General features: G+C 65.7%; 46 protein-coding genes, 6 tRNA genes and 1 pseudogene (1 of these 53 only partly in view). 35 read left to right on the top strand and 18 right to left on the bottom strand.

What is annotated here, in order from left to right; genetic code table 11:
- From VNM24_11000 to VNM24_10930, 15 genes are all read left to right on the top strand, one after another.
- Positions 1-893 carry the 3' portion of an FAD-binding protein gene (locus VNM24_11000; protein HWQ39112.1) on the top strand. Its footprint begins 34 nt before the window's first position, so only the last 893 of its 927 coding nucleotides appear in the window; its start codon lies beyond the left edge, outside the window; its stop codon occupies positions 891-893.
- A 71-nt stretch (positions 894-964) separates the two neighbouring features.
- Positions 965-2,761 carry an acyl-CoA dehydrogenase gene (locus tag VNM24_10995; protein ID HWQ39111.1) on the top strand — a complete coding sequence of 599 codons (1,797 nt, stop codon included), beginning with the start codon at positions 965-967 and terminating at the stop codon, positions 2,759-2,761.
- Positions 2,762-2,938: 177 nt separating this feature from the next.
- Complete coding sequence (locus tag VNM24_10990; protein HWQ39110.1) at positions 2,939-3,652, top strand: TetR/AcrR family transcriptional regulator; 714 nt, start codon at positions 2,939-2,941, stop codon at positions 3,650-3,652.
- 187 nt (positions 3,653-3,839) lie between these two features.
- Entirely contained in the window at positions 3,840-6,158 is a 2,319-nt protein-coding gene (locus tag VNM24_10985; protein HWQ39109.1) for an acyl-CoA dehydrogenase, read from the top strand.
- Entirely contained in the window at positions 6,155-6,940 is a 786-nt protein-coding gene (locus tag VNM24_10980; GenBank protein ID HWQ39108.1) for an enoyl-CoA hydratase-related protein, read from the top strand. Before VNM24_10985 ends, VNM24_10980 begins: the two co-directional genes overlap by 4 nt.
- Before the next feature lie 306 nt (positions 6,941-7,246).
- Positions 7,247-8,065 (top strand): NAD(P)-dependent oxidoreductase, encoded by an 819-nt coding sequence (locus VNM24_10975; GenBank protein HWQ39107.1) that lies wholly within the window; start codon positions 7,247-7,249, stop codon positions 8,063-8,065.
- Between the two features lie 33 nt (positions 8,066-8,098).
- Positions 8,099-9,904 carry a long-chain fatty acid--CoA ligase gene (locus VNM24_10970; GenBank protein ID HWQ39106.1) on the top strand — a complete coding sequence of 602 codons (1,806 nt, stop codon included), beginning with the start codon at positions 8,099-8,101 and terminating at the stop codon, positions 9,902-9,904.
- Entirely contained in the window at positions 9,905-10,315 is a 411-nt protein-coding gene (locus VNM24_10965; GenBank protein HWQ39105.1) for an acyl-CoA thioesterase, read from the top strand.
- 53 nt (positions 10,316-10,368) lie between these two features.
- On the top strand, positions 10,369-11,682 hold the full coding sequence (locus VNM24_10960; protein ID HWQ39104.1) for an outer membrane protein transport protein: 1,314 nt from the start codon (positions 10,369-10,371) through the stop codon (positions 11,680-11,682).
- Positions 11,683-11,754: 72 nt separating this feature from the next.
- On the top strand, positions 11,755-14,235 hold the full coding sequence (locus tag VNM24_10955) for a 3-hydroxyacyl-CoA dehydrogenase NAD-binding domain-containing protein (protein HWQ39103.1): 2,481 nt from the start codon (positions 11,755-11,757) through the stop codon (positions 14,233-14,235).
- A gap of 188 nt (positions 14,236-14,423) precedes the next feature.
- On the top strand, positions 14,424-15,626 hold the full coding sequence (locus tag VNM24_10950) for an acetyl-CoA C-acyltransferase (protein ID HWQ39102.1): 1,203 nt from the start codon (positions 14,424-14,426) through the stop codon (positions 15,624-15,626).
- A 2-nt stretch (positions 15,627-15,628) separates the two neighbouring features.
- Complete coding sequence (locus VNM24_10945; GenBank protein HWQ39101.1) at positions 15,629-16,213, top strand: DUF4442 domain-containing protein; 585 nt, start codon at positions 15,629-15,631, stop codon at positions 16,211-16,213.
- Entirely contained in the window at positions 16,210-17,364 is a 1,155-nt protein-coding gene (locus VNM24_10940) for a mandelate racemase/muconate lactonizing enzyme family protein (GenBank protein HWQ39100.1), read from the top strand. The genes VNM24_10945 and VNM24_10940 overlap by 4 nt, the downstream gene beginning before the upstream one ends.
- 212 nt (positions 17,365-17,576) lie before the next feature.
- The gene (locus VNM24_10935) at positions 17,577-18,950 is read left to right on the top strand and encodes a nodulation protein NfeD (GenBank protein HWQ39099.1); all 1,374 of its coding nucleotides are present in this window, start codon (positions 17,577-17,579) and stop codon (positions 18,948-18,950) included.
- Positions 18,947-19,708: a slipin family protein gene (locus tag VNM24_10930; protein HWQ39098.1), complete on the top strand. Its 762-nt coding sequence runs from the start codon at positions 18,947-18,949 to the stop codon at positions 19,706-19,708. Before VNM24_10935 ends, VNM24_10930 begins: the two co-directional genes overlap by 4 nt.
- A 78-nt stretch (positions 19,709-19,786) precedes the next feature.
- Here VNM24_10930 and VNM24_10925 read toward each other — a convergent pair whose 3' ends face one another.
- Complete coding sequence (locus VNM24_10925) at positions 19,787-21,442, bottom strand: electron transfer flavoprotein-ubiquinone oxidoreductase (GenBank protein HWQ39097.1); 1,656 nt, start codon at positions 21,440-21,442, stop codon at positions 19,787-19,789.
- A gap of 91 nt (positions 21,443-21,533) precedes the next feature.
- On the opposite strand from VNM24_10925, the gene VNM24_10920 reads away from it, so the two are divergent.
- Positions 21,534-21,944 carry a thioesterase family protein gene (locus VNM24_10920; GenBank protein HWQ39096.1) on the top strand — a complete coding sequence of 137 codons (411 nt, stop codon included), beginning with the start codon at positions 21,534-21,536 and terminating at the stop codon, positions 21,942-21,944.
- On the opposite strand, the gene VNM24_10915 is transcribed toward VNM24_10920, so the two are convergent.
- The 4 genes from VNM24_10915 to hpnC are packed head-to-tail and all read right to left on the bottom strand — an operon-like array spanning position 21,935 to position 25,664.
- Positions 21,935-22,687 (bottom strand): SDR family NAD(P)-dependent oxidoreductase, encoded by a 753-nt coding sequence (locus VNM24_10915; GenBank protein ID HWQ39095.1) that lies wholly within the window; start codon positions 22,685-22,687, stop codon positions 21,935-21,937. The two genes, VNM24_10920 and VNM24_10915, sit on opposite strands and share 10 nt — an antisense overlap.
- A 16-nt stretch (positions 22,688-22,703) precedes the next feature.
- Positions 22,704-24,008 (bottom strand): hydroxysqualene dehydroxylase HpnE, encoded by a 1,305-nt coding sequence (hpnE, locus tag VNM24_10910; protein HWQ39094.1) that lies wholly within the window; start codon positions 24,006-24,008, stop codon positions 22,704-22,706.
- 19 nt (positions 24,009-24,027) lie between these two features.
- Positions 24,028-24,861, bottom strand: coding sequence for a presqualene diphosphate synthase HpnD (hpnD, locus tag VNM24_10905; protein HWQ39093.1), 834 nt, complete (start codon positions 24,859-24,861; stop codon positions 24,028-24,030).
- Positions 24,858-25,664: a squalene synthase HpnC gene (gene hpnC, locus VNM24_10900; GenBank protein ID HWQ39092.1), complete on the bottom strand. Its 807-nt coding sequence runs from the start codon at positions 25,662-25,664 to the stop codon at positions 24,858-24,860. Before hpnC ends, hpnD begins: the two co-directional genes overlap by 4 nt.
- Before the next feature lie 106 nt (positions 25,665-25,770).
- Here hpnC and VNM24_10895 point away from each other — a divergent pair.
- From VNM24_10895 to VNM24_10855, 9 genes and pseudogenes are all read left to right on the top strand, one after another.
- Positions 25,771-25,855 (top strand) — tRNA-Leu (locus VNM24_10895).
- Positions 25,856-25,917: 62 nt separating this feature from the next.
- On the top strand, positions 25,918-27,225 hold the full coding sequence (gene tig, locus VNM24_10890) for a trigger factor (GenBank protein HWQ39091.1): 1,308 nt from the start codon (positions 25,918-25,920) through the stop codon (positions 27,223-27,225).
- Complete coding sequence (gene clpP, locus VNM24_10885) at positions 27,222-27,863, top strand: ATP-dependent Clp endopeptidase proteolytic subunit ClpP (protein HWQ39090.1); 642 nt, start codon at positions 27,222-27,224, stop codon at positions 27,861-27,863. The genes tig and clpP overlap by 4 nt, the downstream gene beginning before the upstream one ends.
- A 119-nt stretch (positions 27,864-27,982) precedes the next feature.
- Positions 27,983-29,248, top strand: coding sequence for an ATP-dependent Clp protease ATP-binding subunit ClpX (clpX, locus tag VNM24_10880; protein ID HWQ39089.1), 1,266 nt, complete (start codon positions 27,983-27,985; stop codon positions 29,246-29,248).
- Positions 29,249-29,328: 80 nt separating this feature from the next.
- A pseudogene (lon, locus tag VNM24_10875) lies at positions 29,329-31,671 on the top strand (endopeptidase La).
- A 263-nt stretch (positions 31,672-31,934) separates the two neighbouring features.
- Positions 31,935-32,207 (top strand): HU family DNA-binding protein, encoded by a 273-nt coding sequence (locus VNM24_10870; GenBank protein ID HWQ39088.1) that lies wholly within the window; start codon positions 31,935-31,937, stop codon positions 32,205-32,207.
- Between the two features lie 88 nt (positions 32,208-32,295).
- Positions 32,296-32,371, top strand: a tRNA-Val gene (locus VNM24_10865).
- A 14-nt stretch (positions 32,372-32,385) separates the two neighbouring features.
- Positions 32,386-32,462: transfer RNA gene (locus tag VNM24_10860), tRNA-Asp, on the top strand.
- A 100-nt stretch (positions 32,463-32,562) separates the two neighbouring features.
- Complete coding sequence (locus VNM24_10855) at positions 32,563-34,473, top strand: SurA N-terminal domain-containing protein (protein HWQ39087.1); 1,911 nt, start codon at positions 32,563-32,565, stop codon at positions 34,471-34,473.
- Positions 34,474-34,523: 50 nt separating this feature from the next.
- Here VNM24_10855 and fabI read toward each other — a convergent pair whose 3' ends face one another.
- The gene (gene fabI, locus VNM24_10850) at positions 34,524-35,309 is read right to left on the bottom strand and encodes an enoyl-ACP reductase FabI (protein HWQ39086.1); all 786 of its coding nucleotides are present in this window, start codon (positions 35,307-35,309) and stop codon (positions 34,524-34,526) included.
- A gap of 103 nt (positions 35,310-35,412) precedes the next feature.
- On the opposite strand from fabI, the gene VNM24_10845 reads away from it, so the two are divergent.
- The 4 genes from VNM24_10845 to VNM24_10830 are packed head-to-tail and all read left to right on the top strand — an operon-like array spanning position 35,413 to position 42,030.
- A complete protein-coding gene (locus tag VNM24_10845; protein ID HWQ39085.1) occupies positions 35,413-37,578 on the top strand; it encodes an ABC transporter substrate-binding protein in 2,166 nt (721 codons plus the stop codon).
- Positions 37,578-38,555 (top strand): ABC transporter permease, encoded by a 978-nt coding sequence (locus VNM24_10840; protein ID HWQ39084.1) that lies wholly within the window; start codon positions 37,578-37,580, stop codon positions 38,553-38,555. Before VNM24_10845 ends, VNM24_10840 begins: the two co-directional genes overlap by 1 nt.
- A gap of 2 nt (positions 38,556-38,557) precedes the next feature.
- Positions 38,558-40,009 carry an ABC transporter permease gene (locus VNM24_10835; protein ID HWQ39083.1) on the top strand — a complete coding sequence of 484 codons (1,452 nt, stop codon included), beginning with the start codon at positions 38,558-38,560 and terminating at the stop codon, positions 40,007-40,009.
- Entirely contained in the window at positions 40,006-42,030 is a 2,025-nt protein-coding gene (locus tag VNM24_10830; GenBank protein HWQ39082.1) for an ABC transporter ATP-binding protein, read from the top strand. The genes VNM24_10835 and VNM24_10830 overlap by 4 nt, the downstream gene beginning before the upstream one ends.
- Positions 42,031-42,144: 114 nt before the next feature.
- On the opposite strand, the gene VNM24_10825 is transcribed toward VNM24_10830, so the two are convergent.
- Complete coding sequence (locus tag VNM24_10825; GenBank protein HWQ39081.1) at positions 42,145-43,605, bottom strand: LysM peptidoglycan-binding domain-containing protein; 1,461 nt, start codon at positions 43,603-43,605, stop codon at positions 42,145-42,147.
- A 132-nt stretch (positions 43,606-43,737) separates the two neighbouring features.
- Entirely contained in the window at positions 43,738-44,508 is a 771-nt protein-coding gene (gene gloB / locus VNM24_10820) for a hydroxyacylglutathione hydrolase (GenBank protein HWQ39080.1), read from the bottom strand.
- A gap of 28 nt (positions 44,509-44,536) precedes the next feature.
- Here gloB and VNM24_10815 point away from each other — a divergent pair, with 28 nt between their 5' ends.
- The 3 genes from VNM24_10815 to dnaQ are packed head-to-tail and all read left to right on the top strand — an operon-like array spanning position 44,537 to position 46,516.
- Positions 44,537-45,310: a methyltransferase domain-containing protein gene (locus VNM24_10815; GenBank protein ID HWQ39079.1), complete on the top strand. Its 774-nt coding sequence runs from the start codon at positions 44,537-44,539 to the stop codon at positions 45,308-45,310.
- Entirely contained in the window at positions 45,307-45,756 is a 450-nt protein-coding gene (gene rnhA, locus VNM24_10810) for a ribonuclease HI (protein HWQ39078.1), read from the top strand. The genes VNM24_10815 and rnhA overlap by 4 nt, the downstream gene beginning before the upstream one ends.
- Position 45,757: 1 nt before the next feature.
- Positions 45,758-46,516, top strand: a complete 759-nt coding sequence (gene dnaQ, locus VNM24_10805) for a DNA polymerase III subunit epsilon (GenBank protein ID HWQ39077.1) — start codon at positions 45,758-45,760, stop codon at positions 46,514-46,516.
- Positions 46,517-46,556: 40 nt separating this feature from the next.
- Here dnaQ and VNM24_10800 read toward each other — a convergent pair whose 3' ends face one another.
- The 8 genes from VNM24_10800 to VNM24_10765 all read right to left on the bottom strand — a co-directional run bounded on the left by VNM24_10800 (position 46,557) and on the right by VNM24_10765 (position 53,660).
- The gene (locus VNM24_10800; protein ID HWQ39076.1) at positions 46,557-47,756 is read right to left on the bottom strand and encodes an ABC transporter permease; all 1,200 of its coding nucleotides are present in this window, start codon (positions 47,754-47,756) and stop codon (positions 46,557-46,559) included.
- A gap of 2 nt (positions 47,757-47,758) precedes the next feature.
- Entirely contained in the window at positions 47,759-48,967 is a 1,209-nt protein-coding gene (locus VNM24_10795) for an ABC transporter permease (protein ID HWQ39075.1), read from the bottom strand.
- A complete protein-coding gene (locus VNM24_10790) occupies positions 48,964-49,662 on the bottom strand; it encodes an ABC transporter ATP-binding protein (protein ID HWQ39074.1) in 699 nt (232 codons plus the stop codon). Before VNM24_10790 ends, VNM24_10795 begins: the two co-directional genes overlap by 4 nt.
- Before the next feature lie 121 nt (positions 49,663-49,783).
- Positions 49,784-50,935, bottom strand: a complete 1,152-nt coding sequence (locus tag VNM24_10785; protein HWQ39073.1) for an efflux RND transporter periplasmic adaptor subunit — start codon at positions 50,933-50,935, stop codon at positions 49,784-49,786.
- A gap of 130 nt (positions 50,936-51,065) precedes the next feature.
- The gene (locus VNM24_10780; protein HWQ39072.1) at positions 51,066-52,013 is read right to left on the bottom strand and encodes an FHA domain-containing protein; all 948 of its coding nucleotides are present in this window, start codon (positions 52,011-52,013) and stop codon (positions 51,066-51,068) included.
- Entirely contained in the window at positions 52,010-53,338 is a 1,329-nt protein-coding gene (locus VNM24_10775; GenBank protein ID HWQ39071.1) for a serine protease, read from the bottom strand. Before VNM24_10775 ends, VNM24_10780 begins: the two co-directional genes overlap by 4 nt.
- A gap of 32 nt (positions 53,339-53,370) precedes the next feature.
- Positions 53,371-53,445, bottom strand: a tRNA-Val gene (locus VNM24_10770).
- The gene (locus VNM24_10765) at positions 53,436-53,660 is read right to left on the bottom strand and encodes a hypothetical protein (protein HWQ39070.1); all 225 of its coding nucleotides are present in this window, start codon (positions 53,658-53,660) and stop codon (positions 53,436-53,438) included. The genes VNM24_10770 and VNM24_10765 overlap by 10 nt, the downstream gene beginning before the upstream one ends.
- Positions 53,661-53,771: 111 nt before the next feature.
- Between VNM24_10765 and gltX the strand changes: the two genes are divergently transcribed.
- The 3 genes from gltX (at position 53,772) to VNM24_10750 (ending at position 55,397) form a co-directional block, all read left to right on the top strand.
- Positions 53,772-55,172: a glutamate--tRNA ligase gene (gltX, locus tag VNM24_10760; GenBank protein HWQ39069.1), complete on the top strand. Its 1,401-nt coding sequence runs from the start codon at positions 53,772-53,774 to the stop codon at positions 55,170-55,172.
- A gap of 53 nt (positions 55,173-55,225) precedes the next feature.
- Positions 55,226-55,301 (top strand) — tRNA-Ala (locus tag VNM24_10755).
- 20 nt (positions 55,302-55,321) lie between these two features.
- Positions 55,322-55,397 (top strand) — tRNA-Glu (locus VNM24_10750).
- Between the two features lie 359 nt (positions 55,398-55,756).
- Here VNM24_10750 and VNM24_10745 read toward each other — a convergent pair.
- Both VNM24_10745 and VNM24_10740 read right to left on the bottom strand, forming a co-directional pair.
- Positions 55,757-55,960, bottom strand: coding sequence for a hypothetical protein (locus VNM24_10745; protein HWQ39068.1), 204 nt, complete (start codon positions 55,958-55,960; stop codon positions 55,757-55,759).
- Positions 55,957-57,057: a phage major capsid protein gene (locus VNM24_10740; GenBank protein HWQ39067.1), complete on the bottom strand. Its 1,101-nt coding sequence runs from the start codon at positions 57,055-57,057 to the stop codon at positions 55,957-55,959. Before VNM24_10740 ends, VNM24_10745 begins: the two co-directional genes overlap by 4 nt.
- Positions 57,058-57,117: the final 60 nt, after the last annotated feature.

The following is a 57,117-nucleotide window of genomic DNA, read 5'->3' as shown; positions in this document are numbered from 1 at the left end:
CGTCGGTCAAGCCCGCCGTCCTCAATACCGTGACGGCGGGCCGGCAGATCGGCGGAGAAATTCACGTTCTGGTGGCCGGTCACCGGTGCGCGGCCGCGGCGCAGTCCGCGGCGAAGATCTCGGGCGCAGCCATGGTACTGGTGTGCGACGCGCCGCATTACGCGCACCCGCTGGCGGAGAATCTCGCCGCGCTGGTGGTTCCTCTGGCCAGGAGCTACAGCCACGTTCTCGCCCCGGCCACGAGCTTTGGCAAGAACCTCATGCCCAGAATCGCCGCGCTGCTCGACGTGGCGCAGGTCTCGGACATCGTGAAGGTGGAATCGCCAGACACCTTCGTTCGCCCGATCTATGCCGGAAACGCGCTCGCCACCGTTCAGGCGCTCGACCCCATCAAGGTCATTACCGTGCGCGCCACCGGTTTCGATGCCGCCCCGCTGGGGGGCGATGCAAAGGTCGAATCCATCGCGCCCGCCGCGGACCCGGGGCTGTCCTCGCTGGTGGGGCAGGAGCTCACGCAGTCGGTGCGCCCGGAGCTGACTTCCGCGCGCGTCATCGTATCCGGCGGGCGTGGCATGGGCAGTGCCGAGAATTTCCGGATCCTGGAGGACCTGGCCGACAAGCTCGGCGCCGCGGTGGGCGCCTCGCGCGCCGCGGTCGATTCCGGTTTCGTGCCAAACGACTACCAGGTCGGGCAGACCGGCAAGATCGTCGCTCCGGAACTCTACATCGCGGTGGGAATTTCGGGAGCGATCCAGCACCTGGCCGGGATGAAGGACAGCAAAGTGATCGTCGCGATCAACAAGGATGCCGAGGCGCCGATCTTCCAGGTCGCCGACTACGGCCTGGTGGCCGATCTGTTCGAGGCCGTGCCCGAGCTCGTCAAAAGCCTCTAATCGGTGCCCTCGGGGGGCCGGTTCCGGGCTTTGTTTCTTTGCAGTGCAGTCACTTCCGCTGGGAGTCAACGATGTCGACCTATACCGCACCGATCCGGGACATGAAGTTCGTGGTGAAAGAGCTGATCGGGCTCGATCCGATCTGCGTGCTTCCCGGGTGCGAGGAGGTGACTGCCGACCTCGTCGACGCCATCCTCGAAGAAGCGGGCAAGTTCGCCGGCGGCGTGCTCGATCCGCTCAATCGCGCCGGGGACCGCGTCGGCGCGCGGCTCGAAGGCGATACCGTCATCTCGGCGCCGGGTTTCAAGGAAGCGTTCCGGAAATTCTGCGAAGGCGGTTGGGTCGGACTGGCCAACGATCCGAGGTGGGGCGGTCAGGGACTGCCGCACGTCGTTTCCGCGCAGACCTCCGAGATGTGGAATGCCGCGTGCATGTCGTTCGCGTTGTGCCCGATGCTGACCGCGGGCGTCGTGCTCGCCCTCTCGCGCCACGGCACCGAGGCGCAGAAAGCCCTCTATCTGCCCAAGCTCGTCTCGGGCCAGTGGACCGGAACGATGAACCTGACCGAACCGCAGGCCGGGTCGGATCTGTCCGCGGTGCGCACGCGCGCCACTCCCCAGGGCGACCACTATCGCATCCAGGGCACCAAGATCTTCATCACCTGGGGTGAGCACGACATGGCGGAGAACATCGTGCACATGGTGCTCGCACGCACGCCCAACGCTCCGGAGGGCGTCAAGGGCATCTCGCTGTTCATCGTGCCGAAGTTTCTGGTGAACAGGGACGGCTCGCTCGGGGCGCGCAACGACGTCCGATGCGTGTCGATCGAGCACAAGCTTGGAATCCACGGCAGTCCGACCTGCGTGATGGCTTACGGCGACCGGGAAGGAGCGGTCGGCTATCTGGTCGGCGAGGAGAATCGCGGGCTGGAGTTCATGTTCACGATGATGAATTTCGCCCGTCTGGAAGTGGGCATCGAAGGCGTCGCCATGGCCGACCGTGCCTACCAGCATGCGCTGGCCTACGCCAGACAACGCGTGCAGGGTCGGGAACCTGGCGTGAAGGCGGGCGAGCGGGTGACGATCATCCATCACCCGGACGTGCGTCGCATGCTGATGAGCATGAAGGCCCAGACCGAGGCCATGCGCGCGCTGGCCTCGCTCGCCGCGGCCGAGCTGGATCAGGCGCTGCTGCATCCTGACAAGTCGGAGCGCATGGCGCACCAGGCGATGTTCGATCTGCTCACCCCCGTGGTCAAAGGCTGGTGCACCGAGCAGTGCATCGAGGTGGCCTCCACGGGGGTGCAGGTCCACGGTGGCATGGGCTTTGTCGAAGAGACCGGCGCCGCGCAATACCTGCGCGACGCGCGGATCACCACGATCTACGAAGGAACGACCGGCATTCAGGCCAACGACCTCGTGGGAAGAAAGATCGCGTACGAAAAAGGGATGACGGCGAAAAGGCTGCTCGGGCAGATGCGCGCCCTGGACCAGGATCTCGCCTCGGTGTCCTCGCATCCGGCGCTTTCCGTCATTCGGCGCTCGCTTGACGAAGGCGTGCAGTCGCTCGCGCGGGCCACCGACTGGATGGTCGAGACCTACGCGCACAACATCAAGGCCGCCACCGCCGGCTCGGTGCCGTTCCTCAAGCTGTTCGGCACCGTCGCCGCGGGCTGGCTCATGGCGCGCAGCGCACTCATCGCCAAGCGGCGGCTCGACGAGAACGCCGAGGAATACGATTTCTACCGTGCCAAGCTCGGCACTGCGCGCTTCTACGCCGAGCACGTTGTGCCGCTCGCGCGCGCCTACGAGCACGCAGTAGTGCACGGTTCGGCCAGTACGCTCGCGCTCGAAGAAGGGCAGTTCTGAGCGCAACAGGGCACGGACGCCCGAGGACTGAGGACAATTCCCGAAGCCAGGGCAGGATGGCTGAGCACTGCCGGCGCGGCCTCCGGCAGCCGGTTGACAAGACGGCGACGCGCCCGGATGATTCAAACACCCGTTTGAATCACCTGTTTGAAGCCCGACGCGCCGATCGGCCCGTGCATGCCGCGTCCGCAACTTCATAGCCTGCCCGATACTCGCGAGCGAATCCTGGCTGCCGCCGAGGCTCTTTTCATGGAAAGGGGCTATGCCGCCACTTCGTTGCGGGAAATCACGTCCCGGGCACGGGTGAATTTGGCGGCGGTCAACTACCACTTCGGTTCCAAGGCGGCGCTGGTCCGCGAGGTGTTCGAGCGCAGGCTCGGACCGCTGAACGCGGCACGCATCGCCTACCTGGACCGCCTGGAAGCTGCGGCGGGCGGACGGCCCCTGAAGGTGGCGAGCATCGTCGAGGCGATTCTGATGCCGGCGCTGCAGGTAAGCCGAGACCCGCTGGCCGGCGGGGCGGTGTTCTTGCGCCTGCTCGGGCGGGCGCTTACCGAGCCCGCTGGTTTCGTGCGCGAGGTCCTGGCGGCGCACTATCGCCAGGTCATCATCCGCTTCAAGGAAGCTTTTGCGCGGGCGCTGCCGCATCTCTCCGACCAGGAACTGGCCTGGCGGATGCACTTCATGTTCGGCGCCATGTCCTACACCTTGGCGGGCAACGACGCGCTGCAGTTGATCGGTAGCTGCCGGCTGGAGGGTGCAGATGACGCCAAGGCGATCATCCGGCGGTTGATTCCTTTTCTGGCGGCGGGCCTGCAGGCGCCGGTGGCCGAGGCGGGCGCACGACGAGCGCGCAAGGCGCCTGCGGCGCTCAGCCGCAAGGCTGCCTGAACGAGAACGATTTTCTGGAGGAGTGACCATGAACGCCTTGCTTTGGCTCGTAGCCGCCGTCGCGCTGCTCTGGGTGCTCGCCTATCGGCGCGCGAACGCGCAGCTGTGGGCGATCGGTGTCGCGGCCTATCTGGCGGTGTTCACCATCTGGTCGGCCGCGGATACCGAGACCAAGACGCTCCTGTGGATGTTGTTCATCGTCATGGCCGGCATCCTGATGGTTCCGCAACTGCGCAAAGGCCTGATCAGTGACCCGTTGCTCGGCTGGTTTCGCAAGGTACTGCCGCAGGTCTCGCAGACGGAGCAGGAAGCCTTGGACGCGGGCACGGTGTGGTGGGACAGCGCGCTCTTCAGCGGCAACCCCGACTGGAACAGGCTGATCGCCACCCCGAAGCCGCGGCTGAGCGCTGACGAACAGGCCTTCCTCGACGGGCCGGTCGAAGAGCTGTGCAGGATGTGCGACGACTGGCGGATCTCCTACGAGCTGAACGATTTGCCGCCCGAGATCTGGCAGTTCATCAAGGACAAGGGTTTTCTCGGGATGATCATCCCGCGCCAGTACGGCGGTCTGGGCTTCTCGGCGTTTGCGCACTCGCAGGTCGTGCAGAAGCTCGCGACGCGCAACTCCACCGCCTGCGTAACCGTCATGGTGCCGAATTCGCTGGGTCCCGCCGAGTTGCTGCTCCATTATGGAACCGAGCAGCAGAAGAACCTCTATCTTCCGAGGCTGGCGAAGGGGCTGGAAATCCCGTGCTTCGCGCTCACGAGCCCCGAGGCCGGCTCGGACGCGAGCGCCATCCCGGACTTCGGGATCGTGTGCAAAGGCACCCACGAAGGGCGCGAGACGCTCGGCATCCGCCTCACCTGGGAAAAGCGCTACATCACCCTCGGGCCGGTGGCCACTTTGCTGGGCCTGGCCTTCAAGCTGTACGACCCGGAGCGCTTGCTGGGAGACAAGGAAGACATCGGCATCACGCTCGCGCTGATCCCGACCAGGTATCCGGGCGTGAACATCGGCCGCCGTCATTTGCCCCTCAACGCCTCCTTCCAGAACGGGCCGAACTGGGGCAAGGACGTGTTCATCCCCCTCGATTGGGTGATCGGCGGCCGCGACTACGTCGGCCAGGGCTGGCGCATGCTGATGGAGAGCCTGGCAGCCGGGCGTTCGATCTCGCTGCCTTCCTCCTCCACCGGCGCGGCCAAGCTCGCCGCGCGCACCACCGGCGCCTATGCGCGTGTGCGCAGCCAGTTCAAGCTCCCCATCGGCCATTTCGAAGGCATCGAGGAGGCGCTGGGCCGCATCGGCGGCAATACCTATGTGATGGACGCCGCCCGCTGCATGACCGCGGGTGCGGTGGATCTGGGCGAGAAGCCCTCGGTCATTTCCGCCATCGTGAAGTATCACTGCACGGAACGCGGGCGCCAGGTGATCAACGACGCGATGGACGTGCACGGCGGCAAGGCGATCTGCCTCGGTCCGAACAATTACCTGGGCCGTGCCTACCAGCAGATCCCCATCGGCATTACCGTGGAAGGCGCCAACATCCTCACGCGCAGCATGATGATCTTCGGCCAGGGCGCCATCCGCTGTCATCCGTTCGTGTTGAGGGAAATCGCGGCGACCCGGGAAGGCGATCCGGTGCGAGCATCCGAGGCGTTCGACCAGGCGTTCTGGGATCACGTGCGTTTCACGCTCGGAAATGCCGCGCGTTCGCTCTGGCTGAGTCTCACCGGCGCCCGGTTCTTGCCGGTGCCCGGCGCGCCCGAGCTGCGCCGCTACTATCAGCAGCTCTCGCGTCTTTCCGCGGGCTTTGCGCTCGCCGCGGACGTCGCGCTGCTGGTTCTCGGCGGCAGCCTGAAACGCAAGGAGCGCCTGTCGGCTCGGCTCGGCGACGTCCTGTCGCAGCTCTACCTTGCGTCGGCCACGCTCAAGCGCTATGAGGACGACGGACGCCACGCTTCGGACCTGCCGCTGGTGCACTGGGCCCTGAACGATGCGCTGAACAAAACCCAGTCGGCGTTCTACGGCGTGTTCGAGAATTTCCCGAGCCGCCTGATCGGCTCCGTGCTTCGCCTGCTGGTGTTTCCGTGGGGACGGGTCTTTTCCGGACCGAGCGATGCGCACGATCACCAGGTGGCACGACTGATGATGGAGCCCTCGGCGGCGCGCGACCGGCTGACGCACAACACGTTCTTTCAGCGCAGGGAGGACGATCCTGTGGGCCGGCTGGAACTGGCTCTGGAGGCGGCGGCGAAGGGCGAGCCGGTCGAAGCGAAATTGCGCGCGGCGGTCAAGGCGCAGGCGGTTTCGGGTCTGAGCGATGCCGAGCGCCTGGAATCCGCGGTCAGCAAAGGCATCGTCGCGCGCGAGGAGGCGGAGGCCCTGCAGCGGTTCTGGCGGCTGCGCCGCGCCTGCATCATGGTCGACGACTTTCCGCCCGAGATCGGACGGGCCGTGTCCTCGGTGGGCGATGCCGGCTTCGAAGCGGCGAGGAAAACCGCATGAGCGACACCATCCGCACGACTCGCGAGGGCGCGCTGGTGGTGGTCTCGCTCAACCGGCCGGAGCGGATGAACGCGCTGGACGGCGAACTGATGAGCGCGTTGCGGGATTGCGTGGAAGCCGTGGCGGGCGATCCGGCCGTGCGCGCGGTACTGTTGCGCGGCGAAGGGCGCGCCTTCTGCGCCGGCGGCGATGTGCCGCTGTTCAAGGAGCACCTGAACGATCTGCCGGAGCTGATCGTGCGTTGGGGCCGCGAGCTGCATTTCGCGATCTTCGCGATGCGGCGCATGGACAAACCGGTGCTCGCCGCAGTGCACGGCGCGGTGGCCGGTGCCGGAATGAGCCTGATGCTCGCGGCGGATCTCGCCATTGCGGCGGACGACACGAAATTCACGCTTGCTTACGCGAACATCGGCACCAATCCGGACGGCGGCAGCACCTTTTTCCTGCCGCGCCTGGTCGGTCACCGAAAGGCGATGGAGCTCGCGCTGCTGCCGGACCGCTTCGATGCGCAGACGGCGCATTCCTTGGGACTCGTCAACCGGGTCGTGGCCGCCGACCGTCTGGCCGCCGAGGCCTTGCAGCTCGGGCGCCGGCTGGCTTGCGGCCCGACGCGCGCCTACGCCGAGACCAAGCGCCTGCTCAATCGCTCGCTGTCGGCGAGCATGGAGTCGCAGATGGAGGAGGAATTGCTGGCGTTCGCGCGCTGCGCACGCACCGCGGACCTGAAGGAAGGCATAACGGCCTTCGTCGAAAAACGCCCGCCCACCTTCATCGGCTCGTGAGACATCGATTTGAACTACAGAAGCAAGGAGACCCAGAGAGCCTCAAGAGCGGAACACGGAGGCGCGAAGAAGAACGAAAGCGAGATCAAAGTGGTTAGTACGTAGCGGACTGTAGAAGATCACGTCCAGAGCAGAAGCCACGATCGAAGTCATACGAGCCTGACTGACACAAAGGACACCGCCCACGAGGTCAACCAAGATGCTCAGAATGCAATTCATCCACGAGCCCTGTTTTTTCCTTCGTGCCTTCGTGTTTCGCTCTTCATTGGCGGTCCGAATTGGTTCTGCTTTTTCTAGGATCGGGCCTTGAGTGATCTGAACAACAAGACGGTATTCATCACGGGAGCCTCGCGGGGGATCGGGCGCGCGATCGCCCTGCGCTTCGCGCGCGACGGCGCGCGCATCGTCGTGACCGGCAAGACAGCCGAAGCGCATCCTAAGCTCAAGGGAACGATCTACGACACGGCGCGCGAAGTGGAGGAAGCCGGAGGCAGGGCGCTGGCGCTGCAACTGGATATTCGCGATGAAGCGGCGGTCGCGGCGGCCGTGCGCCAGGCCGCGGAACGGTTCGGCGGCATCGATGTACTGATCAACAACGCCAGCGCGATCTCGCTCACCGCGACCCTGGCGACTTCGGCCAAGCGCTACGACCTGATGCAGCAGGTCAACGCGCGCGGCACCTACGTGTGCTCGCAGGCCTGCATTCCGTACCTCATGCGCTCGCAGAACCCGCATATCCTGACCTTGTCCCCGCCGCTGAACATGAATCCGAAGTGGTTCAAGGATCACCTGGCCTACACCATCGCCAAGTACGGGATGAGCATGTGCACCCTGGGCATGGCGGCGGAGTTCGCCTCCCATGGCATCGCGGTGAATTCGCTCTGGCCGCGCACCACGATCGCGACCGCGGCCATCGAGGTCTACTTTCCGCAGGCGCTGGCGGCGAGCCGCACGCCGGCGATCGTCGCCGACGCGGCCTACGCGATCGTGACCGGCGACAGCAGGAAAACCACCGGCAACTTCTTCATCGACGAAGAGGTCTTGCGCGCGCACGGCGTGTCCGACTTCTCGTGCTATGCCGTGACGCCGGGCGTTTCGCTCGCGTCGGACCTGTTCCTCGACTGATCGCGCAACCGGGCAATCCAAGGAGGAGACGAGATGGCGAAGAACGTGGACCTGATCTCTCCGGAGATCGCCAAGACCCTGGATGGCTTGTTCGCCGAGCGGGTAAAGCGCTCTGCGAACGCACTGGCCTATCGCAATTTCGACGAGCAAACCGGGCAATGGAAAGACTATACCTGGCGCGAGGTGGACCGGCTGGTCGCGCGCTGGCAGGCGGCGCTCGGGAATGAGGGGCTTGAGCGCGGCGACCGGGTCGCGATCATGATGCGCAACTCGGTCTGGTGGGTGGTGTTCGACCAGGCCGCGATGGGGCTCGATCTGGTTACGGTCCCGCTCTACACCTCCGACCGGCCGGACAACGTCGCCTATATCGTCCGCGATTCGGGGGCGAAGCTGTTCTTCTTCGAGGACCCTGCGACCTGGGACGCGTTCGCGGAGGTCAAGGGGCAGCTCGAAGGGGTCAAACGGCTGGTGTCGCTCAAGCCGCTGAAAGGCGCGCCCTCCGATCCGCGACTGGTGGACGCCGACCACTGGGTGCCGAAGGAGGCCGGCGAGACGAAACACGTCAACACCGATGGCAAGAAGCTCGCCAGCATCATCTATACCTCGGGCACCACGGGTCGGCCGAAGGGCGTGATGCTTTCACACTACAACATGCTGCACAACGCCTACTCGACCTTGCAGCGCTTCAGCATGACGACCGACGATCTGTTGCTGTCATTCCTGCCGCTGTCGCATACGCTGGAACGCACCTGCGGCTATTACGGTACGGTCATGGCGGGCGCGCAGACCGCGTTCGCCCGTTCGGTGCAACAGCTTGCCGAGGACCTGCTCACCATCCGGCCGACGCTGTTGATCTCGGTGCCGCGCATCTACGAGCGGGTGTACGCCGCGATCAAGCAGAAGCTGGCGGAAAGTCCTCCTGCGCGGCGCAAGCTGTTCGAGTTCGCGGTCGAGCTGGGCTGGGCCCGGTTCGAACATCAACAGGGGCGCGGACCGTGGAAGCCGAGCTTCCTGCTGTGGCCGGTCCTGGAGAAACTGGTGGCCTCGAAGGTCACCGCGCGCCTGGGCGGAAGGCTGCGCTGCGCGACCTGCGGCGGCGCGGCGCTCTCGCCGGAGATCGCCAGGCTGTTCATCGGCCTGGGGCTGCCGGTGCTGCAGGGCTACGGACTGACCGAAACCAGCCCGGTGGTCAGCGCCAACACGATCGAGGACAACATTCCTGCCAGCATCGGCAAGCCGATTCCCGGCGTGGAAGTGAAGATCGGCGAGAAGGACGAGCTGCTGGTCAGGGGCCCGAACGTGATGCTCGGCTACTGGAACAACGAGGAGGCGACCCGGGCGATGTTCACGCCCGACGGCTGGCTCAAGACCGGCGACACCGCGCGCATGGACCAGACCGGGCATCTGTACATCACGGGCCGGCTGAAGGAGATCATCGTCATGTCCAACGGCGAGAAGGTCCCGCCGGTGGACATGGAAGCGGCAATCATGCGCGACACCCTGTTCGAACAGGTGATGGTGCTCGGCGAAGGCAAGCCGTTCCTGACCGCGTTCGTGGTGCTGAACAAGGATCAGTGGGCGAAAGTCGCGAAGGAGCGCGGCCTGGACCCGGACTCCGAATCGGCGATGCGCGGCCCGCAGGCCGAAAAGATCGTCCTGGAACGGATCAAGCTGCAGATCAAGGAGTTTCCCGGCTACGCCCAGTTGTATCGCGTGGCGATCCTGCCGCAGCCCTGGACGGTCGAAAACGGCTTGCTGACCCCGACCATGAAGGTCAAGCGTGCCAAAGTGGTGGAGGCCTACAAGCGCGAGTTCGAAACGCTGTACGCAGGACACTGAATGCCCGAGGAGAGTCAGCCGGTGCAGTTGCCCGCAGGCAAGGAGCCCGCGCTTCGCGTGGTGCCGATGCCTTCCGACGCCAACTTCAATGGCGACATCTTCGGCGGCTGGATCATGTCGCAGGTGGATATCGCGGGCAGCATCCCGGCGGTGCGGCTGGCGCGGGGGCGGATCGCCACCGTGGCGGTCAACTCCTTCGTCTTCAAGCAGCCGGTGCTGATCGGCGACCTCGTCAGCTTCTACGCCGACATCGTGCGCGTGGGCCGCACTTCGATCACGGTGGCGGTGGAAGTGTTCGCGCAGCGGCGCAGCCTGCGCGAAGTCGTGAAGGTGACCGAGGCCACGCTGACTTACGTGGCTGTGGACGACCAGGGACGTCCGCGGCCGGTCAACCCAGGCAGCGCGGGCTGATTCGGGTTTTTCGAAATCGCTGTTCAATCAGCGACACTTGTAAGGAGAAAGCGATGAAGAAAGCGTTCAGGAAGGCAGCGTTAGCAGCGGCAATTGCTGGGTTGTTTGGCGGCGGTGCGGGGACCGCGTCGGCGGCGGGATTCGCGCTTGCCGAACAGAGCGGAAGCGGGCTCGGCAATGCCTACGCCGGCGCTGCGGCAAGCGCCGAGGACGCCAGCACCGTGTTCTTCAATCCCGCAGGCATGAGCCGGCTGCAAGGGCGTCAGTTCGCGGTCGCCGGCCACGTCATCGCGGTTTCCGCCGACTTCTCCGGTTCGGCGACCGGCCCCGCCGCACTGGGCCTTGGAACGGTTCCCGGAACGGGCGATCCCGGTCAGACCTCCTTCGTCCCCAACGGCTACTTCGTGATGCCTTATGGAGAAAGGCTGCACTTCGGCATCGGTGTCAACGTCCCGTTCGGGCTGACCACCGAATACGACTCGAACTGGGTGGGGCGTTTCCAGGGCATCAAGTCCGAGCTGACGACCATCAACATCAACCCGTCGGTGTCCTACAAGCTCTCCGATACGGTGTCGGTGGGCGGCGGGATCAACTATCAGCTGGCAGACGCGGAACTCACGAATGCCGTCGTGCTGGGTGCCGGGGTCAGTGGCAACACCAAGCTCGAAGCCGACGACGATGGATGGGGATGGAATCTCGGGCTCCTGTTCGACGTTGCGAGCGGCACGCGCATTGGCCTGGCCTACAGGTCGCCCATCGAGTACGAACTCGAGGGCAGCGTAAACACGACCACTGCCGCCGGTGCACCAGTGGCCGCCGCCAGCGGTCCGGCGAGAGCGGACGTGACTTTTCCGGGGATGTTCTCGTTGAGTCTTGCCCACCGGTTGTCGGATCGGCTCCAGTTGCTCGGTGACGCCACCTTCACGCAATGGAGCGAGATCAACCGTGTCGATGTCGTCAACACGACCAACGGGACGCTGCGCGAGGTGTTCGTCTTCGATTTCGACGACAGCTGGCGGGTATCGGTAGGCGCCGACTACAAGTGGAACGACCAGTGGACGCTGAAAGGCGGTCTCGCCTATGACCAGACGCCGGTGAAGAGCGCGACGACACGCACGGTGCGGCTGCCCGACAACGACCGGATCTGGCTGGCGCTCGGGGCGCAGATGCGGGTGGGCCAGAGCGGTCGGCTAGACCTGGGTTACGCGCACCTCTTCATCAAGGATGCCGACATCAACCATACCCGCAGCCAGCAGGCGCCGGGATTCACCGTGCCCACGCCGGCGCCTGGTACGGCGACGACGGTCACGGGCACGTACGAAGGCTCGGTGGACATCCTGAGCGTGCAGTATTCCATGAGCTTCTGAAGTGCAAGCTGCGCGCCGTGGCGGATCTGGCTGCGGCGCGCCGTTTCAATCCGGCCCTGTGAGCACGACGCAATGCAACCCTCCCTGAAGATCCGCAAGGCCGCGGTGCTGGGCGCCGGGGTGATGGGCGCGCAGATCGCCGCCCATTTGGTCAACGCCAATGTCGAAGCGGTCCTGTTCGACCTGCCGTCGAAAGAGGGCGATCCGAACGACATCGTCCGCAAGGCGATCGACAACCTCAAGAAGCTCGAGCCCAGCCCGCTTTCCGTCGCGTCGAAGGCGGACTATATCCAGCCGGCCAACTACGACCGGGACATGACGCTGCTCAAGGACTGCGATCTGGTGATCGAGGCGATCTCCGAACGCATGGACTGGAAGAGGGCGCTGTACGAAAAGGTCGCGCCTCATCTTTCGGATCGCGCGGTGTTCGCGAGCAACACCTCCGGCCTGTCGATCAACGCCCTGGCGCAAGCGCTGCCGGAAGCGTTGCGCGCCAGGTTCTGCGGCATGCATTTCTTCAATCCGCCGCGCTACATGCACCTGGTCGAGCTGATCCCGGGCCGCGGCACCCGTCCCGACATCCTAGACGGGCTGGAAGCGTTCCTGGTCACCGCGCTGGGCAAGGGGGTGGTGCGCGCCAAGGACACGCCCAACTTCATCGCCAACCGCGTCGGAGTGTTCTCGATTCTCGCCGCGTTTCACCACACCGAGCGGCTCGGGCTGGGATTCGACGAAGTCGATGCGCTGACCGGGCCGCTGATCGGCCGGCCGAAGAGCGCCACTTATCGCACGGCGGACGTGGTCGGGCTCGATACGCTCGCGCATGTGATCAACACGATGAAGGAAACGCTGCCGGACGACCCTTGGCACCGCTACTACGAGGCCCCGGGCTGGCTGCGGCGGCTGCTGGAGGAGAAAGCTTTCGGCCAGAAGAGCGGGCGGGGTGTTTACCGGAAGGTCGGCAAGGATATCCAGGTGCTGAACCTTGGCGATGGCAACTATCGGCTGTCGGGAAAGCAGGCGGACGACGGCGTTGTCGAAATCCTCAAGAACAAGAACGTTGCCGAGCGCTTTGCGCAGTTGCGTGCGAACCGCCATCCGCAGGCGCAATTCCTGTGGGCGGCGTTTCGCGACTCGCTGCACTACTGCGCCTATCACCTGCAGGAGATCGCGGACAATGCGCGCGACGTGGACTTCGCGGTGCGCTGGGGATTCGGCTGGGATCGCGGGCCGTTCGAGATCTGGCAGTCCGCCGGCTGGCCGCAAGTCGCCGCCTGGATCTGCGAAGACATCGCGACCGGCAAGGCCATGTCGAACGCGCCGCTGCCGGCGTGGGCGCTCGAAGCCGAGCGCGCCGGCGTGCACACCGCCAACGGGTCCTACAGCCCGGCCACCCGCAGCTACCAGCCGCGCCCGACGCTGCCGATCTACCGGCGCCAGCCCTTCCCGGACCGGCTGATCTCAGAGCCGGCCGCCTACGGCAGCAGCGTGTTCGAGACCGATGCCGTGCGTCTGTGGACCACGGGCGATGACATCGCGGTGCTCTCGTTCAAGTCCAAGATGCACGCCATCGGCGAAGACGTGCTCGACGGAATCGCGCAGGCGATCGAGGAGGCCGAGCGCGGCTTCAAGGGTCTGGTGATCTGGCAGACCGAACCCCCGTTCTCCGTGGGCGCGAATCTCTCCGGTGGGAGTAATCGCAAGCCGGACCAGAAGCCCTCCGCGTTCGCCTCGATGATGAAGAAGTTCCGGCGCGAGGCGGAGTCGGCGATCCTCAAAGCGGCACGCAAGCTGAACGTCGCTGACGCGTTGATGGCGGGCCGGCTGGAGAAGGTCGAGCAGATGGTCGAGCAGTTTCAGGCGACCAGCCTGGCGCTTCGCTATTCGATGGTTCCCACGGTCGCCGCGGTCGACGGCATGGCGCTGGGGGGTGGGTGCGAGTTCGTGATGCATTGCGATCGGGCCGTCGCCAGCCTGGAAAGCTACATCGGTCTGGTGGAAGTCGGGGTGGGCCTGATTCCGGCCGGTGGAGGATGCAAGGAGCTCGCGCTGCGCGCCGCCGATGAGGCGAAGGGCGAAGACGTCTTTCCTCTGCTGAAGCGCTACTTCCAGAACGTGGCCACAGCCCAGGTGGGCAGAAGCGCGGAGCATTCGCGCGAGCTGGGCTACCTGCACCCGGCCGACCGCGTAGTGATGAACCGCTTCGAGTTGCTGCACGCCGCGAAGGCCGAACTGAACGCCATGCACGAGGCCGGTTATCGTCCGCCGCTGCGGCGGCGGAACATCCCGTGCGCCGGGCGCAGTGCCATCGCCACCCTGAAGATGGGGATGACCAACCTGCTCGCCGGGCGCCACATCTCCGAGCATGACTATCTGGTCGGGTCGAAGCTTGCGTACGTGATGTGCGGCGGGGACGTGGAGCCGGGCAGCCTGGTGGACGAACAGTGGTTTCTCGATCTCGAGCGCCGGGCGTTCATCGAGCTGCTGGCGACCGAGAAGACTCAGGCGCGGATCGAGCATATGCTCAAGACCGGCAAGCCGTTGAGGAATTAAGCGCTCACCGCGGAGGACGCGTGAGGACGCGGAGGAAAACCGGACTGAGGAGCGCGGGACCAAGTTGCTCGGGGCTCGAAGGACACGAGGGAGGGAAAATCGGCAATTCCTTCGTGACTTCGTGTTTCGCTCTGCGCGTTTCCTCAGCGTCCTCCGCGGTGAAAGCTTGAATTTGGAGGCTCGGAGTCATGGCCAGACAAGTACAAGATGCATACGTGGTGGCGGCGGCGCGCACGCCGGTGGGCAAGGCGCCGCGAGGGGTGTTCCGCAACGTTCGCCCGGACGACCTGCTGGCCCATGCGCTCAATGCCGCGATGGCGCAGGTGCCGTCGATCGAGCGCGGCGCAGTGGACGACGTGGTCGTCGGCTGCGCCATGCCGGAGGCCGAGCAGGGGATGAACGTGGCGCGCATCGCGCTGCTACTGGCCGGTTTTCCGAACAGCGTCGCGGGCATCACGGTCAACCGCTTCTGCGCCTCGGGGCTGAACGCGGTGGCGATCGCCGCGGACCGGATCCGTCTCGGCGAGGCGGACGTGATGATCGGTGCCGGCACCGAAAGCATGAGCATGATCCCGATGGGCGGCAACAAGATATCGGCCAACGAGAAGATCTTCCTGAAGGACGAGAACCTCGGCATCGCGTATGGAATGGGCATCACGGCCGAGAAAGTGGCGGAGCAATGGAAGGTCTCGCGCGAGGCGCAGGATGAGTTCGCGACCGAAAGCCACCGCCGGGCGCTTGCCGGAATCGAGAAAGGCGAGTTCAACGACGAGATCGCGCCCTACACAGTCGAGGAACGCGTTCCCGACCTCGAAAAGCACGAGATTGCCACCCGCGGCAAGGTCGTCGCGGTCGACGAAGGTCCGCGGCCGGGCACCACGCCGGACGTGCTGGCCAAGCTCAAGCCGGCGTTTGCCAGCGGCGGCTCGGTGACCGCGGGCAACAGCTCGCAGACCTCCGATGGGGCGGGGGCCGTAGTCCTTGCCTCCGAATCGGCGGTCGGTCGCTACAACCTGAAGCCACTGGCCCGCTTCCTCGGCTTCGCAGTGGCGGGCGTGCCGCCGGAGATCATGGGCATCGGACCGAAGTTCGCGATCCCCAAGGTGCTGAAAGAAACCGGCATCCGCCAGGACGACCTCGACTGGATCGAGCTGAACGAAGCGTTCGCTGCCCAAACGCTGGCCGTCATCGGCGACCTCGGGCTGGACCGCTCGAAAGTCAACCCGCTGGGCGGCGCCATCGCGCTCGGACACCCCCTCGGCGCCACCGGCGCGATCCGCACCGCGACCCTGGTGCACGGCATGCGGCGGCGTGGACAACGCTATGGGATGGTCACGATGTGCATCGGCACCGGCATGGGCGCGGCCGGCCTGTTCGAGTCGGTGCGCTGAGCATGCCACGCCCTACCGGCAAAGCCGCCGGCAGCCGAGGATCCCTCAAGACCTGGCTTCTGCGCACCCGCTTCAACCTGTATCCCGCGTTCTGGGGTACGGGCGCGAAGGTGATCTACATCGCCGAGGACCTGCGCGCGATCCGCATCAAGTTGCCGCTCAACTGGAGGACCCGGAACATTTACGGGACGTTGTTCGGAGGTGCCATGTACGCGGCGACCGACCCGCTCTACGCGCTGTTGATCAAGGTCGGCCTCGGCCCGGGTTACATCGTGTGGGACAAGGCCGGGTCGATCCGCTACCTCAGGCCGGGGCGCGGCGCGCTCTATGCGCAGTGCAGCGTGAGCGAGGCCGAACTGGACAGCCTGCGCGCCCGCCTCGCCGAGGAGCCATCGGTCGATCTCGATTATGAGATCGAGCTGAAGGACGGCGACGGGATCGTGCACGCGGTGGTGATGAAGACGATCTACGTGGCGCGCAAGGACGCCTACCTGCGCAAGCTCGAGCTGGAGGCCGCCGGCAGCATGCCGCGTGCGCAAGGCAGTGCCCCGAGAACCGGGACGCCATCACGACGAGAAAACGGATGACCGCAATCACCCGCGTGGAAGTGTTCCAGGTCGACCTCAAGGCCAAGGCCCGGCGCGGCGACGCCATCCAGTCTTTCCCGGTGCAGGAGACGCCGATGGTCCGCATCTTCGCCGACGACGGCGCGGAGGGCACGGGTTACAGCTATACGATCGGCACCGGCGGATCTTCCGTTGTGGCCTTGATCCGTGATCATCTCGCGCCGCAGCTGATCGGGCGCGACCCGCAGATGGTCGAGCAGATCTGGCGCGACCTGTTTTTTCATACCCATGCCACCGCGGTGGGCGCGATCACCAGCCTGGCGCTGTGCGCCATCGACACGGCGCTCTGGGACCTGCGCTGCCGGCGCGCCGGGCTGCCGCTGCACGTCATGGCGGGCGGAGCCCGGGAGAAGATACCGGTCTACGACACCGAGGGCGGATGGCTGCACATCCCCACGGCGCTGCTGGTCGAGAACGCGGAGGAGGTCAGGTCCCGCGGGTTCCGCGGCGTCAAGATCAAGGTCGGAAAGCCGCACGTCGCCGAGGACATGAAGCGGCTGCGCGCGGTGCGCCGCGCAATCGGCGACTCCTTGGAGCTGATGGTCGACGCGAACCAGGGATTCGACGTGCCGGAAGCGATTCGGCGCGCGCGGCACTACGAGGAAGTCGATCTGGCGTGGCTCGAGGAACCCTTGCCGGCCGAAGACCTGCACGGCCACGTCCTGCTGCGCGAGTCCACCACGCTGCCCATCGCGGTCGGCGAGTCGCTGTATTCGCTCAGTCACTTCAGGGAATATCTGCAACGCGGTGCCTGCACCATCGTGCAGACCGACGTCGCGCGGATCGGCGGCATCACGCCCTGGCTCAAGTGCGCGCATCTCGCCGAGTCCTTCGACGTGCCGATCTGCCCCCACTACCTCATGGAGTTGCACGTAGGGCTGTGCGCGGCGGTGCCGAACGCGCCGTGGGTGGAATACATTCCCCAGCTCGATGTCATCATGAAAAACGAGCTCAAGATCGAGAAAGGCTTCGCGTTTCCGTTCGACTCCCCCGGTCTGGGCATCGAGTGGGACTGGAAAGCGATCGAGAAACTGAGGGTAGCGCCCCCGGCGGTGGTGGGTGGCTCCAAACCGCCCGCGGCGCGCGCGCGTGCGAAGGAAGGCTCGAAATGACATCCCGTAGGGTCCGAGACAGGACGCCGCCGAATGGTGGCCCGTGCGAGATTACGAACCCGAAAACGGCAGGACCCGCCGCTGTATGATGTCCTTGTCGGAGCACGGTCGGACGCTCGATGTCGATGGCTCGATCGGGGTTTCCTGATCGAGCCGCACGCAGTCCCGCGTACAGCAGCTTGCGCCATGACCTGAACTCCTGAGGGCACGAAATGCGTGTCTTGCGCCTGCTGTGGTTGATTCTCCTGATTCGGAGCGCGCTGGCGGCCGATGGGCCGGTCGTCGTCCTCACGGTCGACGGCGCGATCGGACCGGCCACGGCCGATTACATCGGCCGCGGGCTGGAACGGGCGCAGAAGCGCGGCGCCCAGCTCGTGGTGCTGAAGATGGATACGCCGGGCGGGCTCGACAGCGCCATGCGGGACATCATCAAGGACATCCTGGCCTCGCGCGTGCCGGTGGCGACCTACGTGCATCCGAGCGGCGCGCGCGCGGCGAGCGCAGGCACCTACATCCTCTACGCCAGCCACATCGCGGCGATGGCGCCGGCCACCAATCTGGGCGCGGCCACGCCCATTCCGATCATGGGACCCGAAGGCGATCCCGGCCGGCAGCCGCAACGCGGGGAGCGTGACAAGAAGGACAAGGAGGCGCGCGAGGAGCAGACCCGATCGCCCGCCGAATCCGCCACGCGCAAGCAGGTGTCCGACGCGGCGGCCTATATCCGCGGTCTGGCGCAGCTGCGCGGCCGCAACGCCGAGTGGGCCGAGAAGGCGGTGCGTGAAGCGGTAAGCCTGCCCGCCGAGGAGGCCGTGCGCATCAAGGTGATCGATCTCGTCGCCACGGACGTGGCGGACCTTCTCAAGAAGGTGGACGGCCGCAAGATCGCGCTGGAGCGCGGGTCGGTCACGCTGGCAACCGCCAACGCCGAGACCGTCGAGGTGCAGCCCGACTGGCGCAACCGCTTCCTGGCTACGATCACCAACCCGAGCGTGGCCTATATCCTGATGCTGATCGGGATCTACGGGCTGATCTTCGAGTTCTACAATCCCGGCATGATTCTGCCGGGCGTAGTGGGGGCGATCTGCCTGCTGCTCGCGCTGTACGCCTTCCAGTTGCTGCCGGTCAATTATGCTGGGGTGGCCCTGGTGCTGCTCGGGATCGCGTTCATCGTCGCGGAGCTGTTCGTGCCGGCCTACGGCGCCCTGGGTATCGGCGGCGCCATCGCGTTCGTGGTCGGCTCGGTCATGCTGATGGATACGGAAATGCCGGAGTTCTCGATTCCGTGGGGCGTGATCGGCGGGGTGGCTTCGGTCACCGTGCTGTTCGTCTTTCTCGTGATCCGCATGGCGCTGCAGTCGCGCAAGCGCCCGGTGGTGTCCGGCTCGGAAGAGCTGGTCGGCAGCCTCGGTGAAGCGCTCGAGGACTTCGATTCCACCGGCTGGGCGCGCATCCACAGCGAAAACTGGCGAGTGCGGTCTCGGGTTCCGGTGAAACGCGGCCAGACCGTCAGGGTCACCGCAGTCAAGGGCCTCGAACTCGAAGTGGGCGTGGTCGACGAACAAGCCAAAGGAGAACAACGATGACGACTTACTTCTGGATGACCGTGATCACCCTCGTCGTGGTGATCGCGGCTTATTCCCTGCGGGTGCTGCGCGAATACGAACGCGGCGTGGTGTTCCAGCTCGGGCGCTTCTGGGCGGTGAAAGGGCCGGGCCTGATCTTCGTCATTCCCGGCATCCAGCAGATGGTGCGCGTGGATCTGCGTACCGTCACGATGGACGTGCCCAGCCAGGACGTGATCTCGCGCGACAACGTGTCGGTGAAGGTGAACGCGGTCGTCTATTTCCGCGTGGTCGATCCGCAGAAGGCGATCATCCAGGTCGAGAACTACCTGGTAGCCACCAGTCAGCTCGCGCAGACCACCTTGCGTGCGGTGCTCGGCAAGCATGAGCTCGACGAGATGCTCGCGGAACGCGAGAAGCTCAATCTCGACATCCAGAACGCGCTCGACGTGCAGACCGATGCCTGGGGCATCAAGGTCTCCAACGTCGAGATCAAGCACGTCGACCTGAACGAGACCATGGTGCGCGCCATCGCCCGGCAGGCCGAGGCCGAGCGCGAGCGGCGCGCCAAGGTCATTCATGCCGAGGGCGAGCTTCAGGCTTCCGAGAAGCTGCTGCAGGCGGCGCGCACGCTGGCCGCCCAGCCCGAGGCGATGCAACTGCGCTATCTGCAGACGCTGACCAGCGTGGCGGGCGACAAGAGTTCCACCATCGTATTCCCGGTGCCGATGGATATCCTGGGCCCGATGATGGAAGCCTTGCGCAGAAGACAGGGTTGAAGGCGCGAGCAGACCGGCCTATCGGGGCGGCGTCGGCTTTGCGATGCGGGCCGCTACCGTCCGCCTTCATCCTGGCATCTACATGTTCGGATAGTTGGGCCCGCCGCCGCCTTCCGGCGTGACCCACACGATATTCTGGGCCGGATCCTTGATGTCGCAGGTCTTGCAGTGCACGCAGTTCTGCGCGTTGATCTGCAGGCGCTTGGCCGGCCGGCCGCCGAGCCCCTCACGGCTCGTTGCGGGATCATCGACGTACTCGTAGACACCGGCAGGGCAATAGCGGCTTTCCGGTCCGTCGTACAGCGCCAGGTTGACGCGGATCGCGACACCGGGGTCCTTGAGCCGCAGGTGTATCGGCTGGTCCTCGTTGTGGTTGGTGTTGGAGATGAACACCGAGGACAGCCGGTCGAAAGTCAGCACGCCGTCCGGCTTCGGGTACTCGATGGGCTTCGCCTCGGATTTTCTCTTCAACGTCTCGTGATCGGCGTGTCGATGGTGCAGGGTCCAGGGCGCCTTGCCGCCGAACAGCAGTTGGTCGATGCCGACCATCAGCGTTCCCAGATGGAGTCCCTTCGACATCCACGGCTTGAAGTTGCGCGCCCGAAACAGCTCTTCGTACAACCAGGAACGGCGGAAGGCCTCGGGGTAGGCGGTCAACTCGTCGCCGGAGCGTCCGGCGAGCAGGGCGCCAAAGGCCGCCTCGGCGGCCAGCATCCCCGACTTGATCGCGCAATGACTGCCCTTGATGCGGGCTGCATTCAGGAACCCGGCGTCGTCCCCGATCAGCACACCGCCGGGAAAGGTCAGCCTGGGCAACGCCTGCAAGCCGCCTGCCGTGAGCGCGCGCGCCCCGTAGCACAGGCGCCGTCCGCCTTCGAGAAAGCGGCGGATCGCGGGGTGGGTTTTGTAGCGCTGGAATTCCTCATACGGCGAGAGGTAAGGATTGGAGTAGCCGAGCCCGACCACGAAGCCCACCGCCACCTGGTTCTTTTCCAGGTGGTAGAGGAATGATCCGCCGTAGGTGTCCGGTTCGAGCGGCCAGCCCGCCGTGTGGATGACGAGCCCCGGCTGATGCTTCGCCGGATCGATCTCCCACAGCTCCTTGATTCCGATGCCGTAGACCTGAGGATCGGCGCCGCGCCGCAGGTCGAACTTCTCCTCCAGCTGCTTGCCCAGATGACCTCGGCAGCCCTCCGCGAAGAAGGTGTACTTGCCGTGCAGCTCCATGCCCGGCTGGTAGGCTTGCGTCTTCCGGCCGGCGCGATCGATCCCGACATCACCGGTTGCCACGCCCTTGACCGACCCGTCCGGCGCATAAAGCACTTCGGCGGCGGCAAAACCCGGGAAGATGTCCACGCCGAGCGCTTCGGCCCGTTGACCCAGCCAGCGGCAGACGTTGCCCAGGCTCACGACGTAGTTGCCGTGGTTCTTGAAGCACGCGGGCAGCAGCCAGTTCGGCGTACGGATGGCCCGGTTTCGTGACAGAAACAGAAAACGGTCTTCGGTGACCGGCGTGTTGAGCGGCGCGTCGAGTCGCTGCCAGTCGGGAATCAGTTCGCTGAGCGCGCGCGGATCCATGACCGCGCCCGACAGGATGTGCGCCCCGATCTCGGAACCCTTTTCCAGCACGCAGACGTTGAGCTGCGTCGAACGCTCGGCGGCCAACTGCTTGAGCCGGATCGCCGCGGACAGCCCGGCCGGCCCGCCGCCGACGATCACCACGTCGTATTGCATGGATTCGCGTTCAGCCAATCGCCTCTCCTCCCGAAAGCCCGTGAGCGTTTAGAATTCGCCGGGAATCATAACCCGCGGAGCACGACCGAGCGTGCAACGACAACGCAAGCTGGTGCGCACCGACCGCATGGCCATGCGCTGGGGAGAGATGGACGCGCTGGGCCACATGAACAACGTCGCCTACTTCCGCTACTTCGAGCAGGCGCGCATCTCCTGGTTCGACAGCCTGCAGATCGTCTATCGACCGGGCTCGGAAGGGCCGATCCTCGGCAGCATTTCCTGCCGCTATCTCAAGCCGGCCGTCTATCCGGTGGAGTTCGAGCTGGCCACTTATGTGGGGCGACCCGGCCGCAGCAGTTTCGCGATGTGGCATGAGCTGTCGCGCGCGGACAATCCGGCCGAGCGCTTCGCGGAGTGCGAAGCGGCCATGGTCTGGATCGACATCGCCGAAGGGCGCTCGCGCCCGTTGCCGGACTGGCTGCGCGAACGGCTTCAGTCCTGAGCCCGGAACACCCGCCCGCTCACGCCGACGCTGTCCGGTCCCATCAGGTACAAGTACAGGGGCATCAGCCGTTGCGGCGAGGGCAGCTCGGCGGACGTCTCGCCAGGGTGCGTTTTCGCGCGCAGCGGGGAGGCCACGGGACCCGGAACGATCACGTTGGCACGCAGATGCGGCAAACGCGACCACTCGTCGGCCTGGATCCGGCACAGCGCTTCCAGGCCCGCCTTCGAAACCGCGTAAATGCCCCAGTAGGCGGGGCTCGTCGCGGCATGCGTCTCGGAAACGTAAATTACCGAGGCATCCGGCGCGGCGCGCAGCAGCCGCGCACACGCTCGCGTGAGCGCGAACGGGGCGATCAGATTCACTTCCAGCGAGAGGCGCCATTCTTCGGCCGTCTGGTGTTCAAGCGCCGACAACTTGTCGAAGCGCGACGCATTGTGGACGATGCCGTCGAGGCGCCCGAGCTGAGTTTCGATCGCGTAGGCGAGCTGCTCGTATTCGCGCGTCCCCGCCTTCTCCAGGTCGAGCGGGATCGAGGCCGGCTCGGGAAACGCCTTGGAGGTGATTTCGTCGTACACCGCATCAAGGGTCTTGGCGTGTCGCCCGTGCAGCACGACCGTGGCCCCGTGGGCCGCGAAGGCCAGCGCGCACGCCTTGCCCAGGCCGCGCGAGGAGCCCGTGACCAGGATCACGCGACCGCAGAGCAGATCCGGCCGCGGCTGATAATTCAGCAGTTCCTTCATCCTCGTGTTCGGCTGGTCAACGCATTCCGAGATCCTCGAGCACAAGCCGGGCAGCGGCCACGCCGCTGCGCACCGCCGTTTCCAGCGTAGCGGGATGTTCCGAGTCGGTGTAATCGCCCGCGAGATAGAGCCGCGGCATCGCAGTGCGGTTGAGCGGGCGCGGCAGGCCGGGCACGCAGGCGAACGTCGCCCGTTTCTCCGCGATCACCCGGTGCCAGCGCGGTGCAGGAAGAGCCGGCCAGCGGGCGAGGAGTTCGCCGTGCACCCGCTGGGCCAGTATTTCGTGCGCCAGCGCTTCGTGCGGTCCGTCCGCGCTGATGACTGCCCCGATCAACCCCGCTTGCCCGCAGAGTGCGCCGCGATCGAATACCCACTGGGCCAATCCCCCGGCCAGGCCGACCATCGGCGCCGGAAGCCGCAGCGGTTCGGGATACTGCAGGTATACGGAGTAAATCGGCCGGTACTGATAGCGGCGCACCTGATCGACCGCGCTGCTCAGTGCCGCGACACCGCTCGCCAAGGCTTCGAGCCGGTGCGGGTGGACCGCAACGATCGTGTGGGTAAAACCGCGCTCTTCGTTGACCCGAAACCCGCCGTCTTCGACGCCGAGCGATTTTACCGTCACGCCCAGACGTATTCCTCCGCCTCGCCGCTCGACAAACGCCCGCGCCCGCTCGGGAAACAGGCTGGAAAAATCGGTCTCGGGCAGCAACAAGTCGGCTGCGCAGCGGCCGGCGCCGAGCGAGTCGCGCAGCACATTGAGGAACACCTGCGCGGACGCCTCAGCCGGGCGGGTGTTGAGCGCCGCGACGCACAGCGGGCCCCACAGCAACTGCGCCGGTTTGCCGGTCTGCCGGTGTGCGGCCAGCAGCGCCTCGACCGTGTGCGCCGGATCGCAGCGGAACCGGCAGCGCTTGTGGGCGAGGATGAAGCGCGCGGCTCGAATTTTCTCGCCGGCAGACAACCCGTTCGCCAGACACAAGGCGGCCACCATATGCAAGGGCGCGGGAAGGGGCGCCGCGCGCAGGCGAAGCCCGGGCTCGATTCGCAGCGTCAGCGGAAGGCGGCGCAGTCCCGCCGTTTCGTTCGCCGGACGCACTTGCTCGATCAGGCGCAAGGTCTCGCGGTATGCGCCGAGCAGCACATGCAGGCCGTTGTCGAGCCGAACCCCATCGATCTCGACTCGGCGAGCTCGTCCGCCCAGCACCTTGGCGGCTTCGAACACCACGACTCGGATTCCCGCGGCGGCCAGCTCTGCGGCGCTTGCCATGCCGGCCCATCCGCCGCCGATGACGGCAACGCGCGCGCGCTCTTGTCTCATACCCCGCGCCTCGCCAGACCTACGCGGTCAGCCATGTTCTCCAGGCAATCCAGAGCTTTCGCAACGGCGTGAGGCTCACGCGCGTGGACAGCACGCGACAGCCGTCGGCCTCGATCTCGTCGAGGAGCGTGCGGTAGATCGCGGCCATGACCAGTCCGGCGCGCTGGCTGCGGCGGTCTTGAGGCGCGAGCAGAGCCAAGGCCCGTTCGTAATGGGCCCTTGCGCGCCGGATCTCGAAGGCGATCAGGGCGCGGAACGCATCGGTTTCGCGCAAGGACAGGACGTCCGTCGCGGCGACGCCGAAGCGGTCGAGATCCTCGGTGGGCAGGTAGATGCGGTCGCGGCGGGCGTCCTCGCCGACATCGCGGATGATGTTGGTCAGCTGAAACGCGGTGCCCAGCGTCCTGGCGTAATCGAGAGTCGAGGCGCTTCGATAGCCGAAAACCTCTGCGGCCATCAGCCCGACCACCCCGGCCACCTTGTAGCAATAACCGTCCAGGGCTTCGAAGCTCGCATAGCGGTTGCGTTCCAGGTCCATTTCCATTCCATCGATGATGTCGTGGAAATAGTCCTGCGGGAGATGGTATTGCTTGACCACCCGGGCGAGGGCCCGTGCCACGGGGTGCTGCGGGTCACCGGCGAAGCTCGCTGCGATCTCGGTGCGCCACCAGGCGAGCTTCATTCGCGCCACGCCGGGATCGCTGCAGTCGTCGACGACGTCGTCGACCTCGCGGCAAAAGGCGTACAGGGCGGTAATGGCGCGCCTTTGCTCCGGCGGCAGGAAGAGGAAGCTGTAGTAGAAACTGGATCCGCTGCCGGCCGCGCGTTGCTGGCAATACTCGTCCGGTGTCATGTCAGCGCGCGCCAGAACATGTATGCCCAGTCCGGGGCCGTGAGCACCGGCCGTCGCCGGAACACGTCGCCATCGGCCGCCTGCAGCTTGTCCAGGATGCGGCGACCGCCCATGACGATCATGCGCAGCTCCAGGCCGACTCTGCCGGGCAGCGCTCGGCCGAGCGCGGCGCCCCGATCGAGGAGGGCTCGCGCGCGCTTGGCCTGATAGGCCATGAGGTCGCGCCATGCGCCGCCAGTATCGCCACGCGCGATCTGATCCTCGGACACGCCAAAGCGATGCAGCTCGTCGAGGGGCAGGTAGATGCGGCCCTTGGCGAAATCGACTGGAACATCCTGCAGAAAGTTGATCAGCTGCAACGCGGTACAGATCCGGTCCGAATTGGCGATGTTGTCCGCGTCGGCGCAGCCGAACAGATGCAGCAACAAGCGTCCGATCGGATTGGCCGATCGCCGGCAGTAGTCGGCGAGCTCTGCGAAACTGGCATAGCGCTTCTTGGTCACGTCCTGCGCAAAGGCCGATAACAGGTCGCGAAACGGCTGCAGGGGCAGCGCGTAACGGGCAACCACCGCAGCGAGCGCCTCGAACAGCGGTGATCCGGGCGCTGCGCCCGACTGAAGCCGGTCCAACTCGGCGGCGTACTGGTCGAGCCACGCGAGGCGTTGCGCGTCGGTCCAGCCGCCCTCGTCAGCGAAGTCGTCCGCGCTGCGCGCGAAGGCGTAGATGGTTTCTACCGGTCGACGCAGCCGTCCGGGCAGCAGCAGGGAGGCGACCGGAAAATTCTCGTAATGTCGGATGCCCATGGTCGCCGGGTGCGAGTCGAAGGTGGAGAAAACGGCGAGGGATGCGGCTCGCGGCAGCGCGCTCGGGTGGCGGCGCGGGGGGCGATTATATTAAAATGCGTTCGTCGCGAAAGTGGCGGAATTGGTAGACGCACCAGATTTAGGTTCTGGCGCCGGAAGGCGTGAGAGTTCGAGTCTCTCCTTTCGCACCAGAGCCGCGACTGCGGGCGCGACTGCCAATTTCGCCACAATATCACCAGAGAAGCCAGGGTAAATGCAAGCTAGCCTCGAAACGCTGAGCCCGCTCGAGCGACGCCTGTCAGTGACCTTCCCGCTCGCGGAGGTCAACGCCGAGGTCGAATCCCGTCTCAAGCAACTCGCCAGAACCGTGAAGGTCCATGGCTTCCGTCCGGGCAAAGTGCCGCTGCGCATCGTCGAGCAGCAGTTCGGCGGGCAGGTGCGGCAGGAGGTGCTCGGCGATGCGGTGCAGAAGACTTTCGGCGAAGCGGTCCGCGAGAACAAGCTGCGCGTGGCGGGGTTCCCCCGCATCGAGCTGAAGTCTGCGGACGGGACGGCCGGCAAGGTCGAGTATACGGCGACCTTTGAGGTCTACCCGGAAGTCGTCGTGGGCAACCTGGGCAGCCTGACGATCGAGCGTCCGGTCGTGTCCATCGGCGAGGCGCAGATCGACAAGACGATCGAGATCCTGCGCAAGCAGCGCACCGTGTACGAGCCGACCGACGCCGCCGCCGCCAGCGGTGACCGGATCCGGATGGATTATCAGGGGACGATCGACGGAGCGCCCTTCGAAGGCGGCAGCGCGCAGGATCAGTACGCCGTGCTCGGCGAAGGTCGTCTGCTGCCCGATTTCGAGAGAAACGTCATCGGACTGCGGGCGGGCGAGTCGACGAGCTTCGAGCTGCGCTTTCCCGACGACTACCACCGCAAGGAAGCAGCGGGCAAGACCGCGCGCTTCGAGGTCAAGGTCACGGAAGTGAGCGCCGCGAGGATGCCGGCCTTGGACGCCGCTTTCGCGCGGGCCCTCGGAATCGAAAGCGGGGATCTCGCGAAGATGCGCGAGGAGGTGAAGGCCAATCTGGAGCGCGAGGTCAAGCGGCGCACCTCCGCGCGGCTCAAGGACCAGGTGATGAAATCCCTGGTCGAGAACGTGCGGGTGGAACTACCCAGGGCGCTGGTGGACCTGGAGATCGAGCGGCTGATGCATGGCATGCGCCGGGATTTGCAGGCGCGCGGTCTGAAGCCCGAACAGGTGCCGTTGCCCCGAGAAGCCTTCGAAGCCGAGGGCAGGCGCAGGGTGCAACTCGGGCTGATCGTCGCCGAACTGGTGCGTTCGCACAAGCTGGAGGCGCGACCGGAGCAGGTGAGGGCGGTGATCGAGGAGCTGGCCAAGAGCTACGAGAAGCCCGAAGAGGTGGTGCGCTGGTACTATCAGCAGCCGGACCGGATTCGGGAGATCGAGTCCATGGTGCTGGAGGACAACGTCGTCCAGTGGGTGCTGGGGCAAGCGCAAGTCGTCGACAAGACGATAGACTTTGACGATCTGATGGGAAGTGCAACATGAGCAGGTATCAGGATCTGGGCTGGGAGCCCCGCGGATTGGGCCTCATCCCGATGGTGATCGAGCAAAGCGGGCGGGGCGAACGCGCCTACGACATCTACTCCCGGCTGCTGAAAGAGCGCGTGGTCTTTCTCGTGGGTCCCGTGACCGAAATGACGGCGAACCTGATCGTGGCGCAGCTGCTGTTTCTCGAGTCGGAGAATCCGGAGAAGGACATTTCGTTCTACATCAACTCGCCGGGCGGATCGGTGTCGGCCGGCATGGCGATCTACGACACCATGCAGTTCATCAAGCCCGACGTGAGCACCCTGTGCATCGGCCAGGCGGCCAGCATGGGGGCGTTCCTGCTTGCGGCGGGCTCCAAGGGCAAGCGCTTCGCCCTGCCCAACTCGCGGATCATGATTCACCAGCCGATGGGCGCTTTTCAGGGACAGGCTTCGGATGTCGAGATTCACGCGCGGGAAATTCTCTACCTGCGCGCGCGGCTCAACGAGCTGATGGCCAAGCATACCGGGCAGGACGTCAAGACCATCGAGCGCGATACGGACCGGGACAATTTCCTCAGCGCGGAAGAGTCGGTAAAGTACGGGCTGGTGGACAGGGTTCTGGTCAGCCGTACCGAGACCGGCGTGCCGGCTTGAGAATCCCGAAAGCCTTGCGGACGGCTCGGGATGGGGCCGGCGGCATGGGCCGGACCGGGGCGGAACTTGTGGCCGTCCCGGTGTCCTAGTTCTCTTGGCACGCAAGGCGAAAGGCGCGTATGTCAGATAAACCCGGCGGCGAGAAGCTTCTCTACTGCTCCTTCTGCGGCAAGAGCCAGCATGAGGTGCGCAAGCTGATCGCCGGTCCCTCGGTGTTCATTTGCGACGAATGCATCGAGCTGTGCAACGACATCATCCGCGAAGAAAGCCACGCCGAAGCGCCGGGCAAGGGCGCGAAGTCCGACCTGCCGGTGCCGCATGAGATCCGCGCGATTCTCGATCAGTACGTGATCGGCCAGGACACCGCCAAGAAGATTCTTTCGGTCGCGGTCTACAACCACTACAAGCGGCTCAAGACCGTCCAGAAGAAGGACGATGTCGAGCTGGCCAAGTCGAACATCCTGCTGATCGGACCGACCGGGTCCGGGAAGACTTTGCTGGCGCAGACTCTGGCGCGGCTGCTGAACGTGCCCTTCGTGATGGCCGACGCGACCACGCTGACCGAAGCGGGCTACGTCGGAGAGGACGTCGAGAACATCATCCAGAAGCTGCTGCAGAAATGCGACTACGACGTCGAGAAGGCGCAGCGCGGGATCGTTTACATCGACGAGATCGACAAGATCTCCCGCAAGTCCGACAACCCCTCGATCACGCGCGACGTCTCCGGGGAAGGCGTGCAGCAGGCGCTGCTCAAGCTGATCGAGGGCACCATCGCCTCCGTCCCCCCGCAGGGCGGGCGCAAGCATCCCAATCAGGAGTTCGTGCAGGTCGATACCACCAACATCCTGTTCGTGTGCGGGGGTGCGTTCGACGGCCTGGACAAGGTGATCCGGCAGCGCTCGGACAAGAGCGGGATCGGCTTCGGCGCCGAGGTCCGCGGCAAGGACAGCCGCAAGGACATCGGCGAAGTCCTGAAGGAAGTCGAGCCGGAAGACCTCATCAAGTACGGCCTGATCCCGGAGTTCGTCGGCCGCCTGCCGGTAGTCGCTACGCTGGACGAACTCGACGAGTCGGCGCTGATCCAAATTCTGACGGAGCCGAAAAACGCGCTGCTCAAGCAGTATCAGAAGATGTTCGCCATGGAGGGCGTGCAGCTCGAGGTGCGCCCCGAAGCGTTGAGGGCGGTGGCGAGGAAGGCGCTCGCCCGCCGCACCGGCGCCCGGGGGTTGCGTTCGATCATGGAACACGTGCTGCTCGACATCATGTACGACCTGCCGTCGATGGCGAACGTGGAGAAGGTCGTCATCGACGACGGCATGATCGACGGCGACGCCAAACCGATTCTCATTTACTCGGATCAGCCGAAGGTCGCGGGCTCCGCCTGATGAGTCCGCCGGGGCCGTGCAAAAGACGCTGCGCGGCGCGATCCCGAACCGAAGTCTGATTCGCAACGCTCAGGTGCCGAATGACTGAAACAGTCCATAGCATTGAAAACGCGGTCAACTACCCGTTGCTGCCTTTGCGCGACGTGGTCGTCTTTCCGCACATGGTGATCCCGCTGTTCGTCGGGCGCCCGAAGTCGATCAAGGCGCTGGAATTGGCCATGGAGGCCGGCAAGCACATTCTGCTGGTCGCGCAGAAATCCGCCGCGAAGGACGAGCCCTCCGCCGATGATCTCTACGGTATCGGCAGCGTGGCCAACATCCTGCAGATGCTCAAGCTTCCGGACGGCACCGTGAAGGTGCTGGTGGAGGGGGTGCAGCGCGCGCGTATCGCGCAGGTGCACGACGAGCGCACGCACTTCTCGGCCGATGCCGGCATCGTGCCGGTCGAAGCGGTGGAATCCACCGAAGTCGAGGCGATGCGGCGCGCGATGCTCTCGCAGTTCGACCAGTACGTGAAGCTGAACAAGAAGATCCCGCCGGAGATACTGACCTCGCTTTCCGGGATCGACGAACCGGGGCGTCTGGCCGACACCGTAGCCGCGCATCTGCCGCTGAAATTGGAGCAAAAGCAGGCCGTGCTGGAAATGGCTGACATCAAGAAGCGCCTCGAGCACCTGCTTTCGCTGCTGGAAGCGGAGCTCGACATCCTTCAGGTCGAGCGACGGATCCGCGGGCGCGTCAAGCGCCAGATGGAGAAGAGTCAGCGCGAGTACTACCTCAACGAGCAGGTCAAGGCGATCCAGAAGGAACTGGGCGACCTGGAGGAGGGCGCGGACCTCGACGAAATGGAAAAGCGCATCAAGGCCGCGCACATGCCGAAGGAGGCACGCCAGAAAGCCGAAGCCGAATTGAAGAAGCTGCGCCTGATGTCGCCGATGTCCGCGGAAGCCACCGTGGTGCGCAACTACGTGGAGACCCTGATCAGTCTGCCCTGGAAGAAGCGAAGCAAGATCAGTACCGATCTGGGCAGGGCGCAGGAGATCCTCGATGCCGATCATTACGGACTGGAAAAGGTCAAGGAGCGCATCGTCGAGTACCTGGCCGTGCAGCAGCGCGTCGACAAGGTGAAGGCGCCGATCCTGTGTCTCGTCGGTCCGCCGGGGGTGGGCAAGACCTCGCTCGGCCAGTCGATCGCGCGCGCCACGAATCGCAAGTTCGTGCGCATGTCGCTCGGCGGCGTGCGCGACGAGGCGGAAATCCGCGGCCACCGACGCACCTACATCGGCTCGATGCCGGGCAAGATCCTGCAGAACATGATCAAGGTCGGCGTGCGCAACCCGCTGTTCCTGTTCGACGAAGTCGACAAGATGGGGATGGACTTCCGCGGCGATCCGGCTTCGGCGCTGCTGGAAGTGCTCGATCCCGAGCAGAACGACAAGTTCGTCGATCACTACGTCGAGGTCGAATACGATCTGTCCGACGTGATGTTCGTGGCCACCGCGAACACGATGAACATCCCTGCGCCTCTGCTCGACCGCATGGAAGTGATCCGCCTGTCCGGATACACCGAGGACGAGAAGGTCAACATCGCCGTGCGCTACCTGCTGCCCAAGCAGATGAAGAACAACGGGCTGAAGCAGAACGAGCTTTCGATTTCGGAGAGCGCGATTCGCGACATCATCCGCTATTACACCCGTGAAGCCGGGGTGCGCGGACTGGAACGCGAGATCTCCAAGATCTGCCGCAAGGTCGTCAAGGCGCTGCTGATGAAGAAGCGCGACGAGAAGGTCGTGGTCACCGCGCGCAATCTGGACAAGTATCTGGGGGTCCGGCGCTATACCTACGGGATCGCGGAGAAGACCAACCAGGTCGGCCAGGTCACGGGACTGGCATGGACCGAGGTCGGCGGCGAGCTGCTCACGATCGAGGCGGTCGTCATGCCGGGCAAGGGCAACATCCACCGCACCGGCTCATTGGGCGACGTCATGAAGGAGTCGGTGGAAGCGGCGCGCTCGGTCGTGCGGGCCCGGGCCGCGAGGCTGGGCATCAAGGACGACTGCTTCGAGAAGAGCGACATCCACGTTCACGTGCCCGAGGGCGCCACGCCCAAGGACGGACCCTCGGCCGGTATTGCGATGACCACCGCACTGGTATCCGCCCTGACGGGGATACCCGTGCGTGCCGACGTCGCGATGACGGGCGAGATCACGTTGCGCGGTGAGGTGCTGGCGATCGGCGGGCTGAAGGAGAAGCTGCTGGCAGCGCACCGCGGCGGCATCAAGACCGTGCTGATCCCGGAGGAGAACGTCAAGGACCTGGCGGAGATCCCGGACAACATCAAGAACCGCCTGGACATCCACCCGGTGAAGTGGATCGACCAGGTGCTCGAGCTTTCCCTCGAGCGTCAACCCGAGCCGCTGCCGGAGAAGACCGAGCCGGTGGCGATTCCGCCCATCGAGACGACGCCGGCGACGACCCGCGCGATCAAGCACTGAGAGCACGGCGTCGGCAGAAGGCGGCGGGCTTCCCGACCGCCTTTCTTGTTTCAGGACCTCGTCTTGACACCGGAATTTTTGCCTTGTTATAAAGTCGCACGGGTCGCGCACCTATAACCACGATCACAAGCGCCGCTCCCGCAATCGCATCCGCAAGTCCTCCATCCATAAACAAAGAAAGGGGAAAGTTCGTGAACAAGCTCGAACTCATCGAGTCGATCGCCAAATCGGCCGATATCTCAAAGGCGGCTGCGGAGCGTGCACTCGACAGCGCAGTGGCCGCCATCCGGAACACATTGCGAAAAGGCGGCATGGTCACGTTGGTCGGTTTCGGCACGTTCTATGTCGGCAAACGCGCCGCGCGCAGCGGTCGCAATCCGCGCACCGGCGCCGTCATCAAGATAAAGGCAGCCAAGGTCCCCAAGTTCCGACCTGGAAAAGCGCTGAAGGATGCAGTAAACTGATGCGCTTTCCGTCTCGGGGGCAGCGAGCGGTTCGGCAAGGGACGCCAGCTACACTGAAGCAGCCGATTGCTGCTCCTCGGGGAGCGGCGGGTGCTTAGCTCAGTTGGTAGAGCGTCGCCCTTACAAGGCGAATGTCGGGAGTTCGAACCTCTCAGCACCCACCAGATATCGGTTTTCGGGAGTGGTAGTTCAGTCGGTTAGAATACCGGCCTGTCACGCCGGGGGTCGCGGGTTCGAGTCCCGTCCACTCCGCCAGACCCACGAAAGGCGAACGAGAGTTCGCCTTTTTTGTTTGCACGAGTTTTGTTATCGCTGCGCGCCCGCACGGCGGCCGCAGACTTGAGCGAATCCAGCCATGTTCGAACTGGTATCCAAGCACAAGCGCCTGATCATGGTCGTGCTGTGCGTCCTCATCATTCCTCCGTTCGCCTTCTTCGGGATCGATTTCTACTTCCGCGACAGCAGCGCGGGAAGCGGGATCGCCAGCGTCGGAAAGACCCGCATCTCCGAACAGGAGTTCGGCATGGCCTTACGCCAGGCACAGGACCGCATGAGAGACGCGGTGCGCGAGAATCCCCAGCTCGCCGCACAGCTCGACAGCCCCGAATTCAAGGAAGCGGTGCTCGAAGATCTGATTCAGCGCCGGGTGATGCTGGCGCAAGCCGCCGGCGCGGGCATGGCGGTCTCGGACACCGAGCTGCAGACGATCATCGCCGGCATCGAAGCGTTCCGGGACGAGAACGGGAAATTCTCGCCGGAGCGCTATCAGCGGCTGTTGCGCGCGCAGGGAATGACGCCACTCATGTTCGAGAATCAGCTGCGCCAGGACGTGCTTTTGTCCCGTCTGCAATCGGTCTATGCCGGGACGGCGTTCGTTCCCGATGCGGTGGTCGAGTACTTGGTGCGACTGCGCGAGCAGCAACGCGAGGTCAGCCAGGCGCTGTTCGAGCCGAGCCGGTATCGCGATCAGGCGAAGGTCACCGAGGCGGAGGCGAAGAAGTACTACGAAGAGCACAGCGCCGAGTTTCGCGTGCCCGAGCGGGTCAAGCTGGAATACGTCGTGCTCACCCCGGAAGCGGCGGCCCGGAGCGTGACGGTGTCGGAAGAGGAGCTGCACCAAGCCTATCAGAGCAGACTGAGCCAGTTCCAGACGCCGGAGAAGCGCAGCGCAAGCCACATCCTGTTCGCGGCCGGGAGCAGCGCGACCGAGGAGGAGAAGGCAAAAGCCCGGGCGCAGGCCGAGGACGTGTTGAGCCAGCTGCGGGCGTCGCCCTCGCGCTTTGCCGAACTCGCCCGCAAGTTTTCCCAGGACCCGGGCTCCGCCGAACAGGGTGGAGCGCTCGGCGAATTCGAACGCGGATTCATGGTCAAGCCCTTCGACGACGCCGTGTTCAGCATGAAGCCGGGCGAGATCCGCGGTCCGGTAGAGACCCAGTACGGCTACCACATCATCCGCCTGGACGGCGTCAAGCCTACGGTGACCACGCCGTTCGACAAGGTCAGGGCGCAACTGCTCGAGGAGGTGCGCAAGGAACGCATGCAACGCGCGTTCACCGAGGCCGCACAACGCTTCGGCGACATGGTCTACGAGCAGTACGAGAGCCTGCAGCCGGTGGCCGAGGCGTTCAAGCTCACGATCCAGAAGACGGATTGGATCGGCAAGTCCGGAGCCAACGCCAATGCGCTGTTCAACAATCCGCGGCTGCTGGAGCAGGTCTTTTCCCAGGAATCGATCGCCAACAGGCGCAACACCGAGGCGATCGAAGTCCAGTCCAACCAGCTGGTCTCCGCGCGGGTCGTGGAGCACGCCCCCGAGAGCACGTTGCCGTTCGAGCAGGTGAAGGCGGACATCCTGGAGCATCTGCGCGATCGGCGCGCGGCCGAACGGGCCGAAAAAGAAGGGCGGGACGTGCTCGAGAAGCTGCAGAAGGGGCAGCCGGTCGACGTTCGCTGGTCCGCGCCAGTGACCGTGACCTTGCAGCGCCCGCAGGGGCTGCATCCGGAAGGCATGCGGGCGGTCTTCGGTGCGGACGCGTCCAAGCTGCCCGCTTATGTGGGCGTCGCCGCTTCCGACGGCCGGTTCGTCATCTATAGGGTCAGCAAGGTGCAGGACGTGCAGAGCGTGAATCCCGACCAGATCAAGGCGGCGGGTAACCAGATCGCTCAGCTTGCCGCCCAGCAACAGTTCGCAGCGCTGGTCGCCAGCATGCGCGAAGGCGCCAAGATCCGCATCGACAAGTCCAAGCTGCAACCGCCCCCGCGGTAAGCGCCAGCCGCGAGACCGGCGAGCGCAGCGCCTGACGGCCCCGCCCGGTGCTATTCCACCGCCGCCACGCCGGTGATGTTGAACCCGGCGTCCACGAAGGTGATCTCCCCGGTGATGCCGCTCGCCAGATCGGAGAGCAGGAACGCCGCGACGTTGCCTACTTCGTCAATCGTGACGTTGCGCCGCAGTGGCGATTGTTTCTCGCTGAACGACAGCAACTTGCCGAAGCTGCCGATGCCGGCGGCCGCGAGCGTCTTGATCGGGCCGGCGGAGATGGCGTTGACCCGGATCCCGCGCGGGCCCAAGCTCTGCGCCAGATAACGCACGTTGGCTTCGAGGCTGGCCTTGGCCAGGCCCATCACGTTGTAGTTGATGAACGCACGCTGCGCGCCGAGATAGGTGAGTGTGAGCAATGCGCCGTTGCCTGCGCTCATCATCGGCAGCGCAGCTTTCGCCAGAGCGCCCAAACTGTAGGAACTGACGTCGTGCGCGATGCGGAAGGCTTCGCGCGCGATCGTGTCGATGTAGTCACCGGACAAGGCTTCGCGCGGAGCGAAGGCGATCGAGTGGACCAGACCGTCCAGGCCGTCCCAGCGCCGGCCCAGGGAAGCGAACAGCGCCGCGATCTCCTCGTCGCTCGCCACGTCGCAGGGCAGCACCAGATCGGTGCCGAACTCCGCGGCCAGCTCGACGACCCGCTCCCTGATCTTCTCTCCCTGATAGCTGAAGGCGAGTTGCGCGCCTTCCCGATGCGCGGCCCTGGCAATTCCGTAGGCGATCGAGCGATTGCTGAGCATCCCCGTGATCAGGATCTTCTTGTTGGCCAGGAACCCCATTTCGCCTCCTCGCTGAGAAAGCGCGGATTATAGCCAACGAGCAACGGCCGACCGGTCAAGCGGGGCGCAGGCCACGACCGGCGTTTCCGCTACACTGATCCGCATGGGGCTCAAACACACCGTCGCGGCCGGCCTGGTGGTGCTGCTGGGCGCGGGCTGCGGAGGTCCGTGGAACCATCCCTATCCGGCGGAGCAGCGTGGTCAGAACATTCTTTACTCCGCCTTCACCGAGCGTCCCAAGCATCTCGATCCGGTGCAGTCCTACGTGGAGAACGAAGCGGTCTTCACGGCCCAGATCTATATGCCGCCGCTGCAATATCACTGGCTGCGGCGACCCTACGAGCTGATCCCGCTCGGCGCCGCGCGCATGCCGCTACCCCGATACTTCGACGCCAGCGGCCGCCGGCTGCCGGACGGTGCACCTGCCGCGCAGGTGGCCTACACGCTGTACGAGATCGAACTCAAGCCCGGCATGCGCTATCAGCCCCATCCGGCGTTCGCCAGGACGGCGCAGGGCAGTCCCGCCTATATCGGGTTGAGCCGGGAAGCACTCGCCCGTTACAGGGACCTGCCGGAGTTTTCTCTCACAGGCACGCGCGAAGTCGAAGCACGCGACTACGTCTATCAGATCAAGCGCCTGGCTCATCCCTGGCTGCACTCGCCGATCTTCGGCCTGATGAGCGAGTACATCGTCGGGCTGAAAGAGTACGCGCAAGCGCTGCAGCGCGCCGCCGCTGACGTGCCGCGCGACGCCTATCTGGACCTCGACCGCTTCGATATCGAAGGCGTGCGGGTGATCGACCGCCGGCGCTACGAGATCAGGATTCGCGGCAAGTACCCGCAGTTCCTCTACTGGCTCGCGATGCCGTTCTTCGCGCCGGTGCCCGCGGAGGCCGAGCGCTTCTATCGCCAGCCTGGAATGGCGGCGAATCTCTCCCTGGACTGGTATCCGGTAGGCAGCGGCCCGTTCATGCTCACGATGAACAACCCGAACCGGGTCATGATCATGGAGCGCAACCCGAACTTCTCCGGCGAGCCGTATCCTTCGGAAGGGGAGGCGCAGGATGTCGCAGCCGGCCTGCTCCAAGATGCCGGCAAACCGATGCCGTTCCTCGACAAGATCGTGTTCGCGCTGGAGAAGGAGAGCATCCCCTACTGGAACAAGTTCCTGCAGGGCTATTACGACATTTCCGGCATCAGTTCCGACAGTTTCGACCAGACGATTGCGTTCGGCCCGGGCGGCGAGGTCCAGCTCACCGAGCAGATGCGCGCGAGGAACATCCGGCTGCAGACCGCGGTTTCGCCCTCGACGATCTACATCGGGTTCAACATGCTCGACCCCACTGTCGGCGGCGCCTCCGAACGGGCGCGAAAGCTGCGCCATGCCGTTTCGGTGGCGCTCGACATCGAGGAGTTCGTGTCGATCTTCCGCAACGGCCGCGGCGTAACCGCGCACGGGCCGATTCCACCCGGAATCTTCGGCTACCAATCGGGTGAAAGGGGGATCAACCGCCATGTCTACGACTGGGTGGACGGCAGACCGCGGCGCAAGCCGGTGGAACACGCCAGGAGGCTGCTCGCCGAGGCCGGCTATCCCGAAGGCATCGACTCCGCCACCGGTCGGCCGCTGGTGATCAACTTCGACACCTATTTGGTGGGTCCGGAAGGCAAGGCGCGGGCCGACTGGCTCATCAAGCAGTTCCAGAAGATCAACCTGCAGCTGGTGGTGCGCAATACCGACTTCAACCGCTTCCAGGAAAAGCTGCGCAAGGGCACCACGCAGGTGTTTCTACTGGGATGGAACGCGGATTACCCGGATCCGGAAAACTTCCTCTTTCTCTTTCACGGGCCGCAATCGCGCGCGCAGAACAGCGGAGAGAATGCAGCCAACTACTCCAATCCCCGATTCGACGCGCTGTTCGAGCAGATGCGCAACATGGAAAACGGCCCCCAGCGACAGGCCATCATCGACCGCATGATCGAGATCCTGCGCTTCGACGCGCCCTGGGCGTTCGGTTTCCATCCCGCCGATTACTCGCTCGCCCACGGCTGGGTCTACAACCGCAAGCCGAACAAGATGGCCAACAACGGCCTGAAATACCTCCGCGTCGATCCCGCACTGCGCGAAGCCATGCGCGCGCGGTGGAATGCGCCGGTGTTGTGGCCGCTGCTTCTCGTGGGCTTGATCGCGCTCGCGGTGCTGATCCCCGGCTGGCGGGCCTGGCGGCGCAGGGAACACAGCGCGGCCCTGCCGCAGGAGGCCGGCTGATGCTGAGCTACGTGGTGCGCCGCCTGCTTTACGCGCTTCCGATTCTCGTCGGCGTCAACCTGATCACCTTCGTGCTGTTCTTCTACGTCAACACGCCGGACGACATGGCACGGCTTGCCCTGGGCGAGAAGCGCGTGACCCAGGAAGCGATCGACAAATGGAAGCGCGACAAGGGCTACGACAAGCCGCGCTTCTACAATCCGCAGGCCACCGGGCTCGACAAGTTCACCGACACGATCTTCTTCACCAAGTCGGCGTCGATGTTCGCGCTCGATTTCGGCAAGGCGGACGACGGCCGCGACATCGGGCAGGAAATCCGCATCCGCATGGGGCCGAGCTTGGCGATCGCCATTCCGACTTTCGTGCTGGGGCTCGCCTGTTACGTGACCTTTGCGCTGATCCTGGCGCTGTTCCGCGCCACCTGCGTCGACTTCGCCGGCGTCGTGCTCTGCGTCATCGCCATGTCGGTCTCGGGACTGTTCTACATCATCGGCGGGCAGTACCTGGTCGCGAAACTGTGGAACCTGGTCCCGATCTCCGGCTACGCGGACGGTCTGAACGCCTGGCGTTTCGTGGCACTGCCCGTGGCAATCGGCGTGATCGGCGGCATCGGTTCGAGCACGCGCTGGTACCGCACCATCTTCCTCGAGGAGATCGGCAAGGACTACGTGCGCACCGCGCGCGCGAAAGGGCTGAGCGAGGCGCAGGTGCTGGTCGGTCACGTGCTGCGCAACGCGTTGATCCCGATCCTGACCGGGGTCGTCGTGGTGATTCCGCTGCTGTTCCTGGGCAGCCTGCTGATGGAGTCCTTCTTCGCCGTGCCGGGACTGGGCAGCTACACGATCGAGGCGATCAACAACCAGGATTACTCCGTGGTGCGCGCCATGGTGTTTCTGGGCGCCGTGCTCTACGTGCTGGGCCTGATCCTCACGGACGTTTCCTACACCTGGGTCGATCCCCGCGTGCGCCTGGACTAGCCATGCCGTTCAAGCCGGTCGTCCTGTGGACCGATGCGCTGATCTTCCTGCTCGTGGCCGCGGTCTGCGCGCTCGCCTGGCAGATGCGCCGGCGCGAGCACTTGCGCGAACCCTGGCGCAAGGTGGCCCGCAGTCCGATGGGCATGGTCTCGGCCGTCGTGCTGGCGGTCTTCGTGGCGATCGGGCTGCTCGACTCCCTGCATTTCCGGCCGCGACTTCCAGGCTCGGAAGCGAACTTCGCCGTCGACACCTTGAGTGTCCTCGACGTGATGCTCGCGCACCTGCGCACCCGCCCGGAGACCACGTACTCGGCGCCGCTCGCCACGCGGCTCTACGCGCGAGAGACCGTCGAGCTGCCCGACGGCCGGCAAGCGCGGATCTTTCCGCGCCTGAAGCACGGAGGTGCGCATCTGACCGATCCGGAAGCCGAATGGGCGGTCGATGTCGCACGGCGCACGATCGTCGGGCTCGCGCTCGCCGCGCTCGCCTGGAATCTTCTGACTGGAGTGGCAGTGACCTGGCGCGCCGCCAGGCTCGGGCAGTCGTGGCACGCGTGCTGGAACGCGATCTGGCGCGGCGAAACCGAGATGCCCTGGCGCGCGATGCTGATCGCCGCTGGATTCATTCTGCTGGTCGCAGCGCCCATGCTGGTGCTGTCTGCGAAGTACCACGTGCTGGGCACCGACAAGGTCGGTCAGGACGTGCTCTATCTGTCGCTGAAGAGCATCCGCACCGGACTGGTGATCGGAACGCTCACGACCCTGGTGATGCTGCCGTTGGCGTTGCTGCTGGGCATCATGGCCGGCTATTTTCGGGGCTGGATCGACGACGTCATTCAGTATCTGTACACGACGCTCAATTCGATTCCGAGCGTTCTGCTCATCGCGGCGACGATTCTGGTGATGCAGGTCTACCTGGAGACCCACCCGGGTCTGTTCGAAACGGTGCAGCAGCGCCAGGATCTGCGCCTGCTGTTCCTGTGCCTGGTACTGGGGGTCACGAGCTGGACCGGCCTGTGCCGGCTGCTGCGCGGCGAGACCCTCAAGCTGCGGGAGATGGAATATATCCAGGCGGCGCGGGCCTTCGGGGTACCGCACTGGCGCATCATCACCCGCCACATCCTGCCTAACGTGATGCACATCGTGCTGATCGCGGTGGTGATGGATTTCTCCGGGCTCGTGCTGGCCGAAGCGGTGCTTTCCTACGTAGGTGTCGGCGTGGACCCGACTACGATCAGTTTCGGCACGATGATCAACGCGGCGCGGCTGGAAATGGCGCGCGAGCCTATGGTGTGGTGGTCCCTGGCCTCGGCGTTCGTCTTCATGCTGCTGCTGGTGCTGTCCGCCAACCTGTTCGCTGACGCGGTGCGCGACGCGTTCGACCCGCGTGTGGTGGTGCGCGGCGGTTTGCCCGCACTTTCCCGTCCTCGCAGGCGCCCGGCGGTCGCGACATGAGCCGGCCGCTGCTGGAAGTTCGCGACCTCGCCACCTGGGTCGAAAGCGCCGACCAGGTGGTGCGCGCGGTGGACAGCGTCTCGTTCACGATCACGCGGGGCGAGACGTTCGCTTTGCTGGGAGAATCGGGCTGCGGCAAGTCCACCGTGGCCCTTTCGATCGCTCGCCTCCTGCCCGAGGCTGGCCGGGTCGTCTCCGGCTCGGTGAAGCTCGATGAGGTCGATTTGCTACGCCTGCCCGAGAACCGGATGCGGGCGGTTCGTGGCCGGCGGATCGGCATGATCTTCCAGGAGCCGGGCGCGAGCCTCGATCCGGTGCTGCCGGTGGGCGTGCAGGTCGCCGAGGTCCTGGAGCGCCACACGCCGCTGCGCGGGAATTTGCTTGACCAGCGCGTTCTGGAACTGCTCGACGCCGTCGGCATCCCCGACCCGCGCCGCCGCAGGCACGACTATCCGTTCCAGTTGTCGGGTGGCATGAAGCAGCGGATCATGATCGCGATCGCGCTGGCGTGCGAACCCGACCTGCTGATCGCCGACGAGCCCACCAGCGCGCTCGACGTCACCATTCAGGCGCAGGTTCTCGACCTGTTGCGCGGGCTGCAGCAGCGGCTCGGGATGTCGATGCTGCTGATCACGCACGACCTCGGGGTCGTGGCCGAGACCGCGCACCGGGTTGCCGTCATGTACGCCGGCGAGATTGTCGAGGAAGCGCCGCGGGAGCGGTTCTTTCGCGATCCGCGGCACCCCTACTCAAGAAAGCTGTTCGCTTCGATTCCCGGGCCCCAGGCGCGCAAAGGCCGCCTCGCGGCGATCCGCGGAGCCGTGCCTGCGCTCACGCGGCCATTCGCCGGCTGCCGCTTCGCCGAACGTTGCGATCGGGCCTGGGCCTTGTGCCGCGCCGAGGCGCCGGGCTGGACGGACCTTGGGGCGGGCGGCGGGGTCAGATGCCATCTGTATTCGGCCCCAGGCGCACGTGCGAGCGCGGCCCCCGGTGAGGCGGCCCCTGCGGTGGCGGTTGCCGCACGCGAAGAACAGGGGCGCGGTGAAGCCTCGATCGGAAGACCGCTGCTGGAAGTCACGGGACTGAAGGTGCATTTTCCGGTCCGCAAGGGATTGCTCAGACGCACGGTGGGCTGGCTGCGCGCGGTCGACGGCGTGTCGTTTGCCATTCCCGGCGGCCGCACGCTCGCGCTGGTGGGCGAATCGGGCTGCGGCAAGACCACCGTCGGCAAGGGCGTGTTGCGGCTGCTGCCGATCCAGGGCGGGAGTGTGCGCTTCGAGGGCAAGGATCTCGCGGCGCTGAGTGGTGGCGCGCTGCGCGCGCGGCGCAGGGATTTCCAGATCATCTTTCAGGACCCCTACAGTTCCCTCAACCCGCGGATGCGCGTGCTGGAGATCATCCGGGAAGGCATGCGGGCGCTTCGCGCGGTAGCCGAGGAGGAGCAGATGGCACGCATCGACGAACTGCTCGCTCAGGTCGGATTGACGCCGGACATGAAGTTCCGCTATCCACACCAGTTCTCCGGCGGCCAGCGCCAGCGTATCGCGATCGCCCGTGCCCTGGCCGTCAAGCCGAGGCTCATCGTGTGCGATGAGCCGACCAGCGCGCTGGACCTGTCCGTGCAGGCGCAGATTCTCAATCTGCTCAAGGAGCTTCAGGACCGGCTGGGCATCGCCTATCTGTTCATCACGCACAACGTTTCGGTCGTGCAGTTCCTGGCGCACGAGGTGGCGGTCATGTATCTCGGGCGCATCGTCGAGCACGGAACGGTGGAGGAGGTACTGGGCGATGCGAAGCATCCCTACACACGGGCACTGCTGTCGGCCGTGCCGGCGATTTCTGCATCGGATCGCCCGGAACGAATCCGGCTGCCGGGCGACCTTCCATCGCCGCTGCAGCCACCCACGGGCTGCCACTTTCATCCACGCTGCCCGCTCGCGATGGACGCCTGCCGGCGCAACTATCCCGAGCCGGTGGCGCTGTCGGCGACCCGGACGGTGCATTGCCACCTCTATCGGTGAGGCGTGAGGGGTGCGGCGTGAGGTGAGAGGCGCAAGGCGCGGAACTTGGAGGAGCAGTGACGCGGGCCTGCGCGAGCCTACGCTTCTCGATCGTGGAACAGCCCGAAGCGGCGATTACTGCAACATCTTCGAAACCTGCGGGATGCGCGGGTCGCGATAGATCACCAGTTTCTGCCCGGCGCGAATCGCCGTGCCGCGCACGTGGTTCCATTCCTTGAGCGCGGCGACCGTGACGCGGTACTTGCGCGCGATGGTGGACAGCGTTTCGCCCTTGCGCACGCGGTGCACGATGCGGGTGCCGTAGTAATCCTCCGGCGACTGGAATTCGGGATTGTCCCACGTGTCCGCCAGATTGGACGCCTCCGAGCCTTCCACCATCGGGACCAGCAGAGTGCGCCCGGGACGCGCCGGCCGGCCGGCGGTGATGCCGTTGATCTCGCGCAGCCGCGCCGGGCTGATCTCGAAGCGCTGCGCGACTTCCTCCACGGTATCGCCTTTTTTCAGCGTGTAGGTCTGCCAGCTCACCAGCGGCTCGTCATAGCTCCGGAGATTGGTCTGGAAGACGCCGGCCTTGTCGATCGGCAGAACGAGCGTGCGGCTGCCGTTCGAGGTGATTACGGGGCGGTTGTAGCCGGGATTCAGCGCCACGAACTCTTCGACCGTCATCTCGGCAAGCTGCGCCGCGACCTCGACGTCGATGTGATCGGAGGCGTTGACCACCGTGAAATAGGGCTGATCCGGAATCTCGGGCAAGGCGAAGCTCAGCACCGAGGGATTGGACACGATGTTCTTCACTGCCTGCAGCTTCGGCAGATAGTTGCGCGTCTCGCGCGGCATGCGCAGACTGTAATAGGTCGTGGGCTTGCGCAGGGCCCGATTGCGCAGGATCGCCCGCCGCACGCCGTTCTCTCCCCAGTTGTAAGCGGCGAGCGCAAGATTCCAGTCCCGGAATTCCGCGTGCAGCGTCTCCAGGTAGTCCAGTGCCGCGCGGGTGGCGGCGATGACGTCGCGCCGCCCGTCGTACCACCAGTCCTGCTGCAAGCCGTACTTGCGCCCGGTGGACGGAATGAACTGCCAGATGCCCGACGCCCGCGCCCGGGAGTGGGCGTTCGGGTTGTACGCGCTTTCGATCATCGGAAGCAGCGCAATCTCGGTGGGCATGCCGCGCTTTTCGACTTCCTCGACGATAAAGTGCAGATAGAGCCGGCTGCGCTCGATCATGCGCTGCGTGTAATCCGGATGGTTCAGATACCACGCCTCGTGGCGGGCGACGAGCGGACTTTCGATTTCATCCATCCGGAAACCGGCGCGAATGCGATCCCAGATACTGCGCGCCGCCGCCTCTTCGGCGCCGGGCGCCGGGATCGAGGGTTCGGCAGCTGCCGGCGGATCGGATGACGGGGCCGGCTGAACGAGGAGGGGGCTGCCATCCTCCGGCACCTCGCCCGCCTCGGTCAACGAGGAAGCGGGATCGGACGCTGTCGGTGGCGATGGATCGGGGGGAGAAAAAGGGTCTTCGGCGCGGGCACCGCAGACACACAGGGTGAGCACGAAAGCGGCGATCGTATTCTTCATTTTCCTCGTCGGAGCCCGGAATCGATATCGATGCTAAAGCATAACTTCTTGTATCGTCAATACGTTAGATGTAACTGTTTATATGGTCCCTAAGGTCGAACTCCGGGGGCGCACCCTGTCGCCCGCGGGCCGTCAAAAGCTGTCCTTCCACTGCCGCAGCACCGCGAACACCTCCACCGGGTCGTCCAGCTTACGACCGGCACGACGGCTCGCAGATTCCCGGAGCGCTGCAAGACCCGTGCGCAGGAAAGGGTTGGCGGCTTTCTCCATTGCGATGGTGGACGGCAACGAGGGTTCCCCGCGCTCGAGCGCCGCGCGCGCCGTAGCCTCGCGTTCTGCGAGCGCCGGGTTGTCCGGTTCGACGGCGCGGGCGAAGCGCAGGTTCGACAGCGTGTATTCGTGCGCGCAGTACACCCGCGTCTGCTCGGGCAGGACGGCGAGCTTGGAGAGGGAAGCGTACATCTGCGCGGGCGTGCCTTCGAACAGCCGGCCGCAGCCGCAGGAAAAAAGCGTGTCTCCGCAAAACAGCAAGCCCGCGCCCGCATAGCCGATGTGTCCCCGGGTGTGCCCCGGGATGTCGAGCACCCGCAACCGGAGCTCTACCCCGGGCACGACGATCTCGTCGCCTTCGCGCAGCCTGCGTGTTACGCCCGGAATCGGCTCGTCGGCCGGGCCGTAGACCGGTACGTTATACTGCGCCAGCAGTCGCGCGTTGCCGCCGACGTGATCGCCGTGATGATGTGTACAGAGGATCGCGGTGAGTTCGAGCCCGTGTGCACGCAGATATGTCAGCACCGGCCCGGCGTCTCCCGGATCGACGACGGCGGCCTGCCGATCCCGGCGTATGCACCAGATATAGTTGTCGCTGAATGCCCTGATTGCGGAGATCGCCGCCTCGCTCATGACCGTATCTTTCTCACCGCGACAAGCGATGTCAACGACGTCCGCACAAGGCAGTCTTTCGCAGTGGCTCGCCACGCCGCTCGGAGCGCATATTCTGCAGGTCGAGCAGAGCTACTTCGATCAGGAGCTCGCCGACGTATTCGGCTTCCACGCGCTGCAGCTCGGGCTGCCCGAGCACGATTTTCTGCGCGCCAACCGGATGCCCTTCAGGGCGCGTACGGCCGTGACCGGACCGTCCGCCTTCCTGAGCGATCCCTGCGCGCTGCCGGTACAGACCGGGGTGATCGATCTGGTAGTGGTGCCGCACGTGCTGGAGTTCAGCTCCAACCCGCATCAGGTGCTGCGCGAAGTGGCGCGCATTCTGATGCCCGAAGGCCACGTGGTGGTGTCCGGATTCAATCCCTGGAGCCTGTGGGGCGTGCGGCGCCTGGCCGCGCGCGACGCAGCCTTTCCCTGGTGCGGGCAGTTCATCAATCTGCCACGGCTGAAGGACTGGATGGCGCTGCTCGGCTTCGAGGTCGCCGCTGGCCGGATGGCCTGCTACGTACCGCCGCTCGCCAGCGAGAAGTGGCGACAGCGCTTCGGCTTCATGGAGAAGGCCGGCGATCGCTGGTGGCCTTTCGCGGGCGGAGTCTATTTCCTGCACGCCATCAAGCGCGTGCATGGAATGCGCCTGATCACGCCCAAATGGAAGGCGGCCGGCGAGAAGAGAAAGGCGCTGGCGCCCATTCCGCACCGGCACAGCCATCCGGACGACGCGCGGGCCGCCAGGCACAACGGCGTGGCCGGCGACTCCAGATGAGCCGGGGCGTGGTCGATGCCTTTACCGATGGCGCGTGCAAAGGCAACCCGGGACCGGGCGGCTGGGGTGTGCTGCTGCGCTGGAATGGCCACGAGAAGGAGCTGTTCGGCGGCGAACCGGTGACCACCAACAACCGAATGGAGCTCACCGCCGTCATCGAAGCGCTGGCGGCGCTGAAGCGCCGGTCGAAAGTCAGGCTGCACACCGATTCACAGTACGTCGCGAACGGGATCAGCGCCTGGATTCACGACTGGAAGCGGCGCGGCTGGCTCACCGCCGACAGGAAGCCGGTCAAGAACGCCGACCTGTGGAGGCGGCTCGACGACCTTGTCAGCCGTCATGAGGTCGAATGGATCTGGGTGCGCGGCCATTCCGGACACGACGGTAACGAACGCGCGGACGCGCTCGCCAATCGCGGCGTCGCCTCGGTGGTGATGCGGGCCTGACATGCGTCAGATCGTGCTGGACACGGAGACCACCGGGCTCGATCCGGCGCTCGGCCATCGCATCATCGAGCTGGCCGCAGTCGAAATCGTCAATCGCCGCATCACCGACAAGGTGTTTCACCGCTACCTTAACCCGGAGCGCGAGATCGAAGACGGCGCGCTGCAGGTGCACGGCATCACCGGCGAGTTCCTCGCCGACAAGCCCAGATTCCGCGACGTGGCCCGGGACTTCCTTGAGTTCATCGACGGGGCCGAGCTGATCATTCACAACGCCGCGTTCGACCTCGCCTTTCTCAACGCGGAGCTGGCGCTGCTCAAGCTAGAACCCGTCGAGGCGTATTGCCATGCCATCACGGACACCTTGCGCATGGCCAAGGATCTGCATCCGGGCAAGCGCAACTCCCTGGACGCCCTGTGCGAGCGTTATGCGATCGACAACTCTTCGCGCACGCTGCACGGCGCGTTGCTCGACGCCAGGCTGCTGGCGGAGGTCTACCTGGCGATCACGCGCGGCCAGGACAGCCTGCTGATGGACGTCGTCTCGGGTCCGGGACCCGCGGCACGGGTTGCCGCGGGTGCACGCAACGTGGAGCTGATCGTGGTGCGCGCTACGCCGGAGGAACTGGATCTGCACCGGGCACGGCTCGAGGACATCGACAAGGCCTCCAGGGGGGGCTGCATCTGGAAGAAGCTCGAACCGGCGGCGAGCCAGATCGAAGCCGGAAGCGGCAATCCGAATCTCGACGCGCAGCGCGCGTAGCGTCCGCGGTCCGCGGTCGCAGCCAGGTCGATGCGGCTGGTCACTCGGCGCGCAGCGCCTCGACCGGGTCGAGACGCGCCGCGCGGGTCGCCGGTGCCACGCCGGCGGCCAGCCCGATTCCGACCGCGATCATCTCGGCCAGCACCACGAAGCTCCACGGCGTGTGCACCGGCAGCGTGTCGAAGGCCGCATGCAACAGTTGCGCGATGCCGATGCCGAGCCCCAACCCGAGCAGTCCGCCGATCGCCGAGAGCAAGAGCGCCTCTCCCAGGAACAGCGCCAGCACCTGGACGCGGCGGGCGCCGAGCGCACGCAGCAATCCGATCTCCGCAATGCGCTCCGCAACGGAAATCGTCAGGATCGTGAGAATGCCCACGCCGCCCACCAGCAACGAGATGCCGCCCAGCGCACCGACGGCGAAGGTCAGCACGTTGAGCACGGAGGAGAGCACGTCGAGCATCTGCTGCTGCGGCGTGATGGTGAAATCCTCCCGCCCGTGGCGGGCCAGCAGCACTTTGCGGATGCCCTCGACCACCTTGTCCACCGGCGCGCCCGGCGCGTGCGCCACGTGGATCTCCATCAGCCCCTCGCGGTTGAACAGTTCGAGCGCGCGCCCGGCGGGAATGTAGACCGTGTCGTCGAGATCGAAGCCGAGCACCTGCCCCTTGGACTCCATGACGCCGATCACGCGAAAGCGGCTGCCACCGATCTCGATCCGGGTGCCCAGCGGGCTGGCGTCTCCGAACAGCTCGTCGCGCACCTTGGAGCCGAGCACCGCGAAGGCGCGGGCGTTCTCCAGGTCGTCGTGCGGCAGAAAACGGCCGGATGCCACGCGGATATTGAGGGTGTCCGGAAACTCGGGCCCGACCCCGTAGACCACCACGCGCCGACTGCGCGCGTTCGCGCTGACTTCCGCGTTGCCCTGCAGCGCGGGGTTGGAGTAGATCACGTGCGCAACCTGCTTGAGCGCGACCGAATCGGCCAGGGTGAGGGGCCGGTCGCTGCCGAAGATGCCGACCGAGGCCCCATGCGTCCGGGTCTTGCCGGGGGAGACGCTGATCACGTTGGTGCCGAACTGCGAGAACTCTGCCAGCACGAACTGATGGATCCCTTCCCCGATTGAGGTGAGCAGGATGACGGCCGCGATGCCCACGGCGATGCCCAGCGCGGTCAGGAAGCTGCGCAAGCGGTGGCTCCTCAGCGAGCCGAAGGTGAATTTCAACAGATCGGCCGGATGCATGGCTATCGACGGGCCAGGGCCGCTACCGGGTCGAGCTGCGCGGCCCGGCGCGCGGGTGCGAGACTGAAGACGATCCCGGTCGCGACCGCGGTCGCCAGCGCGGCACCCACCGCCCACGGCGGCGCCGCGGCCGGGAACTTCGGGTAGATTTGCCCGATGGCGGCGATCCCGGCCTCGCCCAGCACATAGCCGACCGTGGCGCCGATGGCGGAAAGCACGATGGCTTCGGCGAAGAACAGACTGCGGATCTGTGGCGCGGAAGCGCCCACCGCCTTGAGCAGGCCGATTTCGCGCGTGCGCTGGGACACCGCGATCAGCATCACGTTCATGATAAGAATGCCGGCCACCGCCAGGCTGATGGCTGCGATCCCGCCCACCGCCATGGTGAGCGTGCGCAGGATGCGGTCGAAGGTCGCCAGCACCGCGTCCTGGGTTACCACGGTCACGTCCTCCTCGCCTTCATGGCGCACCTTGAGGATGCGCTTGACGTCGTCGCGTGCGGCTTCGAGCGCTTCGCGGCTCTTGGCCTCCACCAGGATGCGTACCAGCGAGGCCTGATTGAACAACTGTTGCGCCGAAGCCACCGGAATGATGACGATCTCGTCGATGTTGAAGCCGAGCGCCTGCCCCTGCGCGCCGAGCACGCCGATCACGCGATAGCGGCGCTCGCCGATGCGCACCCACTGCCCGAGCGCCGGGCCGGCCCCGAACATCTCCGCGCGCAGCTTGATGCCGATCACACACACCGGCTCGGCGAGCATGGGATCGCCGCCGGGCAGAAAGCGGCCCTGCACAAGCTTCAGGCCGCGGATTTCCAGGAACTCGTGCGTGGTGCCCAGTACGGTCGCCTCCCGGCTGCGCTGCGCCCAGGAAAGCTGGGCCGTTCCGATGTTCAGCGGCGCGATCTTCGATACATGACGACTCTTGAGCAGTGTCAGGGCGTCCTCCAGTGTCAGATCGCGCGGCGAGCGCCCGACCATCATGCCGGGCATGTTGCCTCCGGTTTCCGTGCGTCCCGGAAACACGATGATCAGATGCGTACCGAGCGAGGAGAATTCCCTCACCACGTAACGGCGCGCGCCTTCGCCCAGCGCGGTAAGCACGACCACCGCGCCCACGCCGATTGCCATCGCGATCACCATGAGGACGCTGCGCGCGCGGGAGCCTTTCAGGCTGCCCCAGGCGAAGGCGACGATGTCGGCGAGTTTCATCTGGGATGCTGCCGTGCCTCGGGAGCGCGCCGGTCGGAGGCGATGCGCCCGTCCACCATCCGCAGGCACCGCTGCGCGCGGCCGCCGAGTTCGGGATCGTGGGTCACCACGATCAGCGTGACGCCTTGCTCGTGCAGCTTTTCCAGGATCTCGATGACTTCCCTTCCGGACGTGCGGTCCAGATTGCCGGTCGGCTCATCGGCCAGCACGACCGCCGGGCGCATGACGGTGGCGCGCGCGATGGCCACGCGCTGGCGCTGGCCGCCGGAGAGCTGGTCGGGACGGTGGTGCATGCGATTGCCCAGACCGTAGGCCTCGAGCAGCGCCTGCGCGCGGCGGCTGCGCTCCTGGGCGGGCACGCCGCCCAGCATCATGGGCAGTTCGACGTTTTGCGCGGCGGTCAGCCGCGGCACCAGGTGAAAGAACTGGAAGACGAAGCCGATCTTTTCGCGCCGCACGCGCGCCTGTTCCTCGTCCGAGAGCGTGGTGACCTCGCGCCCGTCCAGGCGGTAAGTACCCGACGTGGGCCGGTCGAGCAGGCCGATGATGTTGAGCAGCGAGGACTTGCCCGAGCCCGACGGGCCCATAAGGCTCAGGTACTCCCCGGCGCCGATCTCAAGGTCGATGCCGGACAGCGCGTGTACCTGCTGATCGCCGACCTGGAAGATCCGCTCGATGGCTCTCAGCGAGATCATGTTCTACGCATTGGTCGGCAACGAAGCGAACCGCCAAGGGCGGCGAGGACAGCGAGGGCACCAGAACGGCAAGAGCGCGCAGGCCGTGAAGACAGATGACCCGCAGGGCATGGCAGCGCTCCTATTTCCGGGCGCCGGCATCGCCCTCGGCGATGACCTTCGCACCTTCGACCAGTCCCTGGCGCTCGACGGAGAGCACGATGCGATCGCCTTCGCTGAGCCCCGAACGCACCTCGGTGAATTCCCAGTTCGAAAGCCCGGTTTCGAGTTTGCGGATCGTCAGCCGGCCTTCAGGGGTGACCAGCCATACGCGATTGCCTTCGAGCAGGGCCGCAGTGGGCACGCGCAGGACGTTGTCGCGCGCGGCGAGGACAATCTCGACGTCCGCGCTGTAGCCCACGAGCAGCGTCCTGAACTGGGAAGCATCCTCGAACTCGATCTCGACGTCCACCGTGCGCGCCTGTTTCTCGCGGTCGAGTACGTAAGGCGCGATTCGGCGCACGTGGCCGGGAAACTTCTTCCCGGGAAACGCGTCGATGGTGATTCTCCCCGGCTGTCCGATCACGATGTTCGGGGCGTCCACCTCGTCGATCGGGGCGGTGACATAGAGGCAGGAATCGTCGATCAGGTCCACCGCCGGCGGCGTGGGGATGCCGGGCGGAGAAGGCGTGGTGAATTCCCCCACTTCTCCCGTCACTTCGGCAACCACGCCGGCAAACGGCGCGCGCAGGTAGGAGCGCGACAACTCGGCTTCGACCGCGGTCGCGCGCGCGGCGGCCTGTTTCACTTCGGCGCGCGCGGCGTTGCACGCCGCGCGACGGGCCTGGGCATCGGAGACCGCGCGGTCGAGGCGTTCCTCGCTGATGAAGCCGCGCTCCATCAATTGTCGCGAGCGCTGCGCCTCGCGCTCGGCGGCGTCCGCGGTCAGGCAGATCTCGGTGGCGCGCTCCCGGGCCGATTCCTGCTGGTCTCGCGCGAGCTCGAGCTGGGCGCGCAGATCCTCGTTCCACAGCTCCAGCAGCACTTGGCCCGCGCGCACGCGATCACCCTCTTGGACATGAAGCCGGGCAATCTGTCCGCCGGAACGGGGTGCGAGCTTTGCGCGCCGGCACGCGCTCACCGTGCCGGCGCGGGTATTCGCGACGGTGGACTCGACCAGCCCGCGCTCGACTGTGGCCACGGTCACCGGCAGCGGATCGGGCCGCGACGCGTACCAGATGGCGCCGGCGGCCAGGGCGATCAGCAGGACGATCAGGGCGAGTGTACGGCGCAAGAGGACTCCCGTTGATGCAACTGGCTGGCTTGTTCTTCCGGTACGCAATGCGACCGCCCGCGAATTATGCCAGCAGGAACCCGCACATCGCTTGCGCCAGATCAAAAGCGCGACCTGCGCTGGCCCGCGACTACTTCGCTTTCAGAAGACGGTCGATCTCTTCGCGCAGCCCGTTCGCCTTGGCGACGAACGCCTCGGGCGTGTCCGGAGGGACCATCCGAAAGGCGGGCGGTTTGAGCTGGGGGGCGAACTCCGGTGTGGTGGCGTACGTGAGGCGCGCGGCGTAGTCCACCAGCCAGATCGAGCCGACCAGGGCCCCGGACAGCGCCGCGGCCGTGATCGCGGCGCGGCGCACGGGCGCGCGACTCACCAGTCGGATGTGCCGATAGAGCATTGCCGCGAGGATGGCCACCAGGACCAGCAGGAATAGTCGCGGCACGATCTCGGACGACAACGCATAGGCGAGGTGGCTCGATACTTCGTAGCCGAGAACGATGGCGGTGACGCCGATCAGCGCGGTGTTGGCGTGCGCGTAGAAATTGGCGTTGCGCGTGGCCAGCCTGCCGAAGAACGCCCAGGTGCCGATCCAGGCGAAGGCCCCCAGCAGCAGGGCCAGCACCGAGGCGACCATTTGCACCGGCCGCGCCTCGTCGAAAGTCGACAGATAGATCTCGCCGAACAGCAGGAGTCCGGTCGCAATCAGGACCAGATAGAAGGCGATCGCGCGCCGCAGCAGCTGCGAGCCGGGCCTAGTCGCGAGCTCCGGTTCGACCGCGAAGTGCGCGTCGCGGAAGCGCAACTGGGTGTGTCCGATGCGCACGCGAAGATCCTGGCTGACCGCCACCGAAGTGGCCTGCCGCGGCGGATCGAGCAGATGAAGGCCGTTCTTCGAGCCGAGATCCGTGATGAGCAAGCCGCCGTTGGCGTCGCGCTCGACGCGCAGGTGGTGCGGCGCGACGTACGGGTCGTCGAGAATCAGATCGTTGTCGTACGCCCGCCCGATCGTGAAGGGGGTGGACGCGATGCGGCTGCGCGATCGCACGTCTGCGCCGCGATCGAGCACTTCGACGAACATCATCGCGAGCGCTCCGGCTTCTTGCGCGAGTATGCGGCCGGGGCAGCGCCCTGCGCCGGCAGGGGAGCGATCGACTCCAGATAGCGCTGCACGAAGCGGCTGCCGTTGCCGAAGCTCACGCCGGTCAGCGAGAGCGTGGACAGCATGCCCCTGTCGCCGCGATCGACTGCGGCGGCGCGCAGCCAGAAGTCGTACAGGCCCGGCAGGCGCTTGTAGGCGCGCACGCAGAGCGCCGCGCGCAACGGCAAGGCAGCACTGCCCACGAAATCCGTACGGCAGCGGAACTCGGTGAAGTCCTCTTCACGGCCGGGTGCCGCCCCGGTCGCGCCGAAGCGCGACTCGAACATCCGATAGAAGCGCGCCGGGCCCAGGGACCGGCTTTCCAGCAGCACATGGTCGAAGTCGATCGATCCGGTGCGCACGTTCTCGAACACGAAAATGGAGTCCTCGCTCAGACAGCTCTGCACGAAGGCACGGTATTCACGGCTGTTCCCGGCTTCCGCGCGGCCCCAGCAGCGCATGAAATCGCCCAGCTTCGCCGGTACGCGGTAGGGGCCGAGCGCGGTCAGCGGAAACGGTGCATCGAGAAGGGCGCCGAGCTGCCGATCCTGCTCGGCGAGCAACTGGTCCCGGGCGCGCAGCAGCAGGGTCTCGGGGGTGTTGCTCTCGTCGCGCGCCGACTCGACGAGCGCGCGCACGAACTTCACCGGCACCAGAAAGCTCACCAGCTCGGCATTGACGAGCCGCGCCACGTTCACCCCGAAGACGGTGCCTTCGCGCGTGATGGCCGGTCCGCCGCTCATGCCGGGGTTGATGGCGCCGGTGAAGTGGATGCGCTCGTATTTCGATTCGGCGACGAAGCCGTTGTAGGTGCCCTCGACGATGGTGAGTCCCAGATCGTGCGGATTGCCGATCGAGAAGCCGCGCTCGCCCTTCCACATGCCGCGCGTGAGCAACTGGAAATGCGGTTGGGCGCCGACCGGCATTCGCAGCAGCGCCAGATCGTGCACCACGTCCACGTCGACCAGCTTGAGCGAGCCGCGGCTGCCGTCGTGACGGGCGAATTCGATGCTGTAGTCTCCGGGGCGCTGCAGAAAGGGAGCGACGACGTGGAAATTGGTCGCCACCAGGCCGTCCGAGCTGACCAGGAAGCCCGAGCCCACGGAAGCCTGCGATTGCGTGGCGTTCAGCACCACGCGCACTTTCAGGACCTTGTCCTTCGCGGTGTCGAACAGCACCTGGGCCCGGTCGGGATCCGGGGGCGCGGAAAGCGCGGGCGCTGCGCAGCAAAGCCACAGCAGCACGACGCCGGCGAGCGAGTTTAGCATCGGGAATTGCACCGCAAGGAGGCGTGTCGGGCTGGTGGGTGGTACTGGGTTCGAACCAGTGACCCCTGCCGTGTGAAGACAGTGCTCTACCGCTGAGCTAACCACCCGCAAGGCGCGCATTTAACCACAGCACGCCGGACGGCTCGAATTTAATCACGCCGCCGGCGGCGGGGTCAACGCGCGATCGGTCTGTGCCTGCCCTGTTCAGTGGAGCGTGAGCGTTTCCGCACTTGCCGGCTGGCGAAAGCCGCCAGCCTGCGCTCCAGTTCCAGCGCAGCGCGAAGAGCCTGAGAATCGCATAGTTCGGCAGCACGTCCGGCATCGGCTGCGATCGCCCTGCCTTCACTGCCGCGAACGGAAAGCTCACCTTTGCGTGGCGCGGCTTCGGCGAAGCTTTCGCGTAGAATGGCGCCCTTTTTCCGGCGTCGATTGAATGGTCCGCACCCGTTTCGCTCCGAGCCCGACCGGTTTTCTGCACATCGGCGGTGCGCGCACCGCGCTGTTCTCCTGGGCGTACGCGCGCAAGCATGGTGGCCGTTTCATCTTGCGCATCGAGGACACGGACCTCGAGCGTTCCACCGCCGAATCGACCCAGGCCATCCTGGACGCGATGCAGTGGCTGGGGCTCGATTACGACGAAGGACCGTACTTTCAGATGAAACGTCTCGACCGCTACAGGGCGGTCGCGGAGCAACTCATTTCCGGCGGCAACGCGTACTGGTGCTATGCCTCGAAGGAAGAACTCGAGGCCATGCGCGAAGAGCAGCGCGCCCGCGGACTCAAGCCGCGCTACGACGGGCGCTGGCGCCCCGAGAACGCGAGAGGCAGGACGCCCCCGGCCGGGGTCAAGCCGGTGCTGCGTTTTCGCAACCCGGATTCAGGACAGGTAAGCTGGGACGATCTCGTGAAGGGACCGATCTCGATCGACAACGAAGAACTCGACGATCTGGTCATCCTGCGCGCGGACGGCGTGCCGACCTACAACTTCGGAGTGGTGGTCGACGATATCGACATGAACGTCACCCACGTCATCCGCGGCGACGACCACGTGAACAACACGCCTCGCCAGATCAACATCTTCCGCGCGCTGGGCGCGACGCTGCCGGAGTTCGGCCACGTGCCGATGATCCTCGGCCACGACGGGGAGCGCCTGTCCAAGCGCCACGGTGCGGTAAGCGTGATGCAGTACAAGGAGGACGGCTACCTTCCCGAGGCGCTGGTCAACTATCTGGCGCGCCTGGGCTGGGGACATGGCGATGACGAAGTATTCTCGCGCAGCCAGTTCGTGGAGTGGTTCGACCTTGCTCATATCAGCCGTTCGCCGGCGAAATTCGATCCCGCCAAGCTCGCCTGGCTCAACCAGCAATACATCAAGATCGCGGACGACGCGCGGTTGGCGGAGCTGGTCGCGCCGTTTTTGCGTGCCCGCGGCTGCGATCCCGCGCAGGGGCCGGACCTCAGGGCAGTGGTGGCGCTGCTGAAGGAGCGGGCCGCGACTCTGGTTCAGCTTGCGGACGCAGCCGTGCTGTTCTACCGGCGCCTGTATCCGACCGACGCGCTCAGGCAACAGCACTACTCGGCGGAAGCGCGCCCCGCGCTGGAGGACTTGCGCGCCCGGCTGGAAGAGATTACGTGGTCACGTCAAGCCATCTCGCGCACGCTGACGGACGTGGTTGTGCGCAGTGGCTTGAAGATGCCGAAAGTGGCCATGCCGTTGCGCGTCATGGTCACCGGCGAGCCGCATACGCCCTCGATCGACGCCACGCTGGAACTCATCGGGCGCGAGGAAGTGCTGCGCCGGATGGACGAAGAACTGGCCGTGTATCCCGACTAACCGTTTTCTTTACAGGGTATTAGGCCATCCGTATAATGCGCCCTCTTTCCGGTGGGGGTATAGCTCAGCTGGGAGAGCGCTTGCATGGCATGCAAGAGGTCAGCGGTTCGATCCCGCTTACCTCCACCACCGATTGCTTCGCCGAACGGGTCCCCATCGTCTAGAGGCCTAGGACATCGCCCTTTCACGGCGGTAACCGGGGTTCGAATCCCCGTGGGGACGCCAGAAAATCAACGACTTACAGATTCGGGCGGCCGAAAAGTTAAAGTCTTGTTAAAGTTTTTCGGCTTGAATGGTTTTACAGCCCCGCCGGCTTGTTAAACTTTAACAAGCCTTTTGCAACGTGGTTGCGCCGGGCACTCCGGCGTCCAAGGTAGTCGTCTCCGCACTCTCCAGGCAGAGCACTTCAGCGACAGAGGGAATTCGCGCCGTCGCACGGCCCGTGGGTTCGGCGCCGCGCCCAAGGCGCGTCCGCGGCGCATGTAGCCGCCGCGTGGTCCGCGTGCATGATCCAGGGGCGCCCCGCGGATGGTGCGTCCACCCGGCACGCTATGCACGCGGTGGCTCGCGTGCCGGGTCATGAATCAGAGAATCTCCACGCGCCCGAGCGCGCGCATGCTCTGCGCATCGAAGCGCGCCAGCTCGACGATCTCGCCCGGCTCCACGCGCGCTCCGCCCACGCAGAAGGCGCGCAGCACGCGGCAGCGCACGGGCTCGAGCAGCCGCGGATCGACGCGCGGTGCGCCCGAGGGATCGGGCCAGGGCCAGGCGGTGTGCAGGTGGCTCACGTGATCGAGGCCGCGCGCGTGAAGGCGGCGCGATCGCAGCCGATCGCCACATCGCAGCTCACCAGCACGCGGATCTGCACGCGCCCAGTCTGGAACTGCGTGTACGGATCGACCTCGACGGTGATCCCGCCGCCCCACAGTCCCACGACCACCTCGCCCAGCGGGCCGCAGAGCAGGGTTGCGGCCGGCATGAGCGTCGTCGCAAAGGCCGGGCAGGCGGCGATGCGATCGTCCTGCCAGATGAAGGTGCCGCCGCCGCTTGCGCGCTCGCGCGCTTCCAGCAGCTCGCGCACCGCCGGCGTGGCGAGGAAGGCGATCGTGCCGTCCTGGGCATTCGCCGCGGCGGCATTGCGTTTCATCGCCAGCACGCCGGACCAGGCGAGCGATGTGCCCGACTGTGTCGAGATGCCCGGGGCGTTGAGCACACCCAGCGGCTGCCCGCTCGCCCCCGAGCCGTTGAGCACGGCGGTGTCGATCACGGCACCGCATGTGCGCAGCAACTCGCGCCGAATCCAGGCCTCGGGATCGGCTTGTTGCATGAACTGTCTGCTCGCCACGATCACGCCGATCGCAGTCTTTGGAGTGAGCGCCGCCTGCGCGAGCGCCGGAGTGCTCGGCGAGGCCTGCGCGGATTCGGTGGACATCCACTGCACCGACACGGTGCCGCTCGTCATCGGCAGGAAGGCGTTGCTCGTGATCGATTCGATCATGGTGACACCACCTTGGAGTGTCACGGACCACGGCCTCAGGATGTCGCGCGCAGGCAAAGTGACGGCATCCACCAGATAGCCCCCGGCGCCGGCGGATGCCACGTTCAGGTCGCGTGTGAGCGCCCCGAAGGGCACCCACAGCCGGTGCGGATCGTCGCGCGGGAATCTGCTCGGCGCGATGCGCTGGGTCTCCTTGGCCCACTCGCGCTCGGGTCCCGAGAGCCCGGCGGGCGTGGCCATCTGCGAGATGGCGCGCGCGAGCGCAGCGGGCCGCGTGCGATCCTCCGGATTGCGGCGGTGCGCGCGCTCGAACTCTGCCAGTCGGCCGCGATGATAGGCCATCAGCTCCTGCAGGATCGATTCGCTGGCTGGACTGAGCTGCTCCATGACGTTCCCTCGTCTTACACGACCCGTACCTTCGGCGTTTGGTTGTCTCCGCATTCGCCT

Source organism: Burkholderiales bacterium, from assembly GCA_035560005.1.
GTDB lineage: Bacteria > Pseudomonadota > Gammaproteobacteria > Burkholderiales > Eutrophovitaceae > DASRFY01.
This window is presented reverse-complemented; position numbering and strand designations above follow the sequence as displayed.

What these genes read in the sequence shown, in the direction of transcription:
- VNM24_10995 (HWQ39111.1), top strand. Translation starts at nt 965, where the DNA reads ATGTCGACCTATACCGCACCGATCCGGGACATGAAGTTCGTGGTGAAA.
- VNM24_10990 (HWQ39110.1), top strand. Translation starts at nt 2,939, where the DNA reads ATGCCGCGTCCGCAACTTCATAGCCTGCCCGATACTCGCGAGCGAATC.
- VNM24_10985 (HWQ39109.1), top strand. Translation starts at nt 3,840, where the DNA reads ATGTTGTTCATCGTCATGGCCGGCATCCTGATGGTTCCGCAACTGCGC.
- VNM24_10980 (HWQ39108.1), top strand. Translation starts at nt 6,155, where the DNA reads ATGAGCGACACCATCCGCACGACTCGCGAGGGCGCGCTGGTGGTGGTC.
- VNM24_10970 (HWQ39106.1), top strand. Translation starts at nt 8,099, where the DNA reads ATGGCGAAGAACGTGGACCTGATCTCTCCGGAGATCGCCAAGACCCTG.
- VNM24_10965 (HWQ39105.1), top strand. Translation starts at nt 9,905, where the DNA reads ATGCCCGAGGAGAGTCAGCCGGTGCAGTTGCCCGCAGGCAAGGAGCCC.
- VNM24_10960 (HWQ39104.1), top strand. Translation starts at nt 10,369, where the DNA reads ATGAAGAAAGCGTTCAGGAAGGCAGCGTTAGCAGCGGCAATTGCTGGG.
- VNM24_10955 (HWQ39103.1), top strand. Translation starts at nt 11,755, where the DNA reads ATGCAACCCTCCCTGAAGATCCGCAAGGCCGCGGTGCTGGGCGCCGGG.
- VNM24_10950 (HWQ39102.1), top strand. Translation starts at nt 14,424, where the DNA reads ATGGCCAGACAAGTACAAGATGCATACGTGGTGGCGGCGGCGCGCACG.
- VNM24_10945 (HWQ39101.1), top strand. Translation starts at nt 15,629, where the DNA reads ATGCCACGCCCTACCGGCAAAGCCGCCGGCAGCCGAGGATCCCTCAAG.
- VNM24_10940 (HWQ39100.1), top strand. Translation starts at nt 16,210, where the DNA reads ATGACCGCAATCACCCGCGTGGAAGTGTTCCAGGTCGACCTCAAGGCC.
- VNM24_10935 (HWQ39099.1), top strand. Translation starts at nt 17,577, where the DNA reads ATGCGTGTCTTGCGCCTGCTGTGGTTGATTCTCCTGATTCGGAGCGCG.
- VNM24_10930 (HWQ39098.1), top strand. Translation starts at nt 18,947, where the DNA reads ATGACGACTTACTTCTGGATGACCGTGATCACCCTCGTCGTGGTGATC.
- VNM24_10925 (HWQ39097.1), bottom strand. Translation starts at nt 21,442, where the DNA reads ATGCAATACGACGTGGTGATCGTCGGCGGCGGGCCGGCCGGGCTGTCC.
- VNM24_10915 (HWQ39095.1), bottom strand. Translation starts at nt 22,687, where the DNA reads ATGAAGGAACTGCTGAATTATCAGCCGCGGCCGGATCTGCTCTGCGGT.
- hpnE (HWQ39094.1), bottom strand. Translation starts at nt 24,008, where the DNA reads ATGAGACAAGAGCGCGCGCGCGTTGCCGTCATCGGCGGCGGATGGGCC.
- hpnD (HWQ39093.1), bottom strand. Translation starts at nt 24,861, where the DNA reads ATGACACCGGACGAGTATTGCCAGCAACGCGCGGCCGGCAGCGGATCC.
- hpnC (HWQ39092.1), bottom strand. Translation starts at nt 25,664, where the DNA reads ATGGGCATCCGACATTACGAGAATTTTCCGGTCGCCTCCCTGCTGCTG.
- tig (HWQ39091.1), top strand. Translation starts at nt 25,918, where the DNA reads ATGCAAGCTAGCCTCGAAACGCTGAGCCCGCTCGAGCGACGCCTGTCA.
- clpP (HWQ39090.1), top strand. Translation starts at nt 27,222, where the DNA reads ATGAGCAGGTATCAGGATCTGGGCTGGGAGCCCCGCGGATTGGGCCTC.
- clpX (HWQ39089.1), top strand. Translation starts at nt 27,983, where the DNA reads ATGTCAGATAAACCCGGCGGCGAGAAGCTTCTCTACTGCTCCTTCTGC.
- VNM24_10855 (HWQ39087.1), top strand. Translation starts at nt 32,563, where the DNA reads ATGTTCGAACTGGTATCCAAGCACAAGCGCCTGATCATGGTCGTGCTG.
- fabI (HWQ39086.1), bottom strand. Translation starts at nt 35,309, where the DNA reads ATGGGGTTCCTGGCCAACAAGAAGATCCTGATCACGGGGATGCTCAGC.
- VNM24_10845 (HWQ39085.1), top strand. Translation starts at nt 35,413, where the DNA reads ATGGGGCTCAAACACACCGTCGCGGCCGGCCTGGTGGTGCTGCTGGGC.
- VNM24_10840 (HWQ39084.1), top strand. Translation starts at nt 37,578, where the DNA reads ATGCTGAGCTACGTGGTGCGCCGCCTGCTTTACGCGCTTCCGATTCTC.
- VNM24_10835 (HWQ39083.1), top strand. Translation starts at nt 38,558, where the DNA reads ATGCCGTTCAAGCCGGTCGTCCTGTGGACCGATGCGCTGATCTTCCTG.
- VNM24_10830 (HWQ39082.1), top strand. Translation starts at nt 40,006, where the DNA reads ATGAGCCGGCCGCTGCTGGAAGTTCGCGACCTCGCCACCTGGGTCGAA.
- VNM24_10825 (HWQ39081.1), bottom strand. Translation starts at nt 43,605, where the DNA reads ATGAAGAATACGATCGCCGCTTTCGTGCTCACCCTGTGTGTCTGCGGT.
- gloB (HWQ39080.1), bottom strand. Translation starts at nt 44,508, where the DNA reads ATGAGCGAGGCGGCGATCTCCGCAATCAGGGCATTCAGCGACAACTAT.
- VNM24_10815 (HWQ39079.1), top strand. Translation starts at nt 44,537, where the DNA reads ATGTCAACGACGTCCGCACAAGGCAGTCTTTCGCAGTGGCTCGCCACG.
- rnhA (HWQ39078.1), top strand. Translation starts at nt 45,307, where the DNA reads ATGAGCCGGGGCGTGGTCGATGCCTTTACCGATGGCGCGTGCAAAGGC.
- dnaQ (HWQ39077.1), top strand. Translation starts at nt 45,758, where the DNA reads ATGCGTCAGATCGTGCTGGACACGGAGACCACCGGGCTCGATCCGGCG.
- VNM24_10800 (HWQ39076.1), bottom strand. Translation starts at nt 47,756, where the DNA reads ATGCATCCGGCCGATCTGTTGAAATTCACCTTCGGCTCGCTGAGGAGC.
- VNM24_10795 (HWQ39075.1), bottom strand. Translation starts at nt 48,967, where the DNA reads ATGAAACTCGCCGACATCGTCGCCTTCGCCTGGGGCAGCCTGAAAGGC.
- VNM24_10790 (HWQ39074.1), bottom strand. Translation starts at nt 49,662, where the DNA reads ATGATCTCGCTGAGAGCCATCGAGCGGATCTTCCAGGTCGGCGATCAG.
- VNM24_10780 (HWQ39072.1), bottom strand. Translation starts at nt 52,013, where the DNA reads ATGATGTTCGTCGAAGTGCTCGATCGCGGCGCAGACGTGCGATCGCGC.
- VNM24_10775 (HWQ39071.1), bottom strand. Translation starts at nt 53,338, where the DNA reads ATGCTAAACTCGCTCGCCGGCGTCGTGCTGCTGTGGCTTTGCTGCGCA.
- VNM24_10765 (HWQ39070.1), bottom strand. Translation starts at nt 53,660, where the DNA reads ATGCCGGACGTGCTGCCGAACTATGCGATTCTCAGGCTCTTCGCGCTG.
- gltX (HWQ39069.1), top strand. Translation starts at nt 53,772, where the DNA reads ATGGTCCGCACCCGTTTCGCTCCGAGCCCGACCGGTTTTCTGCACATC.
- VNM24_10740 (HWQ39067.1), bottom strand. Translation starts at nt 57,057, where the DNA reads ATGGAGCAGCTCAGTCCAGCCAGCGAATCGATCCTGCAGGAGCTGATG.